Annotated in this window: 54 protein-coding genes, 7 tRNA genes and 1 pseudogene (2 of these 62 cut by a window edge); 48 read left to right on the plus strand and 14 right to left on the minus strand. The window is 51.0% G+C overall.

Annotated elements, in window-relative coordinates; translation table 11 throughout:
* The 3 genes from BMY11_RS15970 to BMY11_RS15980 form a co-directional block, all read left to right on the plus strand.
* Positions 1–242, plus strand: partial view of a class I SAM-dependent methyltransferase gene (locus BMY11_RS15970; RefSeq protein ID WP_090578030.1) — the 3' end only. 337 nt of this gene lie to the left of the window's left edge; the window shows 242 of its 579 coding nt (coding positions 338–579); the start codon falls outside the window, past its left edge; its stop codon occupies positions 240–242.
* Positions 243–343: 101 nt separating this feature from the next.
* Complete coding sequence (locus tag BMY11_RS15975; RefSeq protein WP_090578033.1) at positions 344–580, plus strand: hypothetical protein; 237 nt, start codon at positions 344–346, stop codon at positions 578–580.
* Between the two features lie 348 nt (positions 581–928).
* Entirely contained in the window at positions 929–1,924 is a 996-nt protein-coding gene (locus BMY11_RS15980) for a C40 family peptidase (RefSeq protein ID WP_090578036.1), read from the plus strand.
* A gap of 52 nt (positions 1,925–1,976) precedes the next feature.
* On the opposite strand, the gene BMY11_RS15985 is transcribed toward BMY11_RS15980, so the two are convergent.
* Positions 1,977–3,509: a class I adenylate-forming enzyme family protein gene (locus BMY11_RS15985; protein WP_090578039.1), complete on the minus strand. Its 1,533-nt coding sequence runs from the start codon at positions 3,507–3,509 to the stop codon at positions 1,977–1,979.
* A 154-nt stretch (positions 3,510–3,663) separates the two neighbouring features.
* On the opposite strand from BMY11_RS15985, the gene BMY11_RS15990 reads away from it, so the two are divergent.
* Both BMY11_RS15990 and BMY11_RS29310 read left to right on the plus strand, forming a co-directional pair.
* Entirely contained in the window at positions 3,664–4,404 is a 741-nt protein-coding gene (locus BMY11_RS15990) for a hypothetical protein (RefSeq protein WP_090578042.1), read from the plus strand.
* A gap of 130 nt (positions 4,405–4,534) precedes the next feature.
* Complete coding sequence (locus BMY11_RS29310) at positions 4,535–4,666, plus strand: hypothetical protein (protein WP_256217540.1); 132 nt, start codon at positions 4,535–4,537, stop codon at positions 4,664–4,666.
* Positions 4,667–5,038: 372 nt separating this feature from the next.
* Here the strand turns inward: BMY11_RS29310 and BMY11_RS15995 are convergent, their stop codons facing one another.
* Positions 5,039–6,154, minus strand: coding sequence for an MGDG synthase family glycosyltransferase (locus tag BMY11_RS15995; protein ID WP_090578045.1), 1,116 nt, complete (start codon positions 6,152–6,154; stop codon positions 5,039–5,041).
* Between the two features lie 185 nt (positions 6,155–6,339).
* Here BMY11_RS15995 and BMY11_RS16000 point away from each other — a divergent pair, with 185 nt between their 5' ends.
* From BMY11_RS16000 to epsC, 5 genes are all read left to right on the plus strand, one after another.
* Positions 6,340–6,726 (plus strand): kinase-associated lipoprotein KapB, encoded by a 387-nt coding sequence (locus tag BMY11_RS16000; RefSeq protein ID WP_090578048.1) that lies wholly within the window; start codon positions 6,340–6,342, stop codon positions 6,724–6,726.
* Between the two features lie 129 nt (positions 6,727–6,855).
* Positions 6,856–7,386 (plus strand): orotate phosphoribosyltransferase, encoded by a 531-nt coding sequence (gene pyrE / locus BMY11_RS16005; protein WP_090578051.1) that lies wholly within the window; start codon positions 6,856–6,858, stop codon positions 7,384–7,386.
* 113 nt (positions 7,387–7,499) lie between these two features.
* The gene (locus BMY11_RS16010) at positions 7,500–8,087 is read left to right on the plus strand and encodes a TetR/AcrR family transcriptional regulator (RefSeq protein ID WP_090578053.1); all 588 of its coding nucleotides are present in this window, start codon (positions 7,500–7,502) and stop codon (positions 8,085–8,087) included.
* A 130-nt stretch (positions 8,088–8,217) separates the two neighbouring features.
* Positions 8,218–10,236, plus strand: a complete 2,019-nt coding sequence (locus tag BMY11_RS16015) for a YhgE/Pip domain-containing protein (RefSeq protein WP_090578056.1) — start codon at positions 8,218–8,220, stop codon at positions 10,234–10,236.
* Between the two features lie 247 nt (positions 10,237–10,483).
* Positions 10,484–11,428, plus strand: coding sequence for a serine O-acetyltransferase EpsC (epsC, locus tag BMY11_RS16020; RefSeq protein WP_218150193.1), 945 nt, complete (start codon positions 10,484–10,486; stop codon positions 11,426–11,428).
* Between the two features lie 95 nt (positions 11,429–11,523).
* Here the strand turns inward: epsC and BMY11_RS16025 are convergent, their stop codons facing one another.
* Complete coding sequence (locus tag BMY11_RS16025) at positions 11,524–12,774, minus strand: SGNH/GDSL hydrolase family protein (protein WP_143069288.1); 1,251 nt, start codon at positions 12,772–12,774, stop codon at positions 11,524–11,526.
* Positions 12,775–13,287: 513 nt separating this feature from the next.
* Here BMY11_RS16025 and gltB point away from each other — a divergent pair.
* Entirely contained in the window at positions 13,288–17,892 is a 4,605-nt protein-coding gene (gltB, locus tag BMY11_RS16030; RefSeq protein ID WP_090578065.1) for a glutamate synthase large subunit, read from the plus strand.
* A 512-nt stretch (positions 17,893–18,404) separates the two neighbouring features.
* On the opposite strand, the gene BMY11_RS16040 is transcribed toward gltB, so the two are convergent.
* Entirely contained in the window at positions 18,405–18,773 is a 369-nt protein-coding gene (locus BMY11_RS16040) for a helix-turn-helix domain-containing protein (protein WP_090578071.1), read from the minus strand.
* 254 nt (positions 18,774–19,027) lie between these two features.
* On the opposite strand from BMY11_RS16040, the gene BMY11_RS16045 reads away from it, so the two are divergent.
* From BMY11_RS16045 to BMY11_RS16070, 6 genes are all read left to right on the plus strand, one after another.
* The gene (locus BMY11_RS16045; RefSeq protein ID WP_090578074.1) at positions 19,028–20,011 is read left to right on the plus strand and encodes a dTDP-glucose 4,6-dehydratase; all 984 of its coding nucleotides are present in this window, start codon (positions 19,028–19,030) and stop codon (positions 20,009–20,011) included.
* 17 nt (positions 20,012–20,028) lie between these two features.
* Positions 20,029–20,988, plus strand: a complete 960-nt coding sequence (locus BMY11_RS16050) for an LCP family glycopolymer transferase (RefSeq protein WP_090578077.1) — start codon at positions 20,029–20,031, stop codon at positions 20,986–20,988.
* A 69-nt stretch (positions 20,989–21,057) separates the two neighbouring features.
* Positions 21,058–21,570 (plus strand): hypothetical protein, encoded by a 513-nt coding sequence (locus tag BMY11_RS16055; RefSeq protein ID WP_143069289.1) that lies wholly within the window; start codon positions 21,058–21,060, stop codon positions 21,568–21,570.
* Between the two features lie 57 nt (positions 21,571–21,627).
* Entirely contained in the window at positions 21,628–22,083 is a 456-nt protein-coding gene (locus tag BMY11_RS16060) for a PilZ domain-containing protein (RefSeq protein ID WP_090578083.1), read from the plus strand.
* Between the two features lie 353 nt (positions 22,084–22,436).
* The gene (locus BMY11_RS16065; protein ID WP_256217542.1) at positions 22,437–23,372 is read left to right on the plus strand and encodes an ABC transporter ATP-binding protein; all 936 of its coding nucleotides are present in this window, start codon (positions 22,437–22,439) and stop codon (positions 23,370–23,372) included.
* Positions 23,356–24,156, plus strand: coding sequence for an ABC transporter permease (locus BMY11_RS16070; RefSeq protein ID WP_256217543.1), 801 nt, complete (start codon positions 23,356–23,358; stop codon positions 24,154–24,156). The genes BMY11_RS16065 and BMY11_RS16070 overlap by 17 nt, the downstream gene beginning before the upstream one ends.
* A gap of 77 nt (positions 24,157–24,233) precedes the next feature.
* Here BMY11_RS16070 and BMY11_RS16075 read toward each other — a convergent pair whose 3' ends face one another.
* Positions 24,234–24,674, minus strand: coding sequence for a bactofilin family protein (locus BMY11_RS16075; protein ID WP_090578089.1), 441 nt, complete (start codon positions 24,672–24,674; stop codon positions 24,234–24,236).
* Between the two features lie 167 nt (positions 24,675–24,841).
* Here BMY11_RS16075 and cls point away from each other — a divergent pair, with 167 nt between their 5' ends.
* A complete protein-coding gene (gene cls, locus BMY11_RS16080; protein ID WP_090578093.1) occupies positions 24,842–26,269 on the plus strand; it encodes a cardiolipin synthase in 1,428 nt (475 codons plus the stop codon).
* A gap of 5 nt (positions 26,270–26,274) precedes the next feature.
* Here cls and BMY11_RS16085 read toward each other — a convergent pair.
* A pseudogene (locus tag BMY11_RS16085) lies at positions 26,275–27,521 on the minus strand (NAD(P)/FAD-dependent oxidoreductase).
* A gap of 72 nt (positions 27,522–27,593) precedes the next feature.
* A complete protein-coding gene (locus tag BMY11_RS16090) occupies positions 27,594–27,779 on the minus strand; it encodes a hypothetical protein (RefSeq protein ID WP_090578096.1) in 186 nt (61 codons plus the stop codon).
* A 181-nt stretch (positions 27,780–27,960) separates the two neighbouring features.
* Here BMY11_RS16090 and BMY11_RS16095 point away from each other — a divergent pair, with 181 nt between their 5' ends.
* The gene (locus tag BMY11_RS16095) at positions 27,961–29,106 is read left to right on the plus strand and encodes an asparaginase (RefSeq protein ID WP_090578099.1); all 1,146 of its coding nucleotides are present in this window, start codon (positions 27,961–27,963) and stop codon (positions 29,104–29,106) included.
* 158 nt (positions 29,107–29,264) lie between these two features.
* Positions 29,265–30,176: an aminoglycoside phosphotransferase family protein gene (locus tag BMY11_RS16100; protein WP_090578102.1), complete on the plus strand. Its 912-nt coding sequence runs from the start codon at positions 29,265–29,267 to the stop codon at positions 30,174–30,176.
* Between the two features lie 3 nt (positions 30,177–30,179).
* On the opposite strand, the gene BMY11_RS16105 is transcribed toward BMY11_RS16100, so the two are convergent.
* Complete coding sequence (locus BMY11_RS16105; RefSeq protein WP_090578105.1) at positions 30,180–31,037, minus strand: AraC family transcriptional regulator; 858 nt, start codon at positions 31,035–31,037, stop codon at positions 30,180–30,182.
* Between the two features lie 190 nt (positions 31,038–31,227).
* On the opposite strand from BMY11_RS16105, the gene BMY11_RS16110 reads away from it, so the two are divergent.
* The 4 genes from BMY11_RS16110 (at position 31,228) to BMY11_RS16125 (ending at position 35,720) form a co-directional block, all read left to right on the plus strand.
* Positions 31,228–32,403, plus strand: coding sequence for a galactokinase (locus tag BMY11_RS16110; RefSeq protein WP_090578108.1), 1,176 nt, complete (start codon positions 31,228–31,230; stop codon positions 32,401–32,403).
* 42 nt (positions 32,404–32,445) lie between these two features.
* Positions 32,446–33,435, plus strand: a complete 990-nt coding sequence (galE, locus tag BMY11_RS16115; protein ID WP_090578111.1) for a UDP-glucose 4-epimerase GalE — start codon at positions 32,446–32,448, stop codon at positions 33,433–33,435.
* Positions 33,436–33,467: 32 nt separating this feature from the next.
* On the plus strand, positions 33,468–35,051 hold the full coding sequence (locus BMY11_RS16120; RefSeq protein ID WP_090578114.1) for a UDP-glucose--hexose-1-phosphate uridylyltransferase: 1,584 nt from the start codon (positions 33,468–33,470) through the stop codon (positions 35,049–35,051).
* Positions 35,052–35,258: 207 nt separating this feature from the next.
* A complete protein-coding gene (locus tag BMY11_RS16125) occupies positions 35,259–35,720 on the plus strand; it encodes a hypothetical protein (protein WP_090578117.1) in 462 nt (153 codons plus the stop codon).
* 72 nt (positions 35,721–35,792) lie between these two features.
* Here BMY11_RS16125 and BMY11_RS16130 read toward each other — a convergent pair whose 3' ends face one another.
* Complete coding sequence (locus BMY11_RS16130) at positions 35,793–36,023, minus strand: DUF1128 domain-containing protein (protein ID WP_090578120.1); 231 nt, start codon at positions 36,021–36,023, stop codon at positions 35,793–35,795.
* 190 nt (positions 36,024–36,213) lie between these two features.
* Here BMY11_RS16130 and yyaC point away from each other — a divergent pair, with 190 nt between their 5' ends.
* The 9 genes from yyaC (at position 36,214) to BMY11_RS16175 (ending at position 46,571) form a co-directional block, all read left to right on the plus strand.
* Complete coding sequence (gene yyaC, locus BMY11_RS16135; RefSeq protein WP_090578123.1) at positions 36,214–36,765, plus strand: spore protease YyaC; 552 nt, start codon at positions 36,214–36,216, stop codon at positions 36,763–36,765.
* Positions 36,766–36,786: 21 nt separating this feature from the next.
* Positions 36,787–37,614 (plus strand): alpha/beta fold hydrolase, encoded by an 828-nt coding sequence (locus BMY11_RS16140; protein WP_371262850.1) that lies wholly within the window; start codon positions 36,787–36,789, stop codon positions 37,612–37,614.
* A gap of 24 nt (positions 37,615–37,638) precedes the next feature.
* Positions 37,639–38,295, plus strand: a complete 657-nt coding sequence (locus BMY11_RS16145; RefSeq protein ID WP_090578126.1) for a DUF6483 family protein — start codon at positions 37,639–37,641, stop codon at positions 38,293–38,295.
* Positions 38,296–38,312: 17 nt separating this feature from the next.
* Positions 38,313–39,506, plus strand: coding sequence for a class I SAM-dependent methyltransferase (locus tag BMY11_RS16150; protein ID WP_090578129.1), 1,194 nt, complete (start codon positions 38,313–38,315; stop codon positions 39,504–39,506).
* Positions 39,507–39,597: 91 nt separating this feature from the next.
* Positions 39,598–41,289, plus strand: a complete 1,692-nt coding sequence (locus BMY11_RS16155) for a histidine kinase N-terminal 7TM domain-containing diguanylate cyclase (protein WP_256217546.1) — start codon at positions 39,598–39,600, stop codon at positions 41,287–41,289.
* A 19-nt stretch (positions 41,290–41,308) separates the two neighbouring features.
* The gene (locus BMY11_RS16160) at positions 41,309–41,995 is read left to right on the plus strand and encodes a GGDEF domain-containing protein (RefSeq protein WP_177182676.1); all 687 of its coding nucleotides are present in this window, start codon (positions 41,309–41,311) and stop codon (positions 41,993–41,995) included.
* A gap of 32 nt (positions 41,996–42,027) precedes the next feature.
* Positions 42,028–43,110: an HD-GYP domain-containing protein gene (locus BMY11_RS16165; RefSeq protein WP_090578135.1), complete on the plus strand. Its 1,083-nt coding sequence runs from the start codon at positions 42,028–42,030 to the stop codon at positions 43,108–43,110.
* 65 nt (positions 43,111–43,175) lie between these two features.
* Positions 43,176–43,898, plus strand: a complete 723-nt coding sequence (locus BMY11_RS16170) for a PilZ domain-containing protein (protein ID WP_090578138.1) — start codon at positions 43,176–43,178, stop codon at positions 43,896–43,898.
* A gap of 192 nt (positions 43,899–44,090) precedes the next feature.
* Positions 44,091–46,571 (plus strand): O-antigen ligase family protein, encoded by a 2,481-nt coding sequence (locus BMY11_RS16175; protein ID WP_177182677.1) that lies wholly within the window; start codon positions 44,091–44,093, stop codon positions 46,569–46,571.
* Positions 46,572–46,578: 7 nt separating this feature from the next.
* Here the strand turns inward: BMY11_RS16175 and BMY11_RS29320 are convergent, their stop codons facing one another.
* The gene (locus BMY11_RS29320; protein ID WP_256217548.1) at positions 46,579–46,707 is read right to left on the minus strand and encodes a hypothetical protein; all 129 of its coding nucleotides are present in this window, start codon (positions 46,705–46,707) and stop codon (positions 46,579–46,581) included.
* A gap of 105 nt (positions 46,708–46,812) precedes the next feature.
* Here BMY11_RS29320 and BMY11_RS16180 point away from each other — a divergent pair, with 105 nt between their 5' ends.
* Positions 46,813–47,184: a hypothetical protein gene (locus tag BMY11_RS16180; protein WP_090578142.1), complete on the plus strand. Its 372-nt coding sequence runs from the start codon at positions 46,813–46,815 to the stop codon at positions 47,182–47,184.
* Between the two features lie 89 nt (positions 47,185–47,273).
* Here BMY11_RS16180 and BMY11_RS16185 read toward each other — a convergent pair whose 3' ends face one another.
* Both BMY11_RS16185 and BMY11_RS16195 read right to left on the minus strand, forming a co-directional pair.
* Positions 47,274–47,585 (minus strand): dehydrogenase, encoded by a 312-nt coding sequence (locus BMY11_RS16185; protein WP_090578145.1) that lies wholly within the window; start codon positions 47,583–47,585, stop codon positions 47,274–47,276.
* A gap of 1,069 nt (positions 47,586–48,654) precedes the next feature.
* Positions 48,655–49,101 (minus strand): cupredoxin domain-containing protein, encoded by a 447-nt coding sequence (locus BMY11_RS16195; protein WP_090578150.1) that lies wholly within the window; start codon positions 49,099–49,101, stop codon positions 48,655–48,657.
* A gap of 138 nt (positions 49,102–49,239) precedes the next feature.
* Here BMY11_RS16195 and BMY11_RS16200 point away from each other — a divergent pair, with 138 nt between their 5' ends.
* From BMY11_RS16200 to BMY11_RS16215, 4 genes are all read left to right on the plus strand, one after another.
* The gene (locus tag BMY11_RS16200; protein ID WP_371262851.1) at positions 49,240–49,857 is read left to right on the plus strand and encodes an undecaprenyl phosphate transporter UptA; all 618 of its coding nucleotides are present in this window, start codon (positions 49,240–49,242) and stop codon (positions 49,855–49,857) included.
* A gap of 84 nt (positions 49,858–49,941) precedes the next feature.
* Positions 49,942–50,508 carry a thioredoxin family protein gene (locus BMY11_RS16205; protein ID WP_090578153.1) on the plus strand — a complete coding sequence of 189 codons (567 nt, stop codon included), beginning with the start codon at positions 49,942–49,944 and terminating at the stop codon, positions 50,506–50,508.
* A 1-nt stretch (position 50,509) separates the two neighbouring features.
* A complete protein-coding gene (locus BMY11_RS16210) occupies positions 50,510–51,145 on the plus strand; it encodes an MBL fold metallo-hydrolase (protein WP_090578156.1) in 636 nt (211 codons plus the stop codon).
* 112 nt (positions 51,146–51,257) lie between these two features.
* Entirely contained in the window at positions 51,258–53,456 is a 2,199-nt protein-coding gene (locus tag BMY11_RS16215) for a Tex family protein (protein WP_090578948.1), read from the plus strand.
* Positions 53,457–53,545: 89 nt separating this feature from the next.
* Here the strand turns inward: BMY11_RS16215 and cmpA are convergent, their stop codons facing one another.
* Positions 53,546–53,680 (minus strand): cortex morphogenetic protein CmpA, encoded by a 135-nt coding sequence (cmpA, locus tag BMY11_RS16220; protein ID WP_090578159.1) that lies wholly within the window; start codon positions 53,678–53,680, stop codon positions 53,546–53,548.
* A gap of 105 nt (positions 53,681–53,785) precedes the next feature.
* Entirely contained in the window at positions 53,786–54,139 is a 354-nt protein-coding gene (locus tag BMY11_RS16225; protein WP_090578162.1) for a hydrolase/acyltransferase, read from the minus strand.
* 121 nt (positions 54,140–54,260) lie between these two features.
* Between BMY11_RS16225 and BMY11_RS16230 the strand changes: the two genes are divergently transcribed.
* From BMY11_RS16230 to BMY11_RS16275, 10 genes are all read left to right on the plus strand, one after another.
* Positions 54,261–54,740 (plus strand): SprT family protein, encoded by a 480-nt coding sequence (locus BMY11_RS16230; protein ID WP_090578165.1) that lies wholly within the window; start codon positions 54,261–54,263, stop codon positions 54,738–54,740.
* A 29-nt stretch (positions 54,741–54,769) separates the two neighbouring features.
* Positions 54,770–54,845: transfer RNA gene (locus tag BMY11_RS16235), tRNA-Asn, on the plus strand.
* Positions 54,846–54,852: 7 nt separating this feature from the next.
* Positions 54,853–54,943, plus strand: a tRNA-Ser gene (locus BMY11_RS16240).
* Between the two features lie 78 nt (positions 54,944–55,021).
* Positions 55,022–55,096 (plus strand) — tRNA-Glu (locus BMY11_RS16245).
* Between the two features lie 38 nt (positions 55,097–55,134).
* A tRNA-Leu gene (locus tag BMY11_RS16250) sits at positions 55,135–55,216 on the plus strand.
* A gap of 368 nt (positions 55,217–55,584) precedes the next feature.
* Positions 55,585–55,659: transfer RNA gene (locus tag BMY11_RS16255), tRNA-Glu, on the plus strand.
* Positions 55,660–55,664: 5 nt separating this feature from the next.
* A tRNA-Lys gene (locus tag BMY11_RS16260) sits at positions 55,665–55,737 on the plus strand.
* Between the two features lie 39 nt (positions 55,738–55,776).
* A tRNA-Leu gene (locus tag BMY11_RS16265) sits at positions 55,777–55,857 on the plus strand.
* A gap of 233 nt (positions 55,858–56,090) precedes the next feature.
* Positions 56,091–57,170, plus strand: a complete 1,080-nt coding sequence (locus BMY11_RS16270) for a methyltransferase domain-containing protein (RefSeq protein WP_090578167.1) — start codon at positions 56,091–56,093, stop codon at positions 57,168–57,170.
* Positions 57,171–57,385: 215 nt separating this feature from the next.
* Positions 57,386–57,671 carry the 5' end (the start) of a LysE/ArgO family amino acid transporter gene (locus BMY11_RS16275; protein WP_090578169.1) on the plus strand. 326 nt of this gene lie beyond the right edge of the window, so only the first 286 of its 612 coding nucleotides appear in the window; its start codon is at positions 57,386–57,388; the stop codon falls past the right edge of the window.

Raw genomic sequence — 57,671 nt, forward strand, 5'->3', positions numbered from 1 at the left:
AGCATGTTATTATCTACACCCCACGCGGCTACTTTCCGCAGGAGGGCATCGACCATTTTGGGCTGAACGGCGAGCAGTATCAGGCGCATCACAGCGGCTGGGAAGTAGAGGAGCTGGAGGCCCTCGGGTATAAAGTCATTATTCTAAAAGGGCAGCATAATAAGCTCAATCCAGCGTTTGTCCGGGCGTTTGGCGCAGATCACGAGCCAGTCGATGCGCTGCTCGCCATCAAGACGATGTAAGCGTTCAAAAAAGTGTTCACCTCCCAAGTGCTTTATTCGTTGTCATTTGGATATATATAGTTATGAACTTGTAAATTGAGCTCACTTGGGAGGCGTAGGCCATGCTCGTACCGGTGGAGTCTAAGCAAATTGCATTCTGTTCGTATAACGAAGGCGAGTCGTCCCTTTATTTGTATTATCATACTGGTGATGTCGCCATCTTCTCATCCATTGGCAAAACCGACTATCAATCTATCATTGATTCGCCGAACCGCTATGATACGCTGATGATGATTATGAAGAAGAGTCATTCTGATGCGGAAATTGATACCAATTCCCCAGATCTGAAGCCAGATTGAGGTGAGGAGACAGTCGTTGGTATTATTTACATGTTAAGGGCGATTCTGCTTCTAAATAGTACTTTTGACACTTACGTAGGACCAGTTGTGAAACGATTGTAAATGCAGGGAAAAGTTAGCTTTTTCCTAAGTAAATGAGTATTTAAACGTACAAGACGTCCCGATAGGGAGGCGTCTTTTTTGCTGTTCAGCCGCATAGTGATAGGGCTTCCGGGCTACGGCAGTGATCGACAAATGAGACAAGCGGACGATATGTCACGTAGGCTCTCGAACGTACAATTGTTGCAGGGCTATAGAGCCTACAGCACGAAGCAACTCATCCATTACTTGAGGAGGAAGTTAAGCATCATGAAAAAGATTACAGCAGCGTTACTTGTCTTCATCTTAACGGCTTTGCTCGTTATTCCTGCCGCCATGGCTGCACAAGGGACATCGCCGGTCGTCGGTGAGATCCAGTCCAGTGTAAGCTTCCGTAGTCAGCCTTCCACAACGTCCACCGTCTATAAGTATTTTAAAACAGGCGACAATGTCGTCATTCTCGAAGAAACGAACGCGTACTGGTACAGAGTACAGGACATGTACGGATCAATCGGTTATGTTTCCTCCTCGGACAAATATATCGATATTATCTACAACGCAACAATTGCTGCATCGGTAAACTTCCGTACATCACCATCGACAGACGGCTCGAAGATCCGACTGTTGAACCAAGGCGAGTCCGTGCTGATCACAGGCAAGCCGAACAGTGCTTGGTATGCAGTGACAGACTCGAAAGGCAAGAAGGGCTATGTCAGCACGCAAGAACAGTACATAACGACTGGCCCGGCATTCTCGATGCCAGCTGGCACAGTCACTTCGCCGTCAACACCATCGACGCCATCTACGCCAGCGACGCCGTCCCAATCCGCGAAGATTGAGAATATTATCGCAGCTGGCATGAAGTACTGGGGCACGCCGTATGAGTTCGGTTCCGACCGTGACACGACAACGACGTTCGATTGCTCCGACTTCGTTCGTACAGCATTCCGTGAAGGCGCAAGCCTTACACTGCCTGCGGATTCTCGCAAGCAAGGCGACTTTGTGAAAGCTAATGGTGCTGTGAAGACAGACTGGCATCAATTGAAGCGCGGTGACCTGATGTTCTTCATGGACTACAAGGGTACTAAAGCTTCCTCTTATGCAGGAGTAAACAAAGCGACTGCAACGATTACGCATGTAGGTATCTACCTCGGTAATGGCCAGATCCTGCACACGTACTCCACAGAGTCCGGCGGCGTTCGTACAAGCGACATCGCAGGCACGCAGTGGGATTACCGCTTCCTGTTCGGCGGCAGCGCAATGTAATTTAGTAGTAATGAGCCTCATTTCCACTACAAGTGGGGGTGAGGCTCTTTTTTTATTGAAGCTGTAATCGCAGCTGCTTCTTGTCCACCTTATCTACAGCCGTTCGCGGCAATTCATCAAGGATAGACAGCTGTGTGGGCCATTTGTGCTGTGCAAGGCTTGGTTCGCAGTGCGCTTGAAGCTGCTCTAAGTCCAAGCTGCCTCCAGCCTGTAATACAACACAAGCGACGAGCTGCTCACCTTCGAGCGGGAGTGAAAGTCCCACCACCGCTGCGTCAATGACCATCTCATGAGTTGAGATTACTTGCTCCACTTCAGCGCAGTACACGTTTGAACCACCAACGATAACCATGTCCTTCAGCCGATCCAATACATAGAGATAGCCGTCTGCATCCAGATAGCCGATATCTCCAGTTCGTATCCAGTCCTCTGATATCGCTGCATTAGTTGACTCCGGATTGCCCCAATACCCAATCATCGTCTGCGCACCACGAACTACAATTTCACCGGGCATGTTGGTGCCTACTTCTAGGCCGTCCTCGCCGATAATCCGTACTTGAAAGGCATTTTCCCCTTGGACACCGAGATCGGCTGGGCGACCTACGGAGCGCAGGCGGACTGGATCGTTCAGATGATGGATCGGAAATAATCGGCTAATCGACATACCGCATTCCGCTTGCGAGTAGTTGTTGACGATCGTGACTCCTGGGAACTGAGCAACCGCATCCCTCAGCGTTTCCGGTGCGATGATAGACCCTCCGCAGCCGATGACTTTCAAGCTTGATGTATCTCGGCCGGTCGCAGCCGCCTCGCGGGTCAAATCACGGAGGAGCTTGCCGACCGTACTAAGCTGTGTAATTCGGTCGCGTTCCACCACCGTAAGGATGCGGTGCACGTCGGCTGGATACTCGTCTAGAAAGACCAAGCATCCGCCAGCTGCCATGGTCGCCCACAATTGAAACTGACCGACAAGATGCGAGATGTTAAGGACGAGCACTCGTCGTTCCAGATCATGACCGAACCCGGCAGAGGGAGTGAACTGGTTCCAGGCTGACATGCCGCAATGCGAATGCATGACGCCTTTCGGTTTTCCTGTCGTTCCGCCGGTATAAATAAGTACGGCGGTATCCTCTTCGCTTCGGTTGCAAGCGCCAGCAGGAGGAGCAGGAAGCTCCTTCAAGAGAAGCAGCTGTAGAGATGCAGTCGTTAACCGCTTCGGGGGATTCGAGAGATGCTGAGCAACGGATTGTGCGGTTTCCGTATAACGAGTATCATGTATAAAGATGTGTGGCTTCGCATCCTCGAGAATGGCGGCAATTTCGATAGAAGTCAGCAATGGAGAGGGCACAAGCGGGATGGCGCCGATTTGGACCGCTGCATAGAGCAGGGCAACAAGCTGCGAATCTGGCTCACCTAGAAGAGCAAGCCGATCTCCGGGCCTGAGGCCCTCGGCATACAAAGCGCAGCTAAGCTGTTTGATAAGGCGATGAAGCTCCCCATAAGTCAGTATTTGACCATTACGCTCAAGTGCTGGTGCTTCAGGGTATAAGCTTGCTGCGAGTGGAAGTCGTTCAGATAAAAGCATATAATAGCCTCCATATTAATTAATCGGGTATGAGAACTCGGATTTATTAGAGCATATCATTTATGAGTCATGGTGGGGGATTAGTGTTTCCAATTAAAACCATAAATTCTGCTAATATGATGAGTGAAGTGAGGGCATCGGAAGGGGGCTTATAATGGAATATAAGTACGAGAGAAACAAAGAAAACTATGAGGATTTTGCAAGTGGAAGGGTGCTCTATAACGCGCAAGGAACAACGGCATTTCCTGTAAGGTTGGCAAGCGAGATTGTTCAGCGATGCTTTCAAGTCCTCGAAGCCAAAGGGAGCAAAGGTCCATATTCCATCTATGATCCTTGTTGCGGCGGGGCTTACCTGCTCACAGTAATAGGATTACTTCATAACGATCGCATTCAAAGGATCTATGCCTCCGACATTAATGCGGATGTACTTGGGATCGCAGAGAAAAACTTATCCTTGCTCACGGTTACCGGAATAAACAAACGGAAAGAGCAAATTAAAGAATACATTAGGCTGTATAATAAAGCGTCTCATATTTCGGCTCTTGAAAGTGCAGAGCGATTAAGCAGCTGTATCGCAGGGTCAAATATGGAGAGCGTGACTGCGTTTCAGAGTGATGTCACTGCTTCTGATAATAAAGTCATACATAATCGAGTGAATATCGTCATTACAGACCTTCCTTATGGCGATATTGTTACTTGGAGAAGCGACAGCTCAGACCCGTTAGTCGACTTTTTTGATAGTGTGTATGACCTATTAGAACCTACGCATTCCGTGTTAGCTGTCATTGCAGATAAGAGTCAAAAGTTAAAACACGAGAAGTTCAGAAGAATCGAATTCGTCAAGATTGGAAAAAGACAAATGGCGCTATTCGAGCCCATCAAGGCATCAAATTAATATCTAAAAAATTAAAATTGAAATGTCAAGAGAACCCGCGAGTGCTTCACACACTTGAGCGTTGGGTTCTTTTTTTGTTGTTTAGGAAATTATATGCTCACTGATTTGAACGGAGCGATGTAGTGGCGACATGGCAGAAGCTGTTGCTGGACTTGATGATGAAATGGTATCCTCCAATATGAAAAAAGATACCAGAGGAGCAGCGAAATATATTGGCCGTTACTTGGCAAGACCAGCGATAATCAGCCGATTGAAGCTCTGAGCGTGCAGATTCAGTACTCTCTGATAAGAAGCAACCGACTTTCTGGAGTTGAGAGGGCGAATTGGTTGTTCGCTCTTGTGCTCCCACATTAAAGTCGGAATTTCGCAAACAGAAAGTCATGATTTTAGTATGCCTAGCGGGGTATCTATGACTACAATAAAGATAGAATTGTAAACGCCTTAATGGATAAGAAATGGGAGAGCGTACATTTCTCGCAGCGTTATAATTAGGTTGTTGGGCTGAGCTTGGGGGAGTTGAAGTTCCCTGGGCTTGGCCGCTCAACTGGATCCGTTAGACGAGGTAGCTAGCAAACGGTGGCTTGCCAGCAGGAGGGACGGAGACTTTCCAACTCGGAAAAGTAAAAAAAAACCGTCACTGCATCAGCTGCAGGACGGCGCGTGAACATTCCATTGGGTTGTATTGTTGATTGCGCTTGTTCATGAGATCCATCCGGTGCTGCACTGACGTGTAGGGCTCATGGATGATTTTGAACCATTTGTTGATCGTCTCGGTTGATTCGAGCATTTCGCCGAAGCCGCTTGCAACGAAGTATTCGCAGTTCACTTCTTCTTGCCCTGGGATTGGCTCATAGAACAGCATCGGGATGCCTTTGCTGAGACCTTCCGTACAAGTCATGCCGCCGGGCTTCGTAATCAGCAGATCGGACAGATCCATCAGCTTATTAATTTCTTTTGTAAATCCGAGTACCTTAATGTTCGGGTGTTGGAAGTTCGGATCGGCGAGCATTCGCTCGCGCACCTTATCGTTGTTACCAACACAGTAGATGAGCTGGACGGAGTCGCGGTAGCGCGTCATATACGATAGCAGATCGTCGCTGTACATAATCCCCCAGCCTCCGCCCATAATAAGGACGGTTGGCAGTGCTTTCAGATCGAACTGGGCCTGCAGCTCCGACCGATCATACGTCTGCCAGAAGTTCGGATGCACAGGGATGCCTGTGACCTGAATCCGGCTCGACGGAGTGCCGCGTTCGATTAGCTTCCTCTTCACTTCCACAGTTGATACTAAATATTTGTTCACTTCAGTGCTAGTCCAAGTGCCATGCGCATCATAGTCCGTAATGAGCGTGTAGAGCGGAATGTTGAGACCAAGCCGCTTCAGCCGCGCTACGACGGCATTCGGAACGGGATGCGTGCAAACGATAAGATCGGGCTTCAGCTGTGTGATCACCTGCTTCGTATGCTTATAGAACAAACGGTGCAGCGCAAGCTGTGTGAATCGGTTCAATGATTTCTTATATTGTCTGCGATAAAGCGTACCGAGAAGTTTCGGCTGCTTTGTAACGGTTCTGCGGTAGGCGGATATAATTAACGGCCCAATAACCGGATTGAGAAAATTGCCCAGTTCGATCACCCGGGTTTGAATATGAGGATCTAGCGAACGCAGACCGACAGCTAATGCATAGGCGGCTTGGGTATGGCCGGATCCGAACCCTTCGGATAAGAGCAACACTCGTTTTTTACGCATTTCTTCACCTGCTTCTCTAACCGGATCAATAACTCATAAATAATGCTCCTACTCAATATTACGATGCATCAGAACACAACACAAGATTGGAATTAGCACTTGCAGTTGCTTGGCGCATTAAACTATGCTAAAAAATAGGAGATTTAAGCTCCTGTATAGACCAATGAGAATGGAGTGGTTGAAATATGCAGCAAGAAAAATGGATTCCGGAGATTGGTACAACTGTAGCCTTTACCTATAAAACAGGACAATATGCAGGGGAAGTCATGGAAACAAACGGGCCGCGTGCGCTTCTGAAGGTGCTAGCTGTGCTTAAGCATCCTGAGCAAGGCGATTTGCACAACCCTTACAACCCGGATGTGCCGATGTTTCACGAGCGTAGAGCGCTAAGCTATACGGAGAAAACGAATGTCCCATATGGCGATATCGGCCCGTTCCGCGGAGAAGTGCCTTCGTACAAAGAATCGCTCGATAAGGCAGTGCAAGCGGAGATCGAAGCAATTGACCGGCTGAAACGTTGGGCGGAGCGCGGTCTGGAGCAGCTGCAGCAGCTGGCGAAGGAGTACAAGTAAGAAAGTAAGGAAGTAAGAAAAGGTAAGTAAAAGTAAGAAAGTAAGAAAGTAAGAAAGTAAGAAACACGGATAAGTAGAAGAATAAAATAAAGGCAGCCTATCTGCCGCAGCCTTAAGGAGCTGACATGTATGAGCAAGCAAATTCTTGCACGTGAAATTTACGCAGCATCGCGATTGTCGGGGGAGTTCACGCTCCGATCCGGCCAGCAGTCGGATACGTATTTTGACAAATACATGTTTGAAGCGAACCCTCGTCTGTTAAGCGCCATTGCAGCCGAGCTATCCTCGCACATTCCGGTTGGCACCCATGTGCTGGCAGGGCTTGAGATGGGCGGCATTGCGATTGCAACTGCGCTATCCTTACATACGAATATTTCTGCTGCTTTTGTCAGGAAGCAAGCGAAGGCATACGGCACAAGGAAAATAGCGGAAGGCGCCGAAGTCCACGGCCGAAAAGTATGTGTCATCGAAGACGTCGTTACGACAGGCGGGCAGATTCTGCAAAGTGTGAAAGAGCTGCGGGATGCTGGCGCAATTGTGCAGGATGTTGTCTGCGTCATTGAGCGTCACCCGGACGGACGAGCCAACCTGGAGGCGGCAGGGCTGAAGCTGCATGCACTGCTCACGATGGATGAGCTGGTAAAAAATTCGGTTGAATGATCGGCAGTGAGAAGATGTAAGATCGGAATAATCGACTTAGTGACCATATTGTATTTTCGGTCAGTTTCTGATAATATGAGTGTCAATGAAGTAAATAAGGAGGCTGCGGCATAATGGAACAGAAGAAGCCGGTCGATCGCAGGCTGCAGATTGTTGAAGCGGCTGCGAAGTCTTTTGCCATGTTTGGTTACAAAGCGACGACGATGGAGCTGGTATCCAAGATAGCTGCAGTCGGTAAAGGTACAATCTATACGTTTTTCGCGACGAAGGAAGATCTCTTCAGCGAAATTATCGGTCAATTATGCGCAGAGCTGCGTGTGCTTGCGGAACGAATCATCGACCGGGAGCGGATTTTCTTCGATAATTTAGCTGCTGTGCTGCACGAGCTGCTGCTGTTCCGCGAGAAGCATGAGCTCATTGTGAAGCTGTCCCAAGAAGTGCGCGACATCGGTACGCCGATGGCGAAGGACGGCATCGCGAAGATGGAAACAGCCATTCATACTTTTATCCAGCATGAAGTTGAGCTTGCGGTACAGAAAGGCGAGCTTCGCGCGGTAGACCCTGGGCTGACAGCTTTCATGATGCTGAAGATGTATGTCGCCCTCGGTGCAGAGTGGAACAAGCACCACGCGCCGCTGACACGAGAGGAAATTGCTGACTATTTCACTTCGCTGCTACGCGATGGGATTACGGTGAGTTAGGCTGTTTACAGAAAGCAAATATGATAACAATAAAGTAAGCGGCGGATGCTGCTTCTTTTTTTAAAATAAATTGACCAAAAGTACAATTCAGTCATTTGTTCAATAATAAAGTTGAGAGGTGTGAGGAAAAGTGAAGGCTTTATCGTTTACAGGCAAGGAGTTTGTACGCATTATGCGCAATCGCAAGCTAATTATCTCGATAATCGGCGTCATGTTCATTCCTATTATGTACAGCGGCATGCTGATCGGCTCGTTCTGGGATCCATATGGCAAGCTGAACGAGCTGCCAGTCGCCGTCGTGAATGAGGATGCAGGCGTGCAGTTCAAAGGAAAATCGCTTGCAGTCGGCAGCGACCTTGTGAAGGAGCTGAAGGAGAACAAGGATTTCAAATGGGATTTTGTCGATCGCGATGCTGCAAAGCAGGGGCTTCAAGATGGGAAGTACTATTATGCCGTAGAAATACCGTCTTCCTTCTCGAAGCAAGCAACGACTCTGCTGGATGAGAAGCCACAGCCGGCGGCGCTCACGTATATGTCTAACGACAGCGGGAACTACTTGGCGGCGAAGATCGGACAGAGCGCAATTTCGAAGCTGCAGACGGGAATTTCGCAGCAGGTGACGAAGGCGTACGCTGAGGCCGTGTTTGCGAATATCGACGAGGCGACGGATGGTATCGCCAAAGCGAGCGACGGTGCAAGCCAGCTGAGCAGCGGCGCGGCTGATGCAAATAGCGGCGCAGAGCGACTTCGCGATAACGTCGCGAAGCTCGCGAGCAGCACGGAGCAGCTTGCAGGCGGCGTAGCGACGCTCGATAAAGGCGCGGAGCAGCTTCATAGCGGCACCGCGCAAGTAAGTGATGGCGCGGCGGCATTGTCCGCCGGCATCGGCAAAGCTGAAGCCGCTGGCGGCAAGCTCAGCGGCGGCGCGGATACAGCTGCCTCGGCCGCGAAGCAGCTGGCCGAGGGGCTTGCTGCGGCGAAGCAGGGCAGCGCGCAGCTGGCCGGCGCAGCCGCGAAGCTATCGGCGGCGATCGAGGCATACGCCGCCGCGCAGCCTGATGCAGCGCAGGATGCGGCGCTGCAAGGTCTTATCGGCGCAGCCCGCGAGGTATCCGCGGGCGCTGCCGGGCTCTCCGGCGGCAGCGCGAAGCTGGCCGCCGGCGGCACGGAGCTGCAGCGCGGGCAGAGCCAGCTGCAGCAGGGGCTTACGGCGCTGCAGCAGGGGCTCGCTAGCGCCAATGCCAGCGGCGCCAAGCTCGCAGCTGGCGCGCACAGCGCCGCGGATGGCGCCGCGCAGCTAGCTAGCGGCGCAGCCGCCGCTGGCCGCGGTGCGGCGCAGCTTGCCGATGGGTCCGGCAAGCTGGCAAACGGCTCCGCCGAGCTCGCGAGCGGCACAGCTAAGCTCGCGAACGGCGCTGCCGAGCTGTCGAGCAAGCTCGGCAGCGCCGCAGGCGAAGCTGGTGGCATCATCGGAACCGATGCCCTATACGACATGTTCGCAAAGCCTGTACAAGTCGAGGAAGTGAAATTGACTGAAGTACCGAACTACGGTACGGGCTTCGCGCCTTACTTCCTATCACTCGGACTGTTTGTCGGGGCGCTGCTCTCCACGACGGTTATGCCGATGCGCGAGACAGGAACAATTCCAACCTCCGGCTGGAGCTGGTTCGTTAGCAAGCTGTCGCTATTCGCCATCGTTGGCCTCGTACAAGCGACAATTGCCGATCTGATCCTGATCTACGGCATTGGGCTGCATGTTAACCATATGGGCGCATTCATTGGCATGTCGTTGCTCGCAAGCTTCACATTCATGATGATTATCCAGTTCCTTGTCACACTGCTGGATAATCCGGGCCGCTTCGTCTCCGTCATACTGCTTATCTTGCAGCTGACTGGCAGTGCCGGCACGTATCCGTCCGAGCTTGTGCCGTCCTGGCTGCAGCATGTTGGCGCTTGGCTGCCTATGACTTACACGATCAAAGCGTTCCGCGAAATCGTGACAGGCAACGAGCTGGAGATCACCGGCAGCATGGCGATCCACGTCGCGTTGTTCGCAGTCGTCTCAGCAGCACTGACGCTGCTCGTCTTCATCAAGACGCACCGCAAGGTGAAGCGCCAAGACGCTGCGCCAATCGAGCTGACAGCATAACAACAAATCTGGGGTCTGTATTGGAGCTCAACCGCATCGATTTCTCCATGCGATATGGATTGACACCTTCTCGTTAAATCGATTATACTGGAAAAAATTTCATGAATATCTACCGTTCAAACGGGGGCTCTTATCTTCAAAGTCGAGGAGACTGGCGGAAGGAGCCCCCTTTTTATTTATCGACGCATCGAAATGTCATTTGTCTGAAGACCGGTCGTTATTGAACTGAATTTGGAGGGTGATGCAGGTGGGTACCAATTTTCATACGCAAATCGGCGGCCTCGTATCTACGATTGCAAGCAGCTATCGTGAACAGTCGCACACGATTTCTCAGGATGCCAAAGACTTGCCTAGTCGGGATACGATCATCGAAGTCATCCATCTGCTGAGAGAGCTTTTGTTCCCTGGCTATTACGGAAAAAGGAATCTTGTTAACGCGACGATCGAGTACCATATTGGAGATTTGCTTATCAGCATTGATGAGAAGTTGCGCGAACAGATTGCATCCGCGCTGAAGCATCAGTCGTCTTTCAATCCGAGCCCTAGCTCGGATGCGGATGCAGCATCAGATGCTATCGTCTATGAGTTTCTGAGCCAAATTCCCGAGCTGCGGCGCGTGCTGGCGACCGACGTCAAGGCGGCCTTCGCAGGAGATCCTTCCGCCGAGAATACGAGCGAGGTCATTTTTTCGTTCCCCGGCATATTCGCTGTAAGCATTTATCGCTTGGCGCATGAGCTGTACAAGCTGTCCGTCCCGCTCATCCCACGGATTATGACCGAATACGCGCATAGCGTAACCGGGATTGATATTCATGCCGGGGCAATAATTGGCGAACATTTCTTCATTGACCACGGGACAGGCGTCGTTATCGGCGAAACGACGATTATCGGCAATAATGTTAAGATCTACCAAGGTGTGACGCTCGGTGCGCTATCTACGCGAGGCGGGCAAACGCTGCGCGGCGTGAAGCGCCATCCAACACTTGAAGATGAAGTTACAGTCTATTCCGGGGCATCCATCTTGGGTGGGGAAACGGTCATCGGCAAAGGCGTAGTCATCGGCAGCAACGCGTTCATTACACGTTCGGTTCCGAACGGGACCAAAGTGAGCGTAAGAAATCCGGAGCTTGTCTTTAAAGGCAGCTTACCGCAGGAGTTCAAACAGGCATTTACGGCAGATTGGGTCATTTGATCCGTGCATGAAAAAAGACGCCTTCAGCACCACAGTTCGTGGTTGGTTGCTAAGGCGTCTTTGTATTGCTACTGGCGTATCTTATATTTAACTTATTAGCCTTGAATAAACACCGTCGCAATTGGCTTCCGATAAACGACCTTATAGCCGAGTCCCTTCGACAGTGCGGCGAGAGGCAGGTAGGTGACCGAATTGCCGCCAACCTGCTGCAAGTAAGCCGGCGTCTCGAGCGGCACGGATTGGCCGTTCACTTTCATCATCGTTGCGCCGATTGTGAACGCGACTTTGTTGCTGCCGGAAGTTACCGTTGCGGTGCGCGTTCTGCCGTCCCAGGCAAGCGTTGCGTGGAGCGCGTTCGTGATGTCGCGCATGGGCAGAAACGTCGTATTATTTTTAAGGACAGGTTTATTTGCGCCCGTCAAATCTTTGCCGTTCACTACGACACGAAGAGGTGCGCCTGCTTGAAGCGTTGCGGGATCACGGTACTCGCCCCAGATGCCATCCGCAAACTGGCGGCCCATTACATCATAACCAGACTGCTTCGGATGAATATCTCCCTTTAATATGTATGTGTAGGTAAACTCGTTGCCAAGGAACGGCTCTGATACATCGACCATACGCACATCGTACGCTTCTTGCTTCAGCTTCCCAGTAAGCGCTTCGGCCAGCGATCTCAGCTTTTCTACGCCGTTAGTCAGCACCTTGTACTGCTCTTCTGTAATAGCCTTGTTAATGATCGAAGGCGGCGGCACCGGTAAATATTGATCCGCGAAAACAATCGTTGCCTTCGGATTCAAGCTCAGAATGGTCCGAATCGAAGCTTCGAGCGTCGGGACATAGCTGTCCAAGTGGCTGTCCAGTCGCGCTTGCAGCTGATCTGCGCTTAGCGATTCTGCCTTAATTTCATCGAAAAGCGACAGGAAGTCGTTGCCGCCAATCGTCATAATGACAAGATCCGCTCTCTTAAGGTCAGCAGCAAGCTGTGCGGATTTGGCTACCGTTTCATCGGCAAGCGGGTAAGTAGAGAGATTCGGCTGGATTTGCTCGGCCGTCACTGATTTGCCAGCAGCCGCGGCGTCCAGCAGTCCCTTCAAACCAGAAGACTTCAACGCGATAATGCCATAATTATTCAATTCGGCATCGCCATGATAAAGCGCCTGCTCATACACGCGCTCCACGTAGCCATACGGAATCGACTTCACGGTCATGCCAAGCTCGTAGCCCGCTGTAAGCGAGTCGCCGACAGCAACGATATGCAGAGGCTGATTCACTTTCGCCTGCGGGGCAGCTGGAACCGCCGGTGCTGTTTGAGCAGCAGCAATCGCCGAAGCATTTACCGTGCTCATTTCTCTCGAAGGTGCGTCAGCATATGATCGATAAACCTCGGAAGACCCGAGCAAAAGTGCAACTGCCGTTAAGGATACAAACCATTTTGGTGCTTTCCTGAAATTACTAAACAATAAATCCACATCCTTTTGGTTATTTATGCGTTACAATGGGTGTACAATTTTCTGAGAATTTTTCAGATTGCTGCTGTGATGTGTTAAAGAAGTCTTATCATTACCATAAAAATATTGAATTGAAATTCATTGCGTTCTGATGGTACAATCAAATAATAACAAAAATTCGTACACCCGCTGTTTCACAAGAAGGATGCTGAAGAGCACGGCATGCTGTACAGCCGCCTCAGCGTCTTTTTTTCGAATCATTCAGGATGACCTGTCTGTTTTGGCCCTAAGCGGTGACCGCGTGTACACCTTCATTCTAAGCGATTATGCGCTGGAATTGAAGCCGGATTCCATGAATAAGAATCCATTCCTCCGTTTATTTAAAATTTCTCATAGAAAGGTTGCATCCAAGTGAAAGAGAACCAGTCAGGATTGCCGCCGAAGCAAGGTCTATACGATCCGCAATTTGAGAAAGACGCCTGCGGAATGGGCTTTGTGGCTAACATCAAGGGAATTAAATCACACACGATCATCCAACAGGCACTGACAGTGCTTGAGAACATGGAGCATCGCGGTGGCCAAGGCAGCGAGCCGAACACAGGGGATGGAGCCGGGATCTTATTGCAAATTCCGCATACTTTCTTTGCCCGTGAAATGAAAGAGCTCGGCACACAATTACCGGCAAGCGGCGACTATGCAGTTGGTATGCTTTTCTTGTCCCAGGACGAGAGCATTCGCAGCAAGCATGAGCGTGAACTGGAAGCGATCATCCATGAGGAAGGTCAAACTTTGCTTGGCTGGCGTACCGTTCCAACGAACGACGAGAAGCTTGGACACTCTGCGAAGTCGGTTAAACCGTTCGTTCGCCAAGTGTTCATCGGGAAGAGTGCTGAGCTTCAAGATGAGCTTGCCTTCGAACGTAAAATCTACGTCATTCGTAAACGTGCGGAGATTGCGATTCGCTATTCCGGCGCTGAAGGCGCTGATAGCTTCTATTTCTCCAGTATGTCCAGCAAAAAAATCGTGTACAAAGGGATGCTTACAACCGAGCAGGTTCGTTCCTTCTACGTCGATCTTAACGATGAGACGATGGAAACGGCGCTTGCGCTCGTACACTCCCGTTTCTCCACGAACACGTTCCCAAGCTGGGAGCGCGCGCATCCATACCGTTATCTCATTCATAATGGTGAGATCAACACGCTTCGCGGCAACGTGAACTGGATGCACGCTCGTCAAACGATGTTCGCTACGGAATTGTTCGGTGACGATCTGGCGAAGATTAAGCCAATCATCAATCCAGACGGCTCCGATACGGCGATGTTTGACAACACGCTTGAATTCCTCTATCTCTCCGGCCGTTCGTTGCCGCATGTGGCAATGATGATGGTGCCAGAGCCTTGGTCTAACCACGAAGGCATGAGCGAAGAGAAACGTGCATTCTATGAATACCACAGCTGTTTGATGGAGCCGTGGGATGGACCAGCCGCAATGGCGTTCACCGATGGCACTCAGATCGGTGCGATTCTTGACCGGAACGGTCTTCGCCCAGCTCGTTACTATGTAACGAAGGACGATGTCATCATTCTCGGTTCCGAAGCAGGTACCGTTCACATTGATCCAGAGAACATCCTATATAAAGACCGTCTGCGTCCAGGCCGTATGCTGCTTGTCGATACACAAGCGGGCCGCATCGTTTCGGATGAAGAGGTTAAAGCCCAAATCGCATCGGAGCACCCTTACGGCGAATGGCTCGAAGAGCATCTCGTAGGTCTGGATGAGCTTCCGGATGCGCCTGAATTGCCAGAGCCTAGCCACGAAACGGTAGAGCAGCGTCAGCAGGCGTTCGGCTATACGTTCGAGGATTTGCGCAAAGTGCTTGAGCCAATGGCAGGCAGCGGTGTTGAGCCGATCGCTTCCATGGGTTATGACGCGCCGCTTGCGATTCTGTCTGAGCGCCCGCAGCGTTTGTTCAACTACTTTAAACAAATGTTCGCGCAAGTAACGAACCCGCCGATTGACGCGATTCGTGAAGAGATCATTACAGCGACAGGCACAACGCTTGGACCTGAGCGCAACCTGCTCAACCCTGAGCCAGAGAGCTGCCGACATATCAAGCTGGCAACACCAGTATTGTCGAACGAAGAGTTCGCGAAGCTGCGCCATATTCGCCGTCCGGGCTACAAGTCCATCACGCTTCCTACGCTGTTCACAGCGGACAAAGGCGAAGAAGGCTTGCGCTATGCCCTGAAGCAAATGTGCGAAGCGGCTGACCGAGTTATTGCTAAAGGTCATAATATTCTTATTCTATCTGACCGCGGCGTAGATCGTGAGAATGCGGCAATTCCGTCGCTGCTTGCTGTATCTGCTCTGCATCACCATTTGATTCGCGAAGGCACACGGACGAAAGTAAGCATCCTGCTAGAATCCGGCGAGCCGCGTGAAGTGCATCACTTTGCACTCCTGCTTGGCTTCGGCGTAAGCGCAGTGAACCCGTACCTCGCATTCGAGACGCTTGATGACATGATCCGCCAAGGCATGCTGCGCGGCTTGAAGCATGATAAAGCGGTGAAGAACTTCATTAAAGCTGCAACGAAAGGCGTCGTTAAGATCCTGTCCAAGATGGGCATCTCGACAATCCAATCGTACCGCGGCGCACAAATATTTGAAGCGGTTGGTCTCAAGGAAGATGTTGTTGACCAATACTTCACATGGACACCGACGCGTATCGGCGGTATTGGCCTTGACGTCATTACTGAAGAAACGCTTAAGCATCATAATCGTGCGTACTCCGAGCAAGAGGGCCGCGTAAGAGAGCTTGACTCCGGCGGTGAGTACCAATGGCGCAAAGACGGCGAAGATCACTTGTTCAGCCCGCAGACGATTCATACGCTGCAAATGGCTTCCCGTAACAACGACTATAAGCTGTACAAGAAATTCTCGACACTCGTGCAGGGTGAAGATAAGAAGCATCTGACGCTTCGCTCGCTGCTTGAGTTCAACTTCGACGCAGATCCGGTACCACTGGATGAAGTAGAATCCGTGGAATCAATCGTGAAGCGCTTCAAGACTGGCGCAATGTCGTATGGCTCAATCAGTAAAGAAGCACATGAGGCGCTTGCAATTGCGATGAACCGCATCGGCGGCAGATCCAATACAGGCGAGGGCGGCGAAGATCCAGCTCGTTACATCCCAGATGCGAACGGCGATTCCCGCCGCAGTGCGATCAAGCAAGTTGCATCCGGTCGGTTCGGCGTAACGAGCAACTATCTGGTCAATGCCGATGAAATTCAAATTAAGATGGCGCAGGGCGCGAAGCCAGGCGAAGGCGGTCAACTGCCAGGACGTAAGGTATACCCTTGGGTTGCTGAAGTTCGCGGTTCGACGCCAGGCGTAGGTCTCATCTCGCCGCCTCCGCATCATGATATTTATTCGATCGAGGACTTAGCTGAGCTCATTCATGACCTCAAGAACGCTAACCCTCGTGCCCGTATCAACGTGAAGCTCGTTTCCGAAGCTGGTGTCGGCACAATTGCAGCCGGCGTAGCGAAGGGCCGCGCAGATGTTATCCTCGTCAGCGGTTATGACGGCGGTACAGGCGCTTCTCCTCTTGCATCGATCCGCCATGCGGGTATGCCGTGGGAGCTTGGCCTCGTTGAAACGCATCAAACGCTGATGATCAACAACCTGCGTGATCGCGTCGTTGTTGAGACAGACGGCAAGATTATGAACGGCCGCGACCTTGCAATCGCAGCATTGCTCGGCGCAGAAGAGTTCGGCTTCTCGACAGCTCCACTCGTCGTGCTTGGCTGTATTATGATGCGTGTGTGCCAATTGGATACTTGTCCGGTGGGTGTGGCAACGCAGAACCCGGAACTTCGTCAGAAGTTCATGGGCGATCCAAGCCATGTAGCGAACTTCATGCTGTTTGTTGCGAGGGAGCTGCGTGAAATTATGTCAGAGCTTGGTTTCCGTACGATTCAAGAGATGGTCGGCCGGGTTGATCGTTTGAAGACCAAATCGCTGATCGAGAACTACAAGCTTAAAGGTATTGATCTGACTCCGCTGCTGCATCAAGTGGAATTGCCAGAAGGCGCTGCACGCTTCTGCACGCAAACTCAAGATCATAAGCTTGAAGAATCGCTTGATATGCAGAAGCTGCTGCCGTTGGCACAGCCTGCGATTGAATCGGGTGATAAAGTTCGCGCGACATTGCCAATCACGAACATTAACCGCGTAGTCGGTACAATCGTGGGCAGCGAAGTTACTCGCGCTTACGGTGCGAAGGGCTTGCCTGAAGATACGATCTCGTTCAACTTTGTCGGCTCCGCTGGCCAAAGCTTTGGCGCGTTCGTACCGAAGGGCATTACGCTCTCCCTCGAAGGCGACTCCAATGACTATGTCGGTAAAGGTCTATCCGGCGGCAAAATCATTGTAGCTCCGTCTCCGAAAGCAACGTTCAAAGCAGAAGAGAACGTCATTATCGGCAATACAGCATTCTACGGAGCAACTGGCGGCGACGCATACATCAGCGGTATCGCAGGTGAACGCTTTGCGGTTCGTAACTCCGGCGTGAATGTCGTTGTCGAAGGCGTTGGCGACCATGGCTGTGAGTACATGACAGGCGGCCGCGTTGCAATCCTAGGCGTCACAGGCCGTAACTTCGCAGCAGGTATGTCCGGCGGCGTCGCGTATGTGCTTGATGAAGCAGGCGATTTCTACAAGCACTGCAACATCGAGATGGTCCTTCTGGAGCGTATCGAAGAGCAGCGCGATTCGGATGAGCTTCAATCGATGATTCAGCGCCATGTGGATTACACAGGCAGTGAAATCGGCAAACGATTGCTCTCCGATTGGGAGAAGTCCAGAGAGAAGTTTGTCAAAGTCATCCCGAAAGACTACAAGCGGATGCTGCAGCAAATCGAGAAGATGGAGCAATCCGGCTTAGTCGGAGATGAAGCGCTTCTCGCAGCTTTCGAAGCGAATATGAAAGAGCTCGCTCGTGTAGGCGGGAACTAAATAAAGAGCATGACAAAAGAAGCCGTGTAGCGAGATGTTTCGCTACCGGCTTCTTTTTTATGTCAACAATTTTACCATCCGTTATTTAAATTACCATTTATCGACAATAATAGAAGCGCTATGTGAGATTAGTCCCACATCCTTCGACACCCTTTTTAGATTCATTTGGATATAATGAGAAAAGACAAGTACAGAAGAGAGAGAGAAGAATAAAGGAGTCGGTCAAGTGGATGGAGTGGTAGCCAGGAAAGATAGACTAAAGTCGTTCGGTAGAAGGTTCACTTTAATCAAAGGGAGTAGGAGCCGCGGGATGAGGAAAATAGAAGATCAGAAACAAGAGGTACATAACACCTCGCAGGCAGCCATAGAATTGGACGTACGCACCATTTTGGAGCAGCTTGGTATCGATCTTGCAAATTGGCCTGCAGACTTGCCACCATTACAAAGATAAATATTCCGAAAATGAAAACCATAGTCGGCTGACGACTATGGTTTTATTTATTTACTTATCGTTATTTCATGTTACGTTCTGCGCGTACGAAAGCGATGAAGCGGCGAGCCTCTTCAGGCGAGAGCTTCAGGCCGTCGATCGTCAGATCAAAGCGTTTCAAGAGATCCTCTTCGGATAGCTCCAGCTGATCCACAAATTCACGAACAGGCGATTCGACAGTGGCATGAGGCGCGTTTGTCCGGCCGACTAGAAAATCGACAGTTACTTTGAACAAATCTGCGAACTTTGATAACGTTTCCGTGTCCGGCTCACGTCGGTTTTTCTCGTAATGGGATAGTGCCGCGCGTGATATTCCGAGCAGCCCCGCTGTCTGTTCCTGTGTCCAGCCCCGATCGTCTCTCAGTTTGGAAATCCGACTACCAATGCCCATAATTCTCCTCCTGATTCGAAATATACAACCATCTTAATACGAATTGTTTACAAATGCATGAAAAGCTACAAAATGTCACGTGTCGAAAAAGAAAAGAATTGACATGATACAAATTGTATCTTAATGTATAAAGTGAAAGAGTTACAAATTGTATCATTAGATTATTGCTGATATCTATGTTATTTAATCTTACCCTTATTTGTGAGGTCTGAAACAAGCAAAGCTAAACTTTTTTGTATAGGAGCAGATGAGTTATGAAGCTGATGGTGACAGGCGGAGCAGGGTTTATCGGCAGCAACTTCATCCGTTACATGTTTGATCGGTATCCGGGCTATACGATTGTTAATTATGATCAGCTTGCTGATACGGGCAATCCCGCGCAGCTAACTGATGTATTCGGTGATGAAAGCTATCATGCTGTGCAAGGTGATATATGCGATTCGGCGCTCGTGCGTGATACGATTATACGTTTCGATATTGATGTCGTTGTGAATTTCGCTGCGGTGACAGACATCGGCGCGCAAGGTGCAGAGGATACGGAGCGGTTAGTCCGTACGAATGTCCTCGGGACGCAGGTGCTGCTTGATCTATGTAGAGAGCAGCAGGTGAAGCGTTTCGTGCAAATATCAACCGGTGGCGTTTATGGCTCTTTAGGCAGAACCGGTTATTTCACAGAAGAAAGCCCTTTAAATCCATGCAGTCCCTTTGATGCGAGCAAGGCAGCGGCAGATCTTCTCGTGCGTGCTTATTACAAGACGTACGGGCTGCATGTGAATATGATTCGTTCAGCTTGCATTTACGGTCCGTTTCAACATAGTGCCGCATCTGCCGCTGCGCTGTTCATTACGAGCGCGATGCAGAATAAGCAGCTTCCGGAGCTGGATGGCAGCTTTCATGTGCGCGATTGGCTACATGTGATGGACCTTGCTTCTGCCGTTGAACGGGTGCTGCATGATGGTGAAGCCGGCGAGATATACAACATTGGCGGCTTTAATGAGCGCCGCGATTTGGACGTTGCTGAGCTAATCGTTGGGCTGCTGCAAAAGCCATCCTCGCTCCTTCCAGTCGCCAAGCAAAGCCGAGAGGGCAAGTATCGTAGATACACGCTCGATCCGTCGAAGATCGCTTCATCGCTCGGATGGAAGCCGAAATATACATTCGAGCAAGGCATTGAAGAGACCGTCGACTGGTTCGCTCGCCATCGCGTGGATGGGCTTCAATTGCAGGAACGGGTTTAGGAAAGAGGTGAGCACACATGAGATTTTCCTATAAGAATCTGCTCATATGGACGAGTGCTGCCGCTGCTTCTTTCCTTCTAATTGCATCCTGCTTGGTCTGGTATCTTTATCACTCTGCAGAGCGGACAGTCGTTCGGATGCATGAGGACATCAACAAGGCGAAGCAGGTTTATGTGAGCACTGATACTGATGTTAAGACCTCCGTAACATCACCTTTGCTCGTGAGCAAAGGGAAAGAGCTGGCGCCTTTCACCGTGCTGATGCTTGGTGTAGATCAGCGCGAGAACGACCACGGCCGTTCGGATACGATGATTGTGCTTGCCGTGAATCCGCAGAAGAAATCCGTCCTTATGTTCAACATTCCAAGGGATACGCGTGTCATCATTCCAGGCAGGGCCGGTATGGATAAAATCAATCATGCTTATGCATTCGGCGACGTGGAGATGTCGATCGGGGCAGTCGAGCAGTTTCTGGATTATCCAATAGATTATTACATTAAAGCGAATATGGAAGGCTTCACTCGGGTCATAGACATGCTCGGCGGTGTTAAGGTCAACAATGAGGCGGCGTTCCAATACGATGGTGTGAGCTTCGCTAAAGGGAATTTGTCGCTGAAAGGTGAAGACGCGCTGAAATATTGCCGGATGCGGTATGAAGATCCAAGAGGCGATCTTGGTCGCAATACAAGGCAGCGAGCTGTTGTACAGGCTGTTATGCATAATGCGGTCAGTCTAGCTAGTGTCACTCATTTCCACGCGCTGTTAGGTGCTCTTGGCGACAGTGTGAAGACGAATATGACCTTCAGTGAGATGAAACAGCTTGTATCTGTTTATAAACCGCAAAGCGAGCGTTTCACGACGACCGAGATCTCGGGGAAAGGTGCCATGATCGGTGGCATCTGGTATTACCTTGTCAATGCTACGGAACGAAGCCGAATTCATAACCGTTTGAAGTCGCAGCTCATGCAAGGAGATTGATATAGAAGGTATAAAACAAGCCCTCCGTTCATAAAGTGAAGTAGCTTTTTGGACAGGGGTGGAAAGTAAATGAGCGGACGACGAAGAGGCGGGTTACCCGGAATGAAGCTGCTGCTGGGACTTGTCATCGTGCTAGTGGTGTGGCTCGGTTGGCGAAATTTCTCCGGACTGTTCCAGTCCGGAGATGATGAACAGGCGCAAGCGGCGGTAGAGCAGTTCTATTCGTTTGAGCAGCAAGGCGATTACGGCAGCGCATGGGAGCTGTTTCATCCCGAGATGCAGCAACGCTTCAAGAAGGCGGAGTATATTCAGAACCGCGCACATATTATGATGCAGGACTTCGGCGTGAACACGTTTGATGTTCATATTGGCAGTCCTTCCCGCGTTGCCGATTGGAAGATGACCGAAGGTGCAGCGCCGATCTCAGTCGTTTACGAATTCGATGTGGAGGAATTGTTCCATAGTCAGTATGGCAACTTCACGATCGTACAACCTTGCTATGCAGCCTATGACTCGGGCAAGTGGAAGCTGCTCTGGTCATATGAACAATTGCACGCCGGCAATACCCAGAATGCGCATTAATGCTGCGGGGGGCAAGTCAACGCAGTTAGATTTCAGTTGAAATGAGGCGTAGATGTCGTGGAAAAATCGAGCGAGAAGCAGCCGCGCGAACATATCCGAATCCGGCTTCGAGAGGGCGCGCAAGCAGAGGTATCCATCTGTCATATTCAGGGGGAGGGAGCGGATTCCGCTTCATCCACGGTCCTGCTGCACAATATGAGCCCCGCGGGGCTGCGATTTCAGAGCCATCTGCGTTTTCCAGTCAGCAAGAGCTATCTGCTTCAATTCTCAATTACGCTGGATGAGTGGCAGTTCTGTCTGCTCGGACATGTTGTCTGGCGCCGGAAGGAAGACAACTACTATGTGTACGGTTGCACTTTTATCCCGGATGAGGAAATCCGCAAAGCAATTATGTGCGCCTTACTAGCAAAGTTGCAGGCAATGAGTCCAAGACAGGTGCGTATACATGAACTATATCGCCGGTTGACTTATAAGAAAGAGTCTTCATTAAATAGGTTGGACGTCAAAGGATAGAATAGGAGTGATATAACTTGTTGAATAAAGAGCAATTTCATTGTGTGGGGTGCGGCTGTATGCTGCCTAGGCTAGAGGCTGAAATGGTGTTTCTGACCGGGTTTTATAAGGTCATTTATCCACTTGGCTGCTGCAAATCATGTTGTAGGCCGCCGGATCATCGGCTCATGCGTATCGAGACTGACACATTTTCGATGATGAGTCAGACAGAACAGCTGCTTCAGTATGTATAAGCTGGAGCTGTTGAATAAGCATAAACTTCCAATCGCTTCCTGACTTCTGTATACTGGTGATGACGCGAGGTGTGTAAGATTTTTACCGCTCTCAGAGTTTGCCAAACAGGGGGTATAGAGGTGAACAGTTCATTCGGCTCCATAGAGGAGCCAATCGTCAGGCTGCAGCAAGTGACGAAGACGATCGGCCGGCGGACGATTATCGATAGCTTAACGCTTGATTTGCCGCGTGCGGAGGTGTTCGGTTTTCTTGGTCCCAACGGTGCGGGCAAGACGACAACGATTCGAATGATGGTTGGGTTGATGTCACTGTCCAAGGGTGATGTCCTTATTGAAGGCCACAGCATCCGAACCCACTACGAGCAAGCGATCCGCCATGTTGGTGCAATTGTAGAGAATCCAGAGATGTACAAATATTTGACAGGCTTTCAGAACCTGTTGCACTTCTCGCGCATGGTGCCGGGCATTACGAAGCAGCGCATTGACGAGGTCGTTGAGCTTGTTGGCCTGAAGAGCCGCATCCATGACAAAGTGAAGACGTACTCGCTCGGAATGCGCCAGAGGCTCGGTGTCGCACAAGCCATTATGCATAAGCCATCGCTGCTCATTCTGGACGAGCCTACAAACGGGCTCGATCCTGCGGGCATTCGCGAGCTGCGTGATTACCTCAGGAAGCTAGCGAAGGAAGAGGGCATAACGGTATTCGTATCGAGCCACTTGCTGAGCGAGATGGAGCTCATGTGCGACCGTGTCGCCATCATCCAAGCAGGCAAGCTCATCGACGTGCGCAGTATCCGTTCTGACAAGCCGATCGCCGATGAAGAAAGCCAAGTGCTGTTCGAGGTCGATCAGCCGGATAAAGCGGTGCAGCTGCTTGCGGAGCATGGAGCTGAGCGAGAAGAGGACGCTGCACTTGTACGTGCAGACCGCGAGAGGATTGCGCAGATCAATGCATTGCTTGTTGGAGCAGGTATTAAAGTATATGGCATTCGCGTCCTGAACAAGTCTCTAGAGGATCAATTCCTGGAGATGACGGGAGGTGAGCAGGTTGTTTGATTTCTTACAGCTTGTCCGAAATGAGAATATGAAGATTTACCGCCGAATCGGAACATGGATTATGCTCGGTATTATTCTTGTGCTCGTCATTGTCGCCAGCTCGCTGACAAGGTGGCTGTCCGAGAAGGATACGATGTGGACCGTGATGAACGGTATCGATCAGCTGATGTACTACTTGATTACGATTTTTACCGTTGTCGTATCAGCGGAAAGCGTAGCTGGCGAGTTCTCGTCCGGCACGATTAAGCTGTTGCTCATCCGGCCGTGGAGCCGGAGCAAGATTCTGCTCTCGAAGTATGTTTCCCTACTCTTGTTTGCCCTCGTGCAAACCGTGCTGATGTTCGTCTCGTCATTTGTACTGAACCTCATCTTGTTCGGGTACAATCAAAGCGCAACAGCTAACGAGGCGCTAGGCGTGTTGAACAGTGCGCATCCGCTCTTCTATATGATTCAAGCGTATGTGCTTGATTACATCGGGCTCATTATGATCGTGACATTCAGCTTCATGCTGTCGACGATCTTCCGCAGCGGCGGACTTGCGATCGGCCTGTCGATGTTTATTTACTTCTTCGGAATTATCGCAAGCGGCATCCTGATGTCGCTCAATTATAAGTGGGTCGATTACCTGCTGTTTCTGCACCTGAACTTGAAACAGTATTTGCAGAGCACAGCCATTGCGCATAATATGACGCTCGGCTTCTCGCTTGCTGTGTTAGCCGGGTACTACATCATCTTTATGGGGATTACATGGCTAATCTTCAATAAGCGGGATGTAGCGACGTAAACGAACGAAGGAACAGATAAGAAAGGAGCCTTAGGCTGGTGTTTTGTAACCGGCTCAAAAGGCTCCTTTTTTGCGGTTTATCCGGCTTGACGAGCTTTCTCCTTCGCTTGCTGCTGCTGTCCTGGCTGTTGAGAGGGAGCTTCATGCTCTGGCAGCTGGCGTGTGCGCGGTTCGGTCTGGCGTTCCATTCGGCAGTTGCCGTTATAGATGCCGCCGTCTTGAATCAATATGCTGTGCGCTAGCACATTGCCGAATAGCTGGCCTGACGCCGTAATGATAAGCCTGCCTTTGACGACTATATCGCCGTGGACTCTGCCGGCAATCGTCAAATCTTGAGCCGTGATGCTAGAGCGCGCTACGCCGTATTCCCCGATAATGACATCGCCCCTGCATTCGATATCACCCCGATGCTCGCCCTCAATACGTATGCTGAGCTCACTGATCAGCTTCCCTTCGACATGAGTGCCGTGTCCGATAAGTGTTTCAGCCGATGCGCTCCGCTTTGATTCCTTGAACACCCGCAGATAATCACCCGCCTTCTCTCACGGTTACATGCATAATGCTATTTATTCTTAGATGCTAAGAAACATGCCAACTAAAGTCATGCCAACTAAAGATGTATACGGCTCCTATTGCGAGTGAAAGCTAGTTCTATATCATCTGGGAGGAAATGGGGGAACCTGCAATGATTTGGGCGCTCGCTGCACTCCTGATCTTTATTTTTCAAATCGCGACGATTCTCGTTCTGGAACACCGCCATCCGGCCAAAACCATCGCCTGGCTGCTTATTCTGTTCGCTCTGCCGATAATCGGCTTCGTCATGTACTACTTTCTAGCGCAAGAATACCGGCGGCGAAGAAGTATACGCAGAAGAGGCGTTTACATGTCGGATACGCTGCGTAAGGCGCTGCTTCGCTGCAAGCTTATTCACCGGCAGAGCGAGATGCAGGGGAATCGGTTTGCGGAGCAAGAGAGACTTTATCACATACTGCAAAATATTTCCGTTTCCCCCATTACAGGCTGCAACGAAACGACCGTACTGGTGAACGGCGAAGCGACGTATGAGGCGATGTTTGCGGCGATTGCTTCGGCACGGCATCATGTCCATGTCGAGTCGTATACGATCCGGCACGATTCTGTTGGACAGCAGCTAAAGGAGCTGCTGCTTGCGCGGGCGAGAGCCGGTGTTGAGGTGCGGGTAATCTATGACGGGATCGGCAGCGTGGAGCTTAGCGATAAGTATGTGGAGGAGCTGCGCCTTGCAGGGGTAGAGATACAGTGCTTCCTGCCGCCACGCATCGCCTTCTTCGAGAAACGAATGAACTTTCGCAATCACCGCAAAATCATCGTCGTTGACGGTCTTGTCGGCTTCTTAGGCGGCATTAACTTCGGAGAGGAATATGTAGGCGGCAATCCGAAGCTTGGCTTCTGGCGGGATACGCATTTGCAACTACGGGGGGACGCCGTGTACTTCCTGCAGGAAGTCTTCATCTACGATTGGTGGTATTCATCGAAGAAGAAGCTGGCTGGATCTGCGTACTTGCCTGAGCATTCGTGTGAGAGCTTGGAGCAGGTACAGATCGTGCAGAGCGGTCCCAATATGCGGGATGACGCGATACTGGAATATATATTCGCGGCGGTTACCGCGGCGAAGTCCCGAATTTACATGACGACGCCTTACTTTATTCCAGATGCGAGCATTCTGATGGGACTGCGGACTGCGGCACTTGGCGGCGTGGATGTGCGGATTATCATTCCGTACGTGCCGGATACGAAGCTTGTGCTAATGGCCTCGCTGTCTTACGTCGAGGAGATGCTCGCAGCTGGCGTTCGGATCTACCGCTATAAAGGCGGCTTCGTGCACGCGAAAGTCATTATCATCGACGAGCTGCTCGCATCAGTCGGGACAGCGAATATGGATATGCGGAGCTTGTTCAGCAATTTCGAGATTAATGCGCTCCTATTCGATGAGATGGCGATTGAGCGGCTTGAGGCTGATTTCATGAACGATTTGCAAAGCTGCACAGAGGTCAGCCTTGCGGAATTCCGCAAGCGTCCGCTGAAGCAGAAGGTAGCAGAGGCAGCCGCGCGGATGCTGTCTCCGTTGTTGTAGGGTGTTTAAACATTTAGCAGCGACGGGCGGTCTAGCGCGACAATGGAGGCGAGAAGATGGTCGCGACCTGTGATGAGATGATGCAAAATATGCGCGCCCATCATGCTGTAGACCGTGCCGTTGCCACCGTAGCCGAGACAGTAGTAGACGCCGCTCCAATTCGGATCGGCTCCGATGAAAGGGAGCCCGTCGCACGACAAGGCGAAGGTGGCGTGCCATGCATAGTCAATCGAGGCTTCTATAGAAGGGAATAACGCTTGTATGCAGGATAGCACTTTCGCGGCCTCCTTCTTAAGCTGGCTCTCGCTTGTCAGCAGCTCCTTGGTTTGCTCATCGCCTCCGCCTGCAATGATGCGTTTGTCTTCCGAGAATCGCATGTAGAAATAGGGCCTTGCCGTCTCCCAAAATAGGTAAGGACTGAACGCCTCATAAAGTTCCGGCTGGGGATTCGTAACAAGCGCGTAGGTGCGGTTCATCACTGACTTCACGAGCTTGCCGCGCAGCTCTTCTGGTTCGTAGCCGACGGCGTAGATGACATGCTTCGCCAGCACCTCGTGCCCAGCGGAGGTCTGTAGTATGTGAGCGCCACTGTTCGGTTCAGAACTATGGTTGACTAGATCCGTCTGCTCATAGACGGCAAGTTCGAAGCGGTTCACGGCGGCATCAATAAGGCCATGCACGAACCGAAAAGGATTAACCGATGCATCGCCATGCGTTACGATGGCGCCTGGCTTGTGAAACGGAAACCGAGCAGAGATTTGCTCCGGCTCCAAGTATTCTACTTCGAACAGATGGCGATTTAGCAGCTCATACTCTTTCTTAAGCTTTGGGACATCCTGCTCTGTACTCGCATAATAAAGGCTGCTCTGCCATACGTACTCCGCCTTGCCTGACCCAAGCTCGGCTAGCTCGCCAATCTGCTCGACCGCCAGCTTGCAGCCTTTATAGAATTGGACCGCGTTCCCTTCGCCAATCTGATCCGCTAAGTCGCATAGCATCGTATCATTGCAATATTGCAGCAGTCCCGTATTGGCAAGCGAGCTGCCTGCTCGATATCGCCGCGTTCAAGCAGCACAGTCTTCAAACCGCTTCGGGATAGGATGTACGCGCAGATCGAGCCGGACATACCGCCTCCGATAATGGCGACGTCGGCCTTAACATTTTGGGCGAGCGGGGGATAGACGGTGGGCTGGTCCATTGTACGGGGCCAGTAAAGATGGCCTTCGTGCAGATGTTTGATGGTCATAATCATGCCTCCTCCTGGCTACTATGCCCCAATTTGCCATGAAAAAAGAGGAGATCACTGTGATCCCCTCTTCGTATGTTACGATTCATCTTGAACCGGATCGGGCACAAGCCCTTCCTCCAGAAGCTCGCTGTTCGTCTTCATAGCTTCCATGTCCGCGCCAAGCTGCTGCATGTCGTGGAAGTCATGAACCATTGAACCGTTGAGCACCTCCTGTATCGCTTTTGCTTTGCGTCCAGCACCGCCGGGTATTGGATTTTCCATGATCATCAGCTCCTTGGTATACTAGTGATGAGATGAGACAAGCTTGTCAAAACGTACTTGATCAGCTTGCAATTATATAACCATCCATAAGCCAATTTGAAACGGATGGCGGATAGCTGGCACCAAGAATAGGCTGTTATGGAGACAGAGCTTAAACATGATGGAAAAGGTCGGATGAGGATTGAATAGGGTAAATAGAAGCACGAAGACAGACAAATATCCAACGGCAAACGAGGTGCTAGGCGTTCCCCTCGTACTTACGACTAGAGGCGATTTGGTCGAAAATGTTCACAGTGGCCATGCTGCGGTTGTTACAGAGGACGGCCGATTAGTCGCACATGCCGGGGACGCGAATATTCTTAATTTCTTGCGCTCCACCGCGAAGCCGATTCAAGCTTTGCCAAGCGTGATGGGCGGCATAATTGAAGCATATGGACTTGGCGATGAGGCAATCGCGTTAATGTGTGCCTCGCATCAAGGCACTCCGGCACATATCGCGGTGCTCGAGCGGATGCTCGAGCAAACCGGCGTGCTGGAGCAGCAGCTTGTGTTCGCGCCTGCGCTGCCGGCGAATGCAGAAGCGCGCGATGCACGGCTCGCAAGCGGAGGAAGCCCGCGCAAGCTGTATCATGTTTGCGCAGGCAAGCATATCGGTATGCTCGCGCTGTGCAAGCTGCGCGGCTGGCCGATGGAGACCTATACGCAGCCGGAGCACCCGCTGCAGCAGGAACTGCTGCGCATCGTCGCAGCGATCGCGGACGTGCAGCCCGAAGCCGTCGAGACGGCGATCGACGGCTGCGGCTTGCCGGTGTTCGCGCTGCCGCTGTGGCGCCTCGCGCTCATCTATGCGCGCTTCGCTGCCTGGGGCGGCGAGGGAGCGGCGGCTGCGCAGCCTGCCGCAAGCGGCGAAGCCGCAACGGGTTCGGCGGCAGCGACGCCAGCGTCAGCGGAGGGCTTCGCCGCCATCGGTGCAGCGGCGCGGCGGATCGCCGCTGCAATGGCCAGCCATCCGGCCCTCGTGGAGGGACCGGATCGGCTGGCGAGCGTCATGCTCGGCTGCGGCGACGGGAACGTCGTCGCGAAGAGCGGGGCGCAGGGCGTCTTCGTCTTCGCCCTGCTAAGAGAGCAGCTCGCAGTGGCGATTAAGCTCGCGGACGGCGGCGAATCAGCTTGGCCTGTGGCCGTATGCGCCGTAATCGAGCAGCTGCAGCTCGGCGAGGAGCTTGCCCGCTGCATCCGCAGCCAAATCTCGCCGGAGCTGCGCAACGATGCCGGGCAGCTGGTCGGCATCCGCGAGGCATGCGTGACGCTGGAGCGGCATCAATAATGGAAGCGCCAAGCTGCGGAGCTTAATACCGCCGCTTGGCGCTTCTTTTTTACATGATTTGCTACGCATCAAAGGATTCACAGCTACTCGTTGTCGAATGTACTGGAAGCAGCTTGTTTTTAATACAAGCTTAGCTTGGAGAGGAGATTTATGACGTCATGACACTAATACCAGAGGATTTCAATGCTAAGATGCTAGCCAGTCACGGTTCACGGGTAGAAGGGTGGACGCAGTCGCTGCCCGAGCTTATCGCTAGAAGCGAGGCACAATTCGGCATTAAGGCGGAAGCGCCTTTCAACAATTTGTCTTTTAACTATATCGCTCATGGAACTAACGAGGCTGGTAAGCCGATTGTGCTTAAGCTTGCTTTCCTTAAGGACGAGCTCGCTCAAGAAATGCGGACGATGAACGCGTACGCGGGCAGAGGAGTGGTTCAAGTGCTCGCATTGGACGAGGAGCTTGGTGCTGCTGTACTCGAACGCGCTGTTCCTGGTACGCCGCTGTCCACTATGCTCGATGACAATAAGGCAACGGTCATTTTCTGTGAGATGCTTGGGCAGCTCCGTCGCCCGTTCGAAGGTGAAGTGGGCCATTTCCAGACGATTCGAAGATGGTTCGAAGGGATTGTCCGCTACCGCAGCCGATTCAGTGGGGATACAGAAGGACCGCTGCCTGAGCATTGGGTAGTCCGAGCCGAAGAGCTATTGGAAGAGATGATCGCGACGACAACCGAAACGGTTCTGCTGCACGGCGATTTGCATCATCAGAATATTTTGCAGCAAGGGGATGATGGATGGGCTGTGATCGATCCGAAAGGGATCGTCGGCGATGTCCATTTCGAGACGCTCCAGTATTTGCTCAACTATAAGGATCGAGGCGGTGACTACGATACCGTCCTCCGTCGCCGTGTCGCGATAATGACGGAGCGGCTTGGCCTGGAGCATCGCCGCATTGCGCTGTGGGGCATCGTACGAGGCGTGCTCGAAGCATGCTGGTCAATCGAGGATGGCGATGAAAACTGGCAGGAAGGCATCGACATTTCGGAGCGGTTCGCGAAGCTGCTGGACTAGCCTTCACAGCAGCTTCATCGCCTCGCGATAAGCAGTAGGCGACTGACCGTAGAAGCGGCGGAACTGCTTGGAGAAGTAAAGCGGGTCCTGGAACCCGACAGAAGCCGCGACTTGCTCGATCGTCAACTCCAGACGCTCGCGCAGCAGCAGATGCGCCTTGTCGATTCGCAGCTTGAGCAGGAACGTTACCGGCGTAATGCCGGTCTGCTGCTTGAACATGCGCGACAGATAGGCTCGGTTGTAGCCGAGCGTCTCTGCCATATTCTCGATTGAGATTGGCTCGGCGTATTGTGTCGACAAGTAGCGGATCATCTGGTTTGTCAGCACTTCACTGTCCGAGCCCTGCTGCTCAGCGGTACGATTCTCCCCTTGCTGCGCTGCGCCGAACTCTGCGAACAGCAAATGCAGATAGCCGGTCGCGCGCAGACTTGCCGTAAGGCCACCAAGGCGGAACGCCCGCTGAATGCTGTGAAACAGTACGCCGATGCGCGGGTTCGTCCCCGTATCGATGATCGGCATAGCGGTATTTAGCCCCGCGCCAGCTACGAGCCCCGTCGCTCGCTTCCCTTCGAACGCAATCCAGCGGTAACGCCAGGGGTTGTCCTCGCTCGAGGTATAGCTAATCAGCTGATCGGGATGAATGAGGAACGATTGTCCGGCTTGCAGCTCATGCTGGATGCCGGCAGAGGAGAATGTACCGGTCCCGGCTAGAATATGATGCATCAAATAGAAGTCATATACCTTCGGACCGATGAGATGATTGGGCTTCGTCTGACTCTCTCCTGAAAATAATACATATATATCACCATGTTCATCTGGTACGGGATTGGACAGCACTGAATAAGTCTGTGTAAGCTCCATGTGGCTGAACTCCTTCGTTTACGACATCTTCTTGTTACCATTTATTGTAGCATATATCGATGCTGTAGCGATTTGTGAGTCACAAAATTCCATGTGAGAAGCACATCATACCATTTTGTTCATACGCGTGAACCGCTATACTGAACCTATAATCATTCAACTACATTACGAAAGAGAGTGGTATGAATTCATGGCTAACATAGAACAATTGACGAATCAATTTCTGAACTTATACGGGGAATCGGCTGAGCCAATCGCTGCATTCCACGCGCCGGGACGCGTTAATCTCATCGGCGAGCATACGGATTACAACGGCGGTTACGTCTTCCCGGCCGCACTTACTTTTGGCACGACGCTCATCATTCGTAAACGTAATGACGACCAGCTCGGCCTTGCATCGACGAACTTCGAAGCGACGAAGAAGCACCTGCCGATCTCGCCGATCGTATTCGATGAAGCGGACGATTGGATGAACTATCCGAAAGGTATCGTGGGCGAGCTTCAGCAGCGCGGTACGACATTCGCAAGCGGCTTCGACCTGCTCTATCACGGTGAAATCCCGAATGGCGCTGGGTTGTCATCATCGGCTTCCATCGAGGTTGTAACAGCTTACGCGCTGCTCACAATGGCTGGCCTTGCAACAGATACAGTGGAGATCGCTCGTTTGTCGCAGAAATCCGAGAATGAATTCAACGGAGTCAAATGCGGCATTATGGACCAGTTCGCAGTTGCGAACGGCAAGAAGGATCATGCCATTCTGCTTATGTGCGATACGCTTGAATATGACCTGATCCCATTCAGCTCCGGCGACTACCAGCTCGTCATCGGCAACACGAACAAGCGCCGCGGACTTGTCGATTCCAAGTACAACGAGCGCCGCAGCCAGTGCGAGCAGGCGGTTCAAGATTTGAAGGCGGCTTTCCCTAACTTGACGCTGCTCGGTCAGCTGTCGGTAGAGCAATTTAATGCGAATCAGCACTTGATTGCGGACGAGGTTGTGCTGAAGCGCGCGAAGCATGTTATTGAAGAGATTGATCGCGTGCTTCAATCCATGAAAGTGCTGAAGGAGAACGATCTCAGCGCATTCGGACAGCTGATGAACGCTTCCCACGATTCGCTGCGTGACCTGTACGAAGTAACCGGTGATGAGCTTGACGCAATGGTTGCAGCGGCGCGTACCGTTCCAGGCGTGCTCGGCTCCCGCATGACAGGTGCAGGCTTCGGAGGTTGTACGGTATCGCTCGTGCACAAGGACAGCATCGATAGCTTTAAAGCGGAAGTTGGACGACAATATACGGAAGCAACAGGACTGACAGCAGACTTCTATGTATGCACAATCGGCAACGGCGTAGAGCGTCTGTCTTAATATTTTTACAAATATAGATGTAGAGAGGGAGAGGACCTACTTATGGCAGTATTAGTAACTGGAGGTGCGGGCTATATTGGCTCGCATGCAGTAGCGGCATTGCTCGAGCGTGGCGAAGACATCGTCATTGTTGATAATTTGCAGCAAGGCCACAGAGATGCGGTGCTTGGCGGCAAATTGTATGTCGGGGATTTGCGGGACGGCGAGTTTTTGGATACGGTATTTGGTGAGAACAGCATCGACGCAGTCATTCATTTTGCGGCAAACTCGCTCGTTGGCGAGAGCATGAAGGACCCTGGAAAGTATTATCATAATAACGTATACGGTACACTTTGCTTGCTTGAGAAGATGAATCAGTACGGCGTGAAGAAGATCGTCTTCTCTTCAACGGCGGCAACGTATGGCGAGCCGGAGAATGTGCCTATTCACGAGCATGACCGCACATTGCCGACGAACACCTATGGCGAAACGAAGCTTGCTATGGAAAAAATGATGAAGTGGTTCGATGTCGCATCTGGCATCAAATATGTATCGCTCCGTTATTTCAATGCAGCAGGCGCGCATGCGAGCGGCAAAATCGGCGAGGATCATAATCCAGAGACGCATCTTGTGCCAATTATTCTTCAGACGGCGCTCGGCCAGCGCAGCCATATCTCCATCTTCGGTGATGATTATCCGACAGAGGACGGTACTTGCATCCGCGACTACATTCACGTCAGCGACTTGGCGGATGCGCATGTGCTGGCAGTTGATCGCCTACGCGGCGGCGGAGACAGCGCGATCTATAACCTTGGCAACGGCACGGGCTTCTCCGTGAAGCAAGTCATTGATATTGCGCGCCAAGTAACGGGGCGCGACATTCCAGCTGTCATTGAAGCGCGCCGCGCAGGCGACCCTGCGGTGCTTGTCGCTTCATCGGACCGTGCTCGCAGCGAGCTAGGATGGAAGCCATCGCGCAATAAGCTCGAAGATATTATTGGCAGCGCATGGGCTTGGCATCAAGCTAATCCTACTGGCTACAACAAGCAATAATGCGTGAAGTTGCAAGGAAAGGAGCATTTCAGATGACCGAACACCAATCAGTCCCAAGCGCGGGAGATGTGCTCATTCTTATCGAACGGCTCGTGCAATTTGCAGCCCAGCGCGGCATGCTTGCTTCGCTGCTAGATGAGTATGGTGCGCGTAATGCGCTGCTTGATCTATTCCGTTTATCAGAGGCTTACGGAGGACCGGCGCCGGAAGAACGGCTTGACAGCGCGGGCCCGTTGCTCGAGCCACTGCTTGATTATGGTTCTTCCATTGGACTCATTCCAGACAACACACTGACTTTCCGTGATTTGCTGGATGCACGCATTATGGGGCTGCTTATGCCGCGTCCATCCGAAGCGGTTGCGCAGTTCAAGCGTACCGCGCAGCAACAGGGCATTAAGAAGGCGACGGATGATCTATACCGCCTTAGCATAGATTCCAACTATATCCGGATGGACCGGATTGCGAAGAATCAGTATTGGGAGCATCCAACCAATTATGGCAAGCTGGAAATTACGATCAATCTCTCCAAGCCGGAGAAGGATCCGAAGGAAATCGCGGTACTGAAGACGATGGCACAAAGCCATTACCCGAAATGTCTGCTGTGCCCGGACAATATCGGCTACGCCGGCCGCGCGGATCATCCCGCTCGCCAGAATCTGCGCGTCGTGCCGCTTGAACTGCAAGGTGACGCCTGGTACTTCCAGTACTCACCGTATGTGTACTATAACGAGCACAGCATTGTGTTCCACAGCAAGCATGTTCCGATGCGGATTACACGGGATACGTTCGCGAGGCTGCTGGACTTCGTCGATGAATTCCCGCATTATTTTATCGGCTCGAATGCGGATTTGCCGATTGTCGGCGGTTCGATTCTGAACCACGATCATTTCCAGGCGGGGCGTCATGTGTTCCCGATGGAAATTGCACCGATCGAGCAAACATTCGTCGATCAGTCCGTACCGGGCTTAACATTCAGCACCGTAGCATGGCCGATGTCGGTAATCCGGCTGAGCGGCAATGACAAGGCCTCGGTTCTTGAGGCGGCCGGCCAAATCTTAAGTGCATGGCGCGAATACAGTGACGCGGATGCGGATATTCGCGCATTCACGGAGAAGGACGGAGAGCGGATTTCGCACAATACGATTACGCCGATTGCTCGTTTGCGTGACAATGGGCAATATGAGCTCGATTTGGTACTGCGAAATAACCGCACGAGCGCTGAGCATCCAGATGGCATTTTCCATCCACATGCGCATTTGCATCATATTAAGAAAGAGAACATTGGCCTCATTGAGGTGATGGGTCTTGCAGTGCTGCCGGGAAGGCTCAAATCCGAGCTGGAACAGATCGCTTCACTGTTGACGGGCGATATTGCTTATGACAGCACAGCGGTACAAGGCGGTGCTCTCGGCAAGCATGCGAATTGGATTGAGGCGATGATTGCGGAGCATGGTACATCGCTGATGCAGGAACAAGCTGAAGCTCTGCTAACGGATGAAGTCGGCAGCAAATTCCTTGAGGTGCTGGGGGATGCCGGCGTTTATAAGCGTACGGTTGAGGGACAGGAAGCTTTCTCCAGATTCATGCAGTCTGTCGGACTAGCAAGAACTTCCTAATCCAAGCCACTATATGGAGCTTTTCCCCCAGAACATGGCAGTGTACATGTGCGGGAGGGAAGGCTTCTTTTTATGCCTAATATATTAAATTTCACAAATAAATCACAAATTCGCGTATATATTTCTATATAATAAAAAGGAACTTAAGAAGTTGCGTCGAAAATAATTATGTAAAGTAAAATTAATGATAACTGGGGGGACATTCATATGCCGATTGCTATTATTCCAATCGATGCCTTCTTGGCGTTGTCGAGTGACGAGCAAGTCGAGAAATTAAAACAGTGGAAGATGGACTATACACTGAAAGATATTCGAGATGCTTGGGGCTTTAAGCACTCCGCTCAATACTACATGCTGCTGAAGAAGCTTCGGATCTATGAGAGAGTCGTCAATAAATCAGATAAATTTTCGCCGGAGCAGCTGATGCAAGCCAGATTAGGCGCAGAAGCTTATACTTCTGCCGGTTATGCGGTGCACGAACGCGCGATTCCAGCGGATCAATTCGGCTACGAGCTGAATGTGACGCTGAACGGGCCAGAGCTTGCAGATAAGATGGAGCGCCTCGCTCATTTTTTAAAGGGTGAACATAAAGCGGTTACAATTAAGATGTCGATCTCTGCTTCACGTGCAGTACCGGCGCAGACTTCTGATTTGAATAGCGAGGACTAATCCTCCAATAGGGAATAATAAATAAAACCGGGCGCAGTTGCGCTCGGTTTTATTTATTATAAGAATATCGGATTATTTCTTCTCTCTCAGTTGTCCAAGCTCGGAGACAATTGCTTCAACTTCGCTGATGCTGAATTTATCTTTGCTCGCTACGATGTCGTATACGTCCTTCAGATCCTCATATTTGGTCAGGCTGAAGTTGGATGCCTGCATTGCAGCTCCGGAAGCCATGCGCAGCTTGTTCTTAATCGTATCGATCATGAATTCGACGTTGTCTTGATTCGGTTCCGCCAAGTTTCTCATTCTGGTATTCCTCCTTACGTGACTTGTATAGCTTGAACGTATTGTATCACGGCGGCAGCAATGTTTGCTATGGCATATCATGCAAAGCGCACATCGTGCTAACCGCACATCGTGCTAACCGTCAATTTGATGGGGCTGGATGATTTCGGTACAATGAGAAGTGAGAGAACTCAAGAGGAGAACCTTACAGATGGGCAATCGGGCGAAAACGCGAAAATATCGGCATTCTGACCCGGTCAGCCGGGAACGGGTAACGATTGAAGGTGTAACGGAGCTGCTTCGCGAAGCGGCGGCTAAGCATCCAGATCTTTCGAGCATCGCATTCGTATGTATCGGAACGGACTGCTCAACTGGCGATTCGTTCGGCCCTTGGGTCGGAACGATGCTTACGGAAGCTGGGTTTCCCCATGTAATCGGTACGCTGGCGCATCCCTGTGATGCGGATCGTTACGAAGAGCTGACTGTTGCGATTCCGAAGGAGCTTACGATTATTGCGATAGATGCGAGTTTGGGTAAAAAGGATGAAACACCGAGTTATAGGATAGCGCGTGGACCGCTCTATCCCGCTCACGCGGTTGGGAAGCGGCTGACGCCAATTGGCGATTATAGCATCGCAGGCATTGTTGCACCGAGCAGTGTGAAGCCGTACTGGGCGATTCAACACGCGTCGTTATTTGAAGTGATGGGAATGGCACGCGCCGTTGCTGATGTTATCGTGCAGGCTTGGCAATTTGAACGCTAATTCCGATATGAGGATGTGTTTATGATGGGGGCAATTTCTTTAGCGAATGGGCAGGTACAATTACCGAATGGACAGCAGCTGGCTTACTATGATTCTGGTGCAGGGGAACAAGGGAAGCCGGATATCGTGCTGCTGCATGGCTTCTGCGGCAGCTCTGCGTATTGGGAGGAGATTGTACCGGCGCTTGAGCAGCATGGACGGGTAATTGTTCCGGATCTTCGCGGCCACGGCCGCAGCTCAGCGCCGGATGAGTCGCCATACGCGATGGAGCAGTTTGCAGAGGATCTACTCGCGCTGCTAAATGAGCTTAACATCGAGCGCATCTGCTTGTTCGGTCATTCGCTAGGTGGCTATATTTCACTCGCATTCGCAGAACAATACGCTGAGAAGCTGGCGTCATTCAGTCTTATCCACTCAACAGCGAAGCCAGACAGCGAGGAAGCGAAGGGCAATCGGGATAAAGCGGCACAGTCGCTGCTCGAGAACGGTATTCGTTCATTCACGGATGGACTTGTACCGAAGTTGTTTGCGCCGGCACACCGTGATTCCATGCAGTCCGAGGTTAAGCATATCATTGAAATTGGCTACGAGGCTTCAGCCGCAGCCGCTGCAGCGACGGCATTAGGTATGAAAGCAAGGCCGGATCGCACAGCGGTGCTGGAACGGCTGAACGTTCCGATTCTGCTCGTAGCTGGCTCCGAGGATGCAGTCGTTGCGCCAGCAAATACGTTCACAGTCGACGGTCCGCTTGTGTCGCAGGTGCTGCTGGAAGGCTCCGGCCATATGAGTATGGTGGAGTCTCCTGCAGAGCTGGCTGAAGCGCTGATCGTTTTTATAATCAAGATTTAGCTCCGTGGAGAGGAGAGGGCCCTGTTGTTTCAAAGAGATTATTTTATGCGCATGATTGAGCAAATGAGCGAAGCGGTCGGTCAAGTGATGGGATTGCGCCAGCAACATAAGAATGAGGAAGCACTCCTCTTCATTGATGAGCAGCTGGACCGCAAATTCCGAATGAACAGCAAAGTAATTCGCCAGCTATCGGACGCTGATCTGGTGCGGATTATGACGGTGCATGGCGTTGTCGAGACGGCTAATTTACATGCCATCGCGCTGCTCATCAAGGAAGAATCAGAAATATTGATTGAGCTCGGACGGAAGGATCATGCCTATTTGTTGCAGATGAAGTCGTTCCATCTCTTCATGCGCCTCGCGCTGCTCGATGCGCCGGCTATGCTGCGAACGCCCTCCGAGGAAGCGGCGGAAATGGCCGAGAAGCTGGATGTTTATGAACTGCCGGAAGCGACGAAGCTGCTTATGTATGAGTGGCATGAGGGCGATGGACGTTATGATGAAGCTGAGAATGTGATGTATGAGCTGCTTGAAGACGGCGTGTTCATTCAAGAAGATGCCGTTAATTTCTACCGCAGGCTTCTGCTCCTGCCTGATGAGTCGTTAACGGCTGGCGGATTGTCTCGCGAAGAAGTATTAGAGGGCTTAGAGAAAGTAGAAAGACAGACAGAAGTACACTAGGAGCTGAAATACGAAAGATGGATCGTAAGGAACAATGGCAGCTCGATGTAGAAGAGTGGGTGCGCGCACGTCAGCTGCGACAGGCAACTTTCAGCCAGCTGCGGCGCAAGGACGGCGATGTGCCGGTCAAAACCATTATTCGCCCGATCGAGCTAAGAGGCGAGCTATACTATCAATTTCAATATTTTATTGGCAATAAAGTGACACATGAGAACGTGCCGCATACTGACGCAGCGGACCGCATGATTGCATGGCTGGAGCAACATTACCGTCAAGCGCTAATCAAGTCGAGTGAAGCGGATGTGCAGCTGTTGTTCTCCAAGAAGGGAAAGGCAACTGTACTAACGAAGCCTTCTACGGCGAAGGCTGAAACGGAATCGCTTGACCACAACCGACAGAAGCAGCGTGTCGTTCAAGAGGGAGAAGCGGCACCGTTTCTCGTAGAGCTCGGCATTATGACGAAGGACGGTAAAGTTGCGGCGAAGAAGCAGGATAAGTTCCGTCAGATCAATCGTTTCCTTGAGATGGTGACTGACGTTCTACCCTATCTACCGGAAGACCGAGAAATTACGATTGTTGATTTTGGCTGCGGAAAATCGTACTTGACGTTTGCGCTGTATCATTTGCTTGCGGTGAAGCAACAGCGGCGGATCTCCGTCGTCGGGCTTGATTTGAAAGCAGATGTTATCGCTTTCTGCCAGGAGCTTGCGGATAAGCTCGGCTACGACCGTCTTCGTTTCCAAGTAGGGGATATCGCACAGTATAATGAGCAGTCAGAAGTCGATATGGTTGTGACGTTGCATGCATGCGATACCGCAACAGACGCAGCGCTTGTGAAAGCGGTGGAGTGGGGCGCTTCCGTTATCCTCTCTGTCCCTTGCTGCCAGCATGAGCTGTTTCGGCAAATTGAGAATGAAGCGATGGCTCCACTGCTGTCGCACGGCTTATTGAAGGAACGATTCTCCGCGCTTGCAACCGATGCGATCCGTTCGCAGCTGCTCGAAGTGCTCGGTTACCGCACGCAGCTGCTTGAATTTATTGATCCGGAGCATACGCCGAAGAACATGCTGATTCGCGCAGTGCGGACAGCCGGCAGCGGCAGCAGTGTGGACAAAGCTCGCAAGTGGCAGGAATATGTCATATTTCGGGATATGCTGAATGTTTCGCCTTATTTGGAGCGTGCGCTTGGATCCCGTTTGCCGGAGCAATGAAGTTATTGTCGAACAAATAATGGGTATGTTAGAATGAAACTACAACTATGAAATTTGTCCCGAGCCTTTCTACATAGAAAACATTTATTTCATGATTTGGGTGAAGAATATGGGACTGATGACCGGGTTTGATATTAGCTTATTTATATTTTTGCTTGTTACTTTCATCTATGTATTCACACTCAACGTCATTACGACGCAGCATAAAGTTTATTTGTTTTTCCACTTCTTCATGATGTTTTGGCCGATTGGTCAGGTCGGTGTCCACTCAACAGATAATCCCAACCTCCAGATCATTTACATTAATATTTCCTTTGTCTGTTTATCGATGCTTGGCTTTGGGTGGCTCCTGTTTACTAAATTTTTAGTGTACGCCGCCTATCGGCCAAGCCGTAAATTTGTCCTATTCATGATCTCGCCATCGTTGCTCATGTCGGTATTCATCGTATGGAATCCGGCAGGTCTATTTATGCATGCGGTCAATGGAAGCTACACCGAACGGATTTATGGTCCGATTTTTTGGGTGCTGGCTGCGCTGTTAATCTCTTATTATGGAATCTCCGTCCGCATGCTGGTGCAAACTTACCGTTTACGCAAAGCGCAGCAGGAAGACAGAGTAAGCATAGTCAATGCGCTAATAGGTATTGTCATCCTCGTATCCTTTGCGTTGCTGGATTTGTTTGTGAATGTAGTGCTTGACCCGTGGTTGCCGGTAGTTCCGGGGCTCACATCGCTTGGCATTGTTATGTCCAATCTATATTTCGTATTTGCCTTGCAGAAGAATCGTACTCTCGATCTCGTCAAGATTGCGCATCAGGACGTTGTCGACACGCTTTCTGTTGGCATTATCGTACTGGACGAGCACGATCACATCATCGAGATGAACCGGATTATTAGCCCGTACATTCGCACTCATATAGGCGGCAAGCTGAATATGGCGAAGCTGCTCGCAGGCTATTCACAGGATTCAGCTCGTGAAGAAACGTTCCTGCAAGCGTACCATCAGCAGCCTTCAACCCGGATTCAAACGGAAATTACAATTGAGCAGAACCGGCAACTAGCAAAATTCTTCTCCCTGCATGTCGCTCCGACTATCGTGAGCGGTATTCGCATCGGAAGAGTCATTACGTTCCAGGATATTACGGAGCTGAAGTCGCTTATCTTCAAGTCGGAAGAGCATAACTCTTCCCTCCAAGAGAGGAATCGGGCGCTCATTTATATGCAGGATGAGCTGTTTCAGGCGAACCGCAAGCTCGAACAGATGGCGATTACGGACAGCTTGACCGGCTGCTACAACCGCAGATATTTAATGCAGCAACTGGAACACGAAGTGATGACGAATATGAGATATAAGATTCCGTTTGCACTCATTCTCTTTGATATTGATTTCTTCAAACTAGTGAATGATACCTATGGCCATATCGTTGGTGATGAAGTCATACGGCGCACGGCGGAAGCGGTTCGCTCATCTTTGCGCCGTACAGATATATTGGCGCGCTATGGCGGCGAAGAGTTTATCCTTTATATGCCGCACACGACGAAGGAGCAAGCGGAGATGCTTGCGCAGCGCGTTCGTGAAGCGGTAGAGAATAACCAGGTTCCGGCTGGACGAGGCTATCCTCCTATCTCGGTCACGGTCAGTATGGGTATGATAGCAGTGGAAGAACCTTTCCATCAGCAGTATGATGACATTAAGGATTATTTAAAAGAATTGTTCTCGAAAATAGATTCGGCGCTGTATCGCGCGAAGGATGACGGTCGTAATCGAGTCGTCAATCTGTAACGATGAAGGGGGCAAGCGAATGTCGCATCATGGGCGGAATTCAGCACTGGCAGTTGGACTGGGATTAACAGCCGCTGCCGGCGGCTTGAGTTTATTGGCAAGTCATGCACATATGCTGCTCCCTGTCGTTATTGGCTTGTGTACGTTTGCGACGGCTGTTTTTTCTTTAGGATGGCTGCTTGGAACGAAGTATGATCGTCTGAAGCTTGAGGCGACAATGGATATGGTGACCGCTTTATACAATCGCAGATTTATTGAGGATAGCTTCAAGACATTGCTGCGGCAGGCCGCGCGCAAACGGAAGAGAATGACCGTTATGATACTTGATGTCAATGATTTCAAGGATGTCAACGATCGTTTGGGACATCTGCAAGGCGACACGGCGCTCGGAGCCATTGCAGCTACGCTAAAGCAGTGCGGAGACCGAGGCGAAATTATCGGCCGGTGGGGCGGCGACGAATTTATTATCATTTGCCCTTATGCCGAAGAGAAACTTCTGGAAAGACTAATGAATCAAATTCATGAACAGCTTCAAAGCATATCGCTAAGGACTGGACTTAGGCTGTCGGTTTCGGTAGGTCATGCATCGTATCCGGAACACGGCACAGAGCTATGCCAGCTCACGCAAAGCGCCGATAAACGAATGTATGCCGACAAATATTTACACAAGAAGCAAGCAACAGAACCGGCAGCGTTGCAAGCGTAATATGCTGTAAGCGATAAAAGGCGGGAACAACGATGAGGAAGGTTCATATTAACTCCGTAAAACCGGGGGAAAAGCTTGCCCGCCCTATTCACCAAGAGAACGGGAACATATTGCTTGGAGCTGGAGTAGAGCTGAGTCAGCGGTTTATTGATCGTTTGGCTGGTCTCGGTATCGATATGCTCTTTATCGATGACCCGCTTACGGAAGGGCTAGAGCCAACATCAGCCATACAGGATGAAACAAGGAAGAAAGCGTCTGACAGCATCTTCAAAACAATGACGTCGTTTATGGATCAGCCTCTCATCAAAGGTAGGGCGATTGCCCCAGACCTTGGACGGAATTTCCGCAAGGTATTCGGCGACATTATGCAGGACCTGGTTCGCCGTGAAGATGTCATGGTTAGCTTGACGAATATCCACGTTGCCGACAGCTACTTATTCCAGCACTCACTGAACGTTGCGATATTAGCTGGCATTATGGGACTAGCCAAAGGCTACAATCGTAATCAGCTGGAAGAGCTCGGCATGGGCGCATTGATGTTCGATATCGGGATGACACAAGTGCCCAAAGATATTGTAACGAAGGCATCAGCACTTACCGACCAAGAACGTATTCTTATCGAAAAACATACCGAAGACGGTTTCAATATGATTCGTGGACATCATGATATTTCACTTCTGTCTGCGCACTGCGCACTGCAGCACCATGAGCGGTACGATGGCTCCGGTTATCCGCGGAAGCTGAAGGGTGACGGCATTCATGAATATGCCCAGATTATCGCGATTGCGGACGTGTACGACGCATTAATCTCGCCAAGGCCGCACCGCAAACGCCATACGCCTTCAGAAGCGATTGAGTTTTTGTTTGCAGCAGGCAATACTTACTTCAACATTGATCTTATCAAATTGTTCTGCAAACATATCTCGATCTATCCCGTAGCAACAACCGTAATGCTCAGTACGGGACAAGTTGTAGTCGTCGTCAGCAATGATCCACTTGCCGTGCATCGCCCGATAGTGAGAGTCATTCGGGAAGCGGACGGTAAGGCACCTGCTGCGGCCTATGATATTGATCTGAAGAATGAGCAGAATTTGATGATTACGAGAGAGCTATAACGGGATAACACTTGCGAGTCCCATGTTGAGAGCGCTCTTTCATGTGAAGGGGGAAAACAACTACTATGGCAGGCATAAACGAACGCGCCAAGGAAAATTACAACACGAGCAAGGCAACCTTCTCCACTAAAGCGCTGCTTCACAGCCGAACTGTTGTTGAGAAAGACGGGTATGTGTCAACTGGCGTACTCGCTCATGCAGAAGGCGACATGATGGAAATCGAAATGACCGAGTTCAAAAACTTTGAGCTCGGCGATCCTGTAAGTATGACCATCTACTCTCCCGTTGGCATTCATCGGCTGCAGTCGACGGTAATTGCGAAGGCCGAAGGGTCGCTAGCCGTTATTTTCCCAGTTCGAGCGCTTGAAGGGCTGGAGGAGAAGCGGGAATCGATTCGTTTCGCCGTAATGGTGAAAGGGAAGATTACGCGGACGCTCTCCAGAACGGTAAAGACGGAGGAAGGCGAGACTAAGGTTGAAGCTGAAGATTATTTAGACATTTCCGTTCGCAATATTAGCGATACCGGTCTTGGCTTTATTTTTACAGCTGGAGGCGCGGATATTAAGAAGGGTGAAGCCTTAAAAGTATCGCTGTCCGTCGGTTTCAACCTCGAATGTGGAATGGACATTATTCGGGTTGAGGATCAAGGCGACGGGAAGTTCTACGGAGCTCGCTTCCAAGCTTTGGATGAGCTGCAACAGCGCGCGCTTCGCGCTTATCTGCTTCGCGCACAGGTCGAGAATTACTTTCAGCTTAAGCAGGATAAGGCGGCGGCGAGGAGCCGGTAGTTGCATGGCTTCGTTGTAACACATTTTCATATATTGTTCCATCAAGACGCAGGTCGGATGTTTGGCATCCGGTAGGTGTCTTTTTTTGTGTATGAATGCATTGTGCTACAATTGGATGAAAAAGGAAGTTGGATTCAGCTGCCTAAGCAAGAAGGGATCAAGGCAATGCGAAGTGTTGGATTACCAGTTTTAATGGCATTGTTTGCGGCCTTCGTCCTGTCGGGCTGCGCTTACGGATTTGGGATGTTTTTCGATACGGATTTTTACCGCTGGGAATGGCTTATTATCGCTGGTAGCATGCTCGCCGCCGTCGCTCATAGGTTGTGGATGCCGAAGGCAAATAGGAAGCTGACGCCGGTTTATGGGCTACTTATCATTGCGCTCTTATACCTGCTGACGCTGACACATCAACCCGCATCTGTTCTGAGCAGCCTCGAACAAACGATTCGCTGGTCTGCCTATGCAGCTTTCATGTCAGCAATGATAATTTGGTTCAGCGCTAAACAGCACCGGAGTTATCTAGTTGCGGCGCTATATACCTCTGGATTGTTTGTTCTTGTTGGCGCATTGGCGGGCTGGATGGGTCTAATTGCATTCCCCGATATCGTGCTGACTACGACAGACTCAAGACTCTCAGCAGTCGGCAGCCGGCTTGCAGGCTTCATGCAATACCCGAACTTTCTAGGTGCGGTTGCGGGTGCTTATTTGTTGTGGTTCCTCATCCAAGCAGTGCGGTCCAATGTAGCATTGTCGCTAGCAGTGGCCTCGGCAGGGGTAGTTCCCGCCGCACTTGTGCTGATGCTCACGGAGTCTCGCGGAGCTTGGCTCGTAACGTTGATAGGCTGGCTTGCGGGGTTGTGGTTGGTTGGGGGGAAGAGATCAGAGTTTACGTTGTCGCGTTCTAGTGGAAGAAGTGCAATAGCAGGGGAAGCGGCGGGAAATGCGTTAGCGGCAATTGACGCGGGGATGACAGAGATAGCAGAGGACGTACTGGGAACGAAGGGAATAGCGGCGGCGGAGTTGAGCGGAATGACGGGAACAGCGGTAGCGACGGAGGGAAGGGGACTGAAAGGAACAGCGGTCGAGGTGAGCGGAGCGAGGGGGACACTCGTAGCGGATGGAATAAGCACGCAAACGGTAAGTGTGCAAGTAAATCACCGGACGGTTTGGCTGCTGTACAGTGGCTGGATGTTGGTTTGTGCAGTGTTTGCTTATAGGTTGATTGTTAGTATCGGTACTCGAGGTGAGCATGCGAGGGCTACGCTTGAGGAGTTGGTGTGGCTGATGGCTTTCTGCGCAGCCTCGGTCGGTGGCTTCGTTGCTTTGCGCTGGCTGCTGGAACATATGAAGGTTAAGCGAGTTAGCGTTGTCGCATGGAGTGGATTGCTAGTGGGTTTAGCGTCTTTCGTGTTGCTCCTCCCCTCCTTTACTCACGGTCGGTTGAGCGGGGGATATGAAACGGCAGGAGCGCGAAGGTTGTTTTATCAGGATGCTTGGATGCTTTTTCGCCATGCACCACTCCTTGGAAGAGGTGGAGAGAGCTGGCGCATGCTGTTCACTCAGGTGCAGACGCAGCCCTATGTCGGCAATGAGGTGCATAGCGGGTACCTGGAGCTTGCACTTGATCTGGGACTTATAGGGCTACTCGTCTGCGCGGTGGTGGGGGCTGTTATCCTGAGACAGGTCTGGCGCTCGGAGCGAGTAGGACTTGTTCCGATTGGTGTGCTGCTACTGCATGCTGCTGTCGATTTCGACATGTCGTTCGGCTATTATTGGCTGCTGTTGATCGGTTTTGTTGTTTGTTTTATGGAGGAGCGGGATATAGATGCGAGTGGGGTGGTGGAGCGGGAGCTAGATGTGGTAGCGAGCGTGAAATTGGAGGGGCGGGAGCGGGGGATGGTAGCGAGTGTGATGTTGGAGGAGCGGAAGCGGGATGGGGAAGAGAGCGTGAAGTTGGGGGAGCGCGAGCGGGAGGCGGTAGCGAACGTGAAGGCGTGGAGGAGGCTAGGCTTGCCAGCCGCTGCGGTATGGCTTGCCGCCGCCGCTGTGCTCGGCGTGCGGTTTGATCGCGCCGTGCAGTACCGTGAGGCCGCTTCTACGGCCTATGGGACTGCGCAATCAGCCGCGCTCCGCCAATCAGCCGCGCTCCGCGCGGCGTTCGATGCGAATCCATATTGGACGCGGATTCGCATCGAACTGGCAGAGCTGGCACCGCCGCCGGAACGGGCGGTGCTGCTAGCGGCCGGGCTGCGGTATGAGCCGCAGTCCGTGCCGCTTCTTTGGGCTCTCGGCCAATTAGCGGCCGAGCAGAGCGATGTGCAAGGCGCAGCGCATTATATGCGCCTTGCACTGCGCTACGACCGCTTCAGTCTGGATCACCAGACTGAAGCGGTCGTGACCATGTCGCAGCTCGCCGCTGGGATGCGAGCTGCCGGGCGCCTCGAGGACGCGAGGCTGGCCGCGGATTCGGCTGTTTCCTTCTTCGCGGCGTACGAGGCGCAAGAGCACCAAGCTCTCGGCGTGAACAGCCGCAAATTTGCTGTCACTGCCGCATCGCTAGAGGCAGCGGAGCAGAGCCGCCAGCTGCTGCTTCAGATCGGTCCCCTGGCGGGCAAGTCTCCACTCGAGGAGCCCGTAATAAGTTATAACAATGACACGAACACTCTCCCGTAACGCATACTTATTTTTTGGTAGAGTTAAGATTAAGCAAAAAGAACGTCTGGTAGCCAGCAGTGGCCATCGGACGTTCTTTTTTATGCCAAAGCCATCCCGCTTCCTGGTTCTCGCCACATTGCTCTTTTCCCGCCACTTCACCCCACCTCAAAAAATAGGCCAATCACCCCTAAGGTTTGTCCACTCTATCAAAGGGGCGCTTGCATATGCTGATAGCAAACCCCGAAAGGAGTGAAAATTTATGGCTACTAAACGCGTAAAACCACTACTGTATAATCCAGCTAGTACGGGTAGAGTCATCCGCAAATCGGTTCAAAGTAGTTGTTGTGGCTCAAATGGATCAAGCTCTGGTCCAACTTTTAACCGTCTAACGGTTGTTTGGGTCAATCAGAATGGCGTTCCGTTCAATACGACCGGCTTCTTCGCTCGTTTATTCCGGAACGGCCAGCTAGTCTCGACAGCTTCCTTTGATAGCTTCGGTGTTGTTCGTTTCAACAACATCGGAACGTTGACGAATGTCTCCTACAACATCCGTACGTTCAATGCTAACGGCGTCCAGTTCCGTTCCCGCAACATTCCAGCTGGCGTCCAAACTTATGCCATTATTGGCTAACAGGCAGCGTATCCCTCATTTATGACAACAGCAGCACGGCTCTTTGAGAGGGCTGTGCTGCTGTTCCTTGTTTCTTTCCATTACCGGCCTCATCCGCCAAAAGCATCGCGGAACGCTGTGCAAAGCTTCGCCCGGTCGACTTCCCACAATTCGGCGATCCCTTCGCTCACATTCTCATCCCACCAGTCGGACAGCAGCTTCCGGTTGCTGGCATTCTCATGAATATAGTGGAGGTTGAACGTAACTTTCTCTAAATATAGCTTCTCGGCAAGCTCGATTTTCTCTTTCGGAATATAGACGCCGAGTCTCTTGATGGTGCGGTAGAGTTCATTCTGGCAGGCGCGTCTAACTTTGCGAGCGCTCGGATAGGCCGAGTCGTGCTTCGGGGCAGCGGATTTCATCATCACCGACTCCTCTCTACCCCTATATATGCGTCCCGAAACGGACTGGTCACAAGACCCGCACAGTAGTCATTGAAGAGCTGCACCACGTACCCCACATCCGCGAAAATCAAGCGTTCCCCACCAAAGAGGAGTACTACATACCCCACAACCGCGAAAATCAACCGTTTCCCACCAAAGAGGAGTCCCACATACCCCACAACCGCGAAAATCGGCTGTTTCACACCAAAGGGGAGTACCACGTACTCCACAACTGCGTAATTCAGCCGTATCCCATCAAAGAGAGGTACCACGTACCCTACGTTTTCGAAAATGAACAACCGTATCCCACCAAAGAGAGCAACTAGGTAGACTACAAATTAGGTCCTCAAATGCTGAGAGTTCATATATGCTCTCTCACGCGTAAAGAGTATCACTTCTGCTGCTGAGAGTGCAAATATGGAACTCTCAGAGCTACGGAGAGTTGGTTTTGAGCAGTTTGTAATGCTGAGAGATCATATATGATCTCTCGCGCACGAATATCCGCACTCTTTCTGCTGAGAGTGCGGATATGGAACTCTCAGAGCTACGGAGAGCTGGTTTTGAGCAGTTTGTAGTGCTGAGAGATCATATATGATCTCTCGCGCGCGAAAATCAGCACTTTTGCTTCTGAGAGTGCAAATATGGAACTCTCAGAGCAGTGCTGCCTCGCATCCCTCTATCCGTGAAACCTGTCCAATTTTCTCCCGTATAATTCGAATGGTCCCGTCATTCTTGCTCGCACATCCGCCCGTCAATGGTCCCGTCGTTCTCGCTCGCACATCCGCCCGTCAATGGTCCCGTCATTCTTGCTAGCATATCCGCCCGTCAATTGTCCCGCCGTTCTCGCTCGCACATCCACTCGTCGATGGTCCCGTCATTCTCGCTCGCACTTCCGCCCGTCAATGGTCCCGTCATTCTTGCTCGCATATCCGCCCGTCAATGGTCCCGTCACTCTTGCTCGCACATCCGCCCGTCAATGGTCCCGTCATTCACGCTCGCTGATCGGCCCTGGTCCCATCATTCTCGCCTACACACCCGCCTTCAAAAACTACTGCACCACAATATACCCAATCATCGGCCCGCCATTGGCAAGCGATGTATGCGTGAGGCAAAGGATGGGGTATGTCCCTTTTTGCTCCGCGGTGAAGTGCACTGTCGTCGTTTGGCCTTTGTTAATCTCGCCTTTTACCCCCAGCTCATGGATGACAAAAGGATGCGATTTCCCGTTGACCCCCGTAATCCGCAGCTCCACATGCTCGCCCTTGTTCACGACGATCGTCCCGGGATCGAAGCGATACACCTCGAGCTCTTTGCCGTCGTCGGTCTTCGTCTTGAACTCGCCCGTGACGAGCTGAATGACGCGCGTACCTTGCTGGTCAGCAAGCGTAGCCCGAGATTGGTTCCACCGCAGCCCAAAAGCGGCCGTAATCATGACCATCACCACGAGGAAAAACAGCCATAGCTGTTTTCTGCTAATGACAAAAATATTTGACATATCCGCCCACCTGCTTTCACAGAATATGATAGCTAGTCTATGCATAGGTTTAGGCAGCGATGACTTTGCTTTAACGAGGGTTTGCAAGTGTGCTAGAATACCGTAAGAAGCCATTACAAATTATAGGTAGGATTGGAGATGGAGTACCTGAGCTTATTTCATGAAATCGTAGACAAGCTGCTGCACTGGATTGAGGGACTTGGCTATTTCGGCATTATGATCGGCCTAATGATTGAAGTCATTCCGAGCGAAATCGTGCTTGGCTACGCCGGTTACTTAGTGTCCGCTCATAAAATTACATACTGGGGAGCAGTATTGTTCGGTATAGTCGGCGCGGTAGCGCAGCAATGGATTCTATACGGTATTGGCCGCTTCGCAGGCCGTCCGTTCTTCGAGAAATACGGCAAGTTTATCAAAATAAAACCGAAGCATCTCGACATCGCCGAGCAGTGGTTCCTCCGTTATGGTGCAGGTATCGTGTTCACGGCACGATTCGTGCCGATCATGCGTCAGGTGATTTCGATTCCGGCGGGGATGGCAAGAATGTCGTTCGGGCTGTTCACGCTGCTAACGACGCTCGCGTCAATCCCTTGGGTGCTGCTATTTGTTTATTTAGGCAAAACAGCAGGGGAGAACTGGGAGCATATCGACGAGAAGGCAGCGCCTTACGTGCAGCCTGCGATTCTGATTGCAATTGCCGTTCTAGTCATTTATGTGCTCTACAAAGTGATGAAGCGCAAGGGCAAAACAATTTAACGGGGCATTTGTACAGAGGGTGAACCGTTTGATACAATTGGATATTATAAGCAATCTATCTATTTAGAGAAGAGGCGAATAACGATGGCGAAGAATGTAGCGAACAAACTCAGCAAAGGCATTAGCCCACAGCAATTTGTAGATACAATGCAGAAGAACAAAGAGGCTTTCCAAGATTGGGGCAACCGTTTCGAGTGGGCCCAAGAAGACGACCGCGAGTTTTTCGAGTCGATCGCGAACCGTGACGATCTGCGCTGCTTGATTCTTATGGCTGAATGGTGCGGCGATGTTGTCCGCAACGTGCCGGTCGTATTCAAGGCGCTTGAGCTGACACAGATGCCGGTTGATGTTCTTATCATGGAAGATCATCTGGATACGATGGATGAGTTTCTGACGATGGGTGGCCGTGCTGTACCAATCGTCATTATTGCTGACACAGGCGGTCATGTGCTTGGCCAATGGGGTCCGCGTCCTACGCATGTGCAGGAAGTAATGACGGCGTTCAAGCAGGCGAATCCGGACCGTGAAGCAGCGGATTACCAAGAGAAGATTGGCATTGCCCGTCAAGAAATGGGCCGCCGCTATGGTGAAGGTACGGCGTATCAACAAGTGATCCTCGAAGAGCTGCGCCAGCTGCTGGCTTCTGTCTAACATGTTCAAGATTGAAACATTCACGCTCGGCCCTTTGCAAACAAACTGCTACCTTCTCACCGAGGAAACGGGCAAGCGTGCTTTTATCGTCGATCCAGGTATGGGACCGAAACGTCTCATCGAGCGGATCAAGGAACGCGGCCTGACGATAGAGGCGATCGTGCTGACGCATGCGCATTTTGACCATATGGCTGGCGTTGACGATGTTCGCCGCAATTTCGGCTGTCCTGTCTATCTGCATGATGCAGAAGCCGACTGGCTGACGGATGCGCGCAAGAACGGCTCTGCTCGCTGGGAGGATGTTACGCCTCCGCTGACGACAGAGCCGGCTGAATATGCGTTGTCCGAAGGGCAGCAATTGGAGCTGATCGGTCATACGTTCCGCATCATGCATACACCAGGCCATTCTCCGGGCAGCGTAAGCTTGCAATGTGGCGAGCATCTGCTCAGTGGAGACGTCCTGTTCCGTCAATCGGTCGGACGCACTGACCTGCCGGGAGGCAAGGAACGCGACTTGTATGATTCGATTCGCACGAAGCTCTACAAGCTTGATCCTGCCGTACGTGTCTATCCTGGACATGGTCCGCAGACGACAATTGGTTATGAAATGGCAAACAATCCTTTTGTGCCGGCTTAATTAGCCGGCTTTATCTATTCCATGAGCTAATGGAGGAATCATAAGCGTGGCAGAAACGAAGACGAAATTAAAGGATGAAGAGCTCGAAGGCGGTTCCACATCACGGGTCGAACTGACCCCAGAGGAACAAGCGGCCGAGCAGGAACGCATATTGAAGCGGTTATCTGCGGAGCTGAGCTTGCCATATACCAAAGTGAAAGCGGCGGCATCGCTGCTTGACGAAGGCAATACGATTCCGTTCATTGCCCGTTACCGGAAGGAAATGACCGGTGAGCTCGATGAGAACGAGCTGCGGGGCATTGAAGAGAAGCTGCAATATATGCGCAATCTCGAGAACCGCAAGCGTGAGGTTATTCGCATCATTGATGAGCAAGGCAAGCTGACGGAAGAGCTGCGTCAGTCGATTATCGCATCGGTGAAGCTGCAGGAAATCGAAGACTTGTACCGCCCTTACCGTCAGAAGCGGAAGACTCGCGCCAGCGTCGCGAAGGAACGCGGGCTGGAGCCGCTCGCGCAGTGGCTGCTGTCGCAGCCACGCATTGCTGACCCGGCGACAGAGGCGGCACGTTACATAGATGCCGAGAAAGGCGTAGCAACGGCAGATGAATCGCTTCAAGGCGCGATGGATATTATTGCGGAGCAGCTCGCAGACGATGCGAAGATTCGTGCATGGGTGCGCCGTTATACGTTTGATCAAGGGCTCGCTCGGACCGAGGCGAAGGATGCATCGCAGGAGTCGGTGTACGAGATGTATTACGCGTACCAAGAGCCGCTGAAGAAGCTGCCTCCGCATCGTACGCTTGCGATTAACCGCGGCGAACGTGAGGAAGTGCTGCGCGTGTCGCTCGACATTGCAGCCGAGAGGATCCATGATTACATGGATCGCAGCCTGATCCGTCCGGGCACGGCTCAATCGATTAAGTCGCTGCTGCTCCAGACGATCGAGGATGCATATAAACGGCTAATTGCGCCATCCATAGAGCGGGAGGTTCGCGGAGAGCTTACTGAGAAAGCGGAAGAGCACGCAATCGGCATTTTCTCGGTGAATTTGCGCAACCTGCTGCTGCAGCCGCCGGTTCGCGGTAATGTCGTGCTTGGTGTAGACCCGGCGTTCCGGACAGGCTGTAAGCTGGCTGTCATCGACGAGACAGGCAAACTGCTTGAGGTTGCTGTCTCCTACCCAACGGCGCCAAACAACAAAGTAGCGGAAGCAGAGAAGCTCATTAACGGCCTCATTGATCGTTACAAAGTTGAACTGATCGTCATCGGCAATGGCACTGCTTCGCGCGAGACGGAGCAGTTCATCGCTGAGCTGATTAAGGGACGCAAATCAAGAGGAGCGCAAGGCGCTGGCGAGTTGAAATATATAATTGTCAACGAAGCGGGGGCAAGCGTGTACTCGGCTTCGAAGCTTGCTGCCGAGGAGTTCCCGAAGCTTGACGTTGCAGAGCGCAGCGCCGTGTCTATCGCACGTCGTTTGCAGGATCCGCTTGCCGAGCTCGTAAAGATCGAGCCGAAGGCCATCGGCGTCGGCCAATATCAGCATGACGTTAGCCAGAAACGGCTTGAAGAATCGCTTGGTGGAGTGGTCGAATCGGCCGTTAACCATGTCGGTGTCGACGTCAATACAGCTTCACCGTCATTGCTCTCGTACGTGGCAGGCATTAACGCGACGACGGCGAAGAACATCGTGAAATACCGTGAAGAAAACGGCAAATTCAGCGACCGCAAGACGCTTTCTAAGGTTCCGCGTCTCGGTGCAAAGACGTACGAGCAGTGTATCGGCTTCATCCGGATTCCGGAGAGCAATAATCCGCTCGACCGGACACCGATTCACCCCGAATCGTACGCTGTTGTCGACAAGCTGTGCAGTCTAATCGGCATCAAGTTGACAGCGCTTGGTACTGATTCTTTCCGTTCCGCGCTGGAAACGATCCAAACGGAGCAGATCGCTTCTCAGCTCGGCGTTGGCGTACCGACGCTGCGCGATATTATCGACAGCTTGCTTCGCCCGGGTAGAGACCCGCGTGAAGAGCTGCCTGCGCCAATTTTCCACACGGACGTTCTGAGCATCGAGGATTTGACGCCGGGCATGGAGTTGCACGGAACGGTACGCAATGTGATTGACTTCGGAGCCTTTGTCGATATCGGCATTAAGAACGACGGGCTTGTCCATATCTCACAGCTGAGCAACAGATTCGTGAAGCATCCGATGGATGTCGTATCCGTCGGCGATACAGTAACGGTATGGGTGTTGAGCGTTGATCTGAAGAAGGGGCGTGTCAGCCTCACGATGCGCAAGCCGGAATAAGTGAAGGCATGCATATAAAAAGGGTGTTATCTTCGAGCAGTCACTTGTAAAGCTAAGTCACTGCAAAGAGATAGCACCCTTTTTCATTCTTATAAGCTTGCGGAATCATCATCAGGACGTCCGCTAGTACGATAGAAGTACCAGCAGTCGTTCAAGAGACGAATTTGCCGGCGATCCTTCTTTAAGAAAGCACGCATCAGTTGGTTGCAGAGCCATTGCGGCATAGCTTCGCCCTCCTTCCAGCTATCACTCGTTGTAATAACTAGCTTATGAGAGCGGGCGAATGTCCGTGCAGGTCCCATTTACAAAAACATGCATTTCTCGCGATATTACATGTCGAGTTCTTCCTCGTACCATTGCTCCAACTGCGCTTGCAGCGCACGGATTTCCGTAAGGAGCGAGATGAGCGGGTAGGATTTCTCTTCGACGGAGGAGAAGTCTTTCTCGAGCTCGTTCATGTAATCAAGACCGGAATGAACAGTAAGTGACTTGTCATGTAGTTCAATGTCCGCGCACTCTGCGATTGCGTAAGGCAGCACAGGTACATGATTAGCTGTCAGCTTGTCGATCTCTTTATGAAGGCGCAGATTAAGCGCACTTAGTTGATAGGCGTGCGAGGCTGGCATTTCGACAAAGGAGACGTCTTGTCCGTTCTTCATTACGATATAACGCATTGCTGGCATATTGATTTTCCCCCTATATTCTGCTTGATGACCTGACCGATGAATACCTCTTGACAGTGTAGCGTATTCGTCCTTTAAAATTCAAGTATACGCGGTTATTTTAATCAAGGAGAATTATTCGATGCAGGATCATCAGTTACAGGAATGGATAGAGCGGGTTTCGCTGCAGTACTTCGGTATTCCTTTTCGTCACAAAGCTTCGTTTAATGCAAGGCTGAAGTCGACGGGGGGCCGTTATTTCACAAAGTCGCATAATATCGAGATTAGTCCGCATCAGCTTCGCAATTATGGGGAAGAGGAAACGGAGAGAATCATTAAGCATGAGCTATGCCATTATCATTTACATATTTTGAAACGGGGATACCAGCACCGGGATGCGGACTTCAAGCAACTGCTTGCCAAAGTCGGCGGCACGCGCTATTGCAAATCGCTTCCGCCAGGGGAGAAGCGCAAGACGGAGCCGTATCGGTATAAGCTTGTTTGCCGCAGTTGTGGCATGGAATACTTGCGCAAACGTAAGGCCGATCCGAGGCGATATGCATGCGGTAGATGCCGCGGACAATTATTGCTTTATATGCTTGACTTCAAATCTCAGACGTGATAAATTATTTCTTGTCACTCAAACAATATTCCCTGATAGCTCAGTTGGTAGAGCACTCGACTGTTAATCGAGTTGTCACAGGTTCGAGTCCTGTTCGGGGAGCCAATTCTTTGGGGAAGTACCCAAGTGGCTCAAGGGGACCCTCTGCTAAGGGGTTAGACTGCGCAAGTGGTGCGAGGGTTCGAATCCCTCCTTCTCCGCCATCTTTATTAGTGGCATTTAGTAAAGCAATTATTCTTCAATCTTGACTAGCTCTAGCTGCGAGATTTGAAGAGCAGCAGGGCCCGTTGGTCAAGTGGTTAAGACACCTCCCTTTCACGGAGGTAACAGGGGTTCGAGTCCCCTACGGGTCACCAATTTCATAACTTGATATGGATTTACGACATATCACTCCGCGGTCGTGGTGGAACGGCAGACACACCATCTTGAGGGGGTGGCGCCTTATGGGCGTGAGGGTTCAAATCCCTCCGACCGCATCCCAAGAAAAACCCTTGTTTATCAAGGGTTTTTCGCCTTTTTAGGCTTTTTTTAATTTTGTAGATCGATTCTTTACTAAAAAGAAGCGGCCTATCTTTTCTTTCGGGTCTTCGTTGTCGGGTTCAGAATCATTGTGAGCGTCATCTAGCCACGGCTTGTGATTCATGTGGATTGGGTCACGAATTGCTGGAGTAGATTGCTTGTATAACGGCAGCGGGATTAGCAAACGATATATACGTTCCATGCGAGAATACGAATGTCATTTCATAGAATATTTTTTATTTAGAAAAATACTTGCATTTTGGTTTCCGGCGGGATATAATGATTTTCGTTGCTTGAAACAAGCTGTCGAAATAAGTCGAAGTTAGGCCCGTTGGTCAAGTGGTTAAGACACCTCCCTTTCACGGAGGTAACAGGGGTTCGAGTCCCCTACGGGTCACCATTTGCGAGTCATTAGCTCAGTTGGTAGAGCACCTGACTTTTAATCAGGGTGTCGTAGGTTCGAATCCTACATGACTCACTTTCATTTTCTTGATATGGGACAATCACATATCACTCCGCGGTCGTGGTGGAACGGCAGACACACCATCTTGAGGGGGTGGCGCCTTCGGGTGTGCGGGTTCAAATCCCGCCGACCGCATTCCGAGAAAAGCCTTGATGTATAAGGCTTTTTTCTTTTTCTAATCATATGAAAGCCGAACGCGAGTAGGAGTGAATTCTGCCGCGCTTCGGCTTTTTTTTCGAAGCGGTGTCCTTTCGGGATATAGACAGTGCTTGTATTCATTGACAGCAGCTATATCGATTGCAATGGAGCGTAGATATGTTAATCTATACTTGTATGTACTAAACAGCTAACTACGAGGAGATATTTACATGGAGAATGTTATTTTATTTGGAGCTTCTAAATATGGTCTCTCAGTCCTTTATTATGTGCAAAGCAGGTATAATGTTTTATACTTTTGCGATAATGACTCACGTAAGTGGGGCGAGAGAATAGAAGATATTGAGGTCATTTCGCCAGATCAGTTAGCGGGATTAAATTATTCGAAAATCATTATAGCAAGTACATTCTACAAAGAGATAGCGGTACAACTTCATAATATGAGCATTTATAATTTTGAAAGAATAGAAATAAATACTTATAAAGATACAAACAATGATTTAGGGATGTATAAAAAGTTGTTTGGAGAAGAGGCTACAGAAAATAGAAGATTTTATAACATTGGAGCTGGCCAATTCAGACATAGCGCATGGCAAAATGTAGATTATGCTAGTGATTGGTATGCGATGAACCAAGTTGATATTCAGTGGAACCTTCTTGAGAATACTCCGTTGCCCGTTGAAAGTAATTCAGCTTCTGTGGTTTACACCAGTCATACAGTAGAGCATATTCCGAATATAAGTGCACAAAATATGTTCAATGAGGCCTATAGAATTTTGAAAGAAGGCGGGACTTTTAGGGTAACAACTCCCAATATCGATTTGGCATACAATGCTTTTAAAAAGAACGATAGATATTTCTACAAATTGATTGACACTTATAGTACTAAAGAACAAATGGAACGTGTTAATATAATCAAACCTATGAACGAAGCATCTATACATCAGGTGTTCCTGTTCCACTTTGCTGGTCAAACCTCTAGTTTGCATGCAGATCCTAATACTGTAAAAATTAGCGATGAAGAGCTTGAACACACATTCAAAACATTACCTTATGATCAGGCATTGGATTATTGCGTTTCAAAGTGTTCTTTAGAAATACAAAATAAATATCCTGGTAACCATATCAATTGGTGGAATCAAACTAAATTGTTTCAGAGTTTGAAAGAAGCGGGATTTAAGAATGTTTATTTATCCGCTTATAGTCAAAGTGCCTCACCTGTTCTTCGAAATACGGATCTCTTCGATAATACCCACCCTGAGAATTCTATCTATGTTGAGGCGATTAAATAATCTTTCTTTCATTTGCACTTAACACGTAACCCTTGATCTTCAAGGGTTTTTTCATTTTACCTACTGCTGGCAACCGTGAAATAAAGTGTTGCATTTGTTATTCCATCTGGACCTGTTTGGCAGCAACAAATCCACTGTTGTTAGCCGGAAATTCCTTGTAAGTGAGGATTTTCAGGCTTATTCATTCTTTTAAAAGTGTAGGTGTATTTATCAGCATGATTCACGCAATAATAAACGGCTTTATTTTAGCATTCGGATTGATTTTACCGCTTGGGGTGCAAAATGTGTTCGTCTTCAATCAGGGAGCAGCCCATCGGCAGTTTCACCGTGTACTGCCGGTCATCATCGCAGCTGCTCTATGCGATACGCTGCTCATATCGCTCGCTGTGTTCGGCGTATCTGCGATTGTGCTCGGAATCTACTGGCTGAAAGCGTTGCTGCAAGGCGTGGGCATCCTATTCTTGCTCTATATGGGCTGGGTAACTTGGCGCAGCAGTGGTG

This window comes from Paenibacillus sp. OV219 (assembly GCF_900110075.1).
GTDB lineage: Bacteria > Bacillota > Bacilli > Paenibacillales > Paenibacillaceae > Paenibacillus_Z.

Coding starts and splice junctions, on each gene's coding strand:
- BMY11_RS15995 (WP_090578045.1), bottom strand. CDS start 6,154: ATGCGTAAAAAACGAGTGTTGCTCTTATCCGAAGGGTTCGGATCCGGC.
- BMY11_RS16050 (WP_090578077.1), top strand. CDS start 20,029: ATGAGATTTTCCTATAAGAATCTGCTCATATGGACGAGTGCTGCCGCT.
- yyaC (WP_090578123.1), top strand. CDS start 36,214: ATGGGCAATCGGGCGAAAACGCGAAAATATCGGCATTCTGACCCGGTC.
- BMY11_RS16000 (WP_090578048.1), top strand. CDS start 6,340: ATGCAGCAAGAAAAATGGATTCCGGAGATTGGTACAACTGTAGCCTTT.
- BMY11_RS15980 (WP_090578036.1), top strand. CDS start 929: ATGAAAAAGATTACAGCAGCGTTACTTGTCTTCATCTTAACGGCTTTG.
- BMY11_RS16170 (WP_090578138.1), top strand. CDS start 43,176: ATGGCAGGCATAAACGAACGCGCCAAGGAAAATTACAACACGAGCAAG.
- BMY11_RS16210 (WP_090578156.1), top strand. CDS start 50,510: ATGTTCAAGATTGAAACATTCACGCTCGGCCCTTTGCAAACAAACTGC.
- BMY11_RS16140 (WP_371262850.1), top strand. CDS start 36,787: ATGATGGGGGCAATTTCTTTAGCGAATGGGCAGGTACAATTACCGAAT.
- BMY11_RS16010 (WP_090578053.1), top strand. CDS start 7,500: ATGGAACAGAAGAAGCCGGTCGATCGCAGGCTGCAGATTGTTGAAGCG.
- BMY11_RS16130 (WP_090578120.1), bottom strand. CDS start 36,023: ATGAGAAACTTGGCGGAACCGAATCAAGACAACGTCGAATTCATGATC.
- BMY11_RS16225 (WP_090578162.1), bottom strand. CDS start 54,139: ATGCCAGCAATGCGTTATATCGTAATGAAGAACGGACAAGACGTCTCC.
- BMY11_RS16195 (WP_090578150.1), bottom strand. CDS start 49,101: ATGTCAAATATTTTTGTCATTAGCAGAAAACAGCTATGGCTGTTTTTC.
- BMY11_RS16125 (WP_090578117.1), top strand. CDS start 35,259: ATGCCGATTGCTATTATTCCAATCGATGCCTTCTTGGCGTTGTCGAGT.
- BMY11_RS16185 (WP_090578145.1), bottom strand. CDS start 47,585: ATGAAATCCGCTGCCCCGAAGCACGACTCGGCCTATCCGAGCGCTCGC.
- BMY11_RS16200 (WP_371262851.1), top strand. CDS start 49,240: ATGGAGTACCTGAGCTTATTTCATGAAATCGTAGACAAGCTGCTGCAC.
- BMY11_RS16055 (WP_143069289.1), top strand. CDS start 21,058: ATGAGCGGACGACGAAGAGGCGGGTTACCCGGAATGAAGCTGCTGCTG.
- cls (WP_090578093.1), top strand. CDS start 24,842: ATGATTTGGGCGCTCGCTGCACTCCTGATCTTTATTTTTCAAATCGCG.
- BMY11_RS16160 (WP_177182676.1), top strand. CDS start 41,309: ATGTCGCATCATGGGCGGAATTCAGCACTGGCAGTTGGACTGGGATTA.
- BMY11_RS16150 (WP_090578129.1), top strand. CDS start 38,313: ATGGATCGTAAGGAACAATGGCAGCTCGATGTAGAAGAGTGGGTGCGC.
- BMY11_RS16105 (WP_090578105.1), bottom strand. CDS start 31,037: ATGGAGCTTACACAGACTTATTCAGTGCTGTCCAATCCCGTACCAGAT.
- BMY11_RS16230 (WP_090578165.1), top strand. CDS start 54,261: ATGCAGGATCATCAGTTACAGGAATGGATAGAGCGGGTTTCGCTGCAG.
- BMY11_RS16045 (WP_090578074.1), top strand. CDS start 19,028: ATGAAGCTGATGGTGACAGGCGGAGCAGGGTTTATCGGCAGCAACTTC.
- BMY11_RS16025 (WP_143069288.1), bottom strand. CDS start 12,774: ATGAGCACGGTAAATGCTTCGGCGATTGCTGCTGCTCAAACAGCACCG.
- BMY11_RS15975 (WP_090578033.1), top strand. CDS start 344: ATGCTCGTACCGGTGGAGTCTAAGCAAATTGCATTCTGTTCGTATAAC.
- BMY11_RS15985 (WP_090578039.1), bottom strand. CDS start 3,509: ATGCTTTTATCTGAACGACTTCCACTCGCAGCAAGCTTATACCCTGAA.
- BMY11_RS16090 (WP_090578096.1), bottom strand. CDS start 27,779: ATGGAAAATCCAATACCCGGCGGTGCTGGACGCAAAGCAAAAGCGATA.
- BMY11_RS16040 (WP_090578071.1), bottom strand. CDS start 18,773: ATGGGCATTGGTAGTCGGATTTCCAAACTGAGAGACGATCGGGGCTGG.
- BMY11_RS16110 (WP_090578108.1), top strand. CDS start 31,228: ATGGCTAACATAGAACAATTGACGAATCAATTTCTGAACTTATACGGG.
- BMY11_RS16100 (WP_090578102.1), top strand. CDS start 29,265: ATGACACTAATACCAGAGGATTTCAATGCTAAGATGCTAGCCAGTCAC.
- cmpA (WP_090578159.1), bottom strand. CDS start 53,680: ATGCCGCAATGGCTCTGCAACCAACTGATGCGTGCTTTCTTAAAGAAG.
- BMY11_RS16155 (WP_256217546.1), top strand. CDS start 39,598: ATGATTTGGGTGAAGAATATGGGACTGATGACCGGGTTTGATATTAGC.
- pyrE (WP_090578051.1), top strand. CDS start 6,856: ATGAGCAAGCAAATTCTTGCACGTGAAATTTACGCAGCATCGCGATTG.
- BMY11_RS16165 (WP_090578135.1), top strand. CDS start 42,028: ATGAGGAAGGTTCATATTAACTCCGTAAAACCGGGGGAAAAGCTTGCC.
- BMY11_RS16180 (WP_090578142.1), top strand. CDS start 46,813: ATGGCTACTAAACGCGTAAAACCACTACTGTATAATCCAGCTAGTACG.
- BMY11_RS16120 (WP_090578114.1), top strand. CDS start 33,468: ATGACCGAACACCAATCAGTCCCAAGCGCGGGAGATGTGCTCATTCTT.
- BMY11_RS29310 (WP_256217540.1), top strand. CDS start 4,535: ATGGCAGAAGCTGTTGCTGGACTTGATGATGAAATGGTATCCTCCAAT.
- BMY11_RS15990 (WP_090578042.1), top strand. CDS start 3,664: ATGGAATATAAGTACGAGAGAAACAAAGAAAACTATGAGGATTTTGCA.
- BMY11_RS16270 (WP_090578167.1), top strand. CDS start 56,091: ATGGAGAATGTTATTTTATTTGGAGCTTCTAAATATGGTCTCTCAGTC.
- BMY11_RS16175 (WP_177182677.1), top strand. CDS start 44,091: ATGGCATTGTTTGCGGCCTTCGTCCTGTCGGGCTGCGCTTACGGATTT.
- BMY11_RS16205 (WP_090578153.1), top strand. CDS start 49,942: ATGGCGAAGAATGTAGCGAACAAACTCAGCAAAGGCATTAGCCCACAG.
- galE (WP_090578111.1), top strand. CDS start 32,446: ATGGCAGTATTAGTAACTGGAGGTGCGGGCTATATTGGCTCGCATGCA.